Below are 55476 nucleotides of genomic sequence, written 5' to 3' on the forward strand. Positions count from 1 at the left end.
ACGGATTTTTCGGCCCGGGCACCGGCAGCTTTTTTGTCTTCCTGTTTGTGCGCTGGCTGGGTTACGACTTTCTGACCGCTTCGGCCTCCGCCAAGCTGCTCAACACGGCCACCAACCTGGCCGCCCTGCTGCTGTTTGCGTACAAGGGCCATGTCTGGTGGCATTTCGCGCTGACCATGGCCTTGGCCAACGTGGTGGGCAGCCTGCTGGGCACGCGCCTGGCGCTCAAGCATGGTGCGGGTTTTGTACGCGTGGTGTTTATCGTGGTGGTCAGCGCACTGATCCTGAAAACCGGGTTTGACGCTTTCCTCAAATAGCGTCGAAAAGACCCTAGTCTGCCTCTGGCGGAGGGGGGGTCAGCTTGCCAATGGCCTCGGTGATGACCGCAGCACGGGCGGCGTTGGCCGCAGTCACGGCCCTGGTTTGCGGCGCCAGGCCGTTTGCACCGCCGGTCAGTAATCCTGTCATCTCAGCGGCCAGACGCGGCTTGCCGATGGGTGCCGCAGCCAGTCCCTTTTGCACGGCAGCCATGTCCACCTCACTGGGGTACTGGCCGAGCAGTACGTAGTCAAACACGCGCCGGGCAATGGGCGCCGCATGGGCCGCGCCGAAGCCCGCGTTTTCCACCACCACCGCCAGCGCAATTTTCGGATGGTCTGCCGGCGCAAAAGCCATGTACAGGGCATGGTCCCTCTGGTGCTCTTCGAGTTTGCGGGCGTCGTATTTGTCCTTCTGGCCGACACCCACCGCCTGGGCTGTGCCGGTCTTGCCGCCGCTGAGGTAGCCGGCACCCGCAAACACCCGGGTCGACGTGCCCTCCTGCGTGACACCGACCAGTGCCTTGCGGATCACCGCCACGTTTTCCGGCTTGTAGCCCAAGTTCTGCGGAGGTTGCGGGGCAATGGGTTCGATGGCCCGCGTCATCGGATTTTGCGTGGCGATCACCAACTGCGGTTTATGGCGGACCCCGTTGTTCGCCAGCGTCGCAGTGGCCTGCGCGAGCTGCAGCATGGTGAATGCGTTGTAGCCCTGGCCGATGCCCAGTGAAATGGTTTCTCCGGGATACCATTTCTGCTGGTCCGCCCGCTTGTAGGTCTTGCGCTTCCACTCCTGGCTGGGCAGTACGCCGCGCACTTCACCGTTGATGTCGATGCCGGTGATCTGCCCGAAGCCGAGCGGCTTCATGAAGTCATGCATGGCGTCGACACCCAGGTCATTGGCCAGCGAGTAGTAGTAGACATTGCTCGACTTAACAATGCTCTGGTACATGTCCACCGGGCCCAGCCCGGCGCCATGGCTGCGGAACTGGTGGCCGCCAAACATCCAGGAACCGGTGTCGTTGGTGATGCTGCCGGGCTGCCGCTTGCCGGACTCCAGCGCCGCCAGCGCCATGAATGGCTTGTAGGTGGAGCCCGGCGGGTAGGTTCCGCGCAGTGCCCGGTTCAGCAGCGGCTTGTCGATCGACTCGTTGAGCGCCTGCCAGCTTTCACTGTCGATGCCGTCGACAAACAGGTTGGGATCAAACGTCGGTTTGCTGACGAAGGCCAGCACCTCCCCGGTGGTCGGGTCCAGGGCCACCAGCGCACCGCGCCGGTCGCCAAACAGGTCTTCCACCAGCTTCTGCAGCTTGATGTCGATGGACAGCATCACCGTGTCGCCCGGCACCGCCGCCGTGCTGGCGAGCTTGCGCACCGCGCGGCCACCCGCCGAGGTTTCCACCTGCTCGACGCCGGTGTTGCCATGCAACTGGGCTTCAAAGCTCTGCTCAACGCCGAGCTTGCCGATGTAGTCGGTACCCCGGTAATTGCCTTCCTCGTCGCTCTCCTCGATCCGTTCCTTCTCGGCACGGTTGATGCGCCCGATGTAGCCCACCACGTGGCTGGCCAGCTCGCCGTTCGGGTAGCTGCGAAACAGCCGTGCCTTGATGTCGACGCCGGGAAAGCGAAAACGCTGGGCCGCAAAACGGGCGACCTCTTCATCCGTCAGCCGCGTGCGGATTGGCAACGACTCGAAATTGCGGGATTCCTCGCGCAACTTCTTGAAGCGGCGCTTGTCGCGCGGGTGAATCTCCACCAGACGCCCCAGCGCCTCAATGGTTTCCTCCAGATCGGCCACCCTGGAAGGCGTGATCTCGAGCGTGTACGCCGAATAGTTGGTGGCCAGCACAATTCCGTTGCGGTCAAGGATCAGGCCGCGGTTGGGCACGATGGGAACGACGGCGGTTCGGTTGCTCTCGGCCTGCTCGTTGAGGTCATCGTGCCGCACCACCTGCAAAAAGACCAGGCGGGCAGCCAGCAGCATGAAAGCGAACAGAATCACCAGCCCGGCCACCAGCACCCTCGCACGGAAACGTGAAAGGTCTGCCTCGACGTTTCTGAGTTCAGTCATGGCCAGTAGGACTCAGGGCTGGCGGAAAAAGTGCCCCCATTTGCAAAGCACTCCGTCTGCAATCCGCCTCCCCGTTCAAGCGGGGGCCGCGGAACCGGCTTCGCCGGGCCGCAGGCGCAGCGGCCCCCGAGGGGCTGGAACCTACGGCTCCAAAGCTGCCTGCGCAGCTTTGGACAGGCGACAGAGGCGAAGCGTCCCGCGAGCCGCGGCCTGCAAGGCCTCGGGAGTTACAAGCAGTGAACGACCGTGGGGGCTTCACAAGGGCCGGTTCTGATCGGGATCCGGTGCCCGGCGCTGAGGCGCCAGCAGCATCACGCTGATCACCGGCCACAGCAGGGACTCGGCCAGCGGCGCCAGCAACAGCAACCAGCCCGGGAAAACACCGCCGCTGATCATGCGGATGATGATTTCCGCGCCGTGCGCCAGGGCGAACAGCGGCAGAATCTGCAGCGCCTGGGAGGGCACGGTGAACCACAGCAGCCGGCGGTGGATCATGGTGGCGAAAAAACTCAGGGCCGTGTAGGCCAGCGCATGCTGGCCGAGCAGGGCCGACTGGTGCACATCCATGCCCAGCCCGAACATGAAAGCCAGGCCGATCCCCACACGCTGCGGCTGGTGAATATTCCAGAACACCAGCACCAGCGCCAGGAAATCCGGCATCCAGGGCACCCGCCCGAGAGGAAGCATGTCCAGCAACAGGGCCGCTATCAGGCTGGTCCAGATGAACACCGGGTTGGCGGGCAGCAGCAGTTGCTGACCGGAGGGCATGATCATTTGCCGGCTCCTTTTCTGGCGGGTACGGGCGCGGGTTCTGTGGCGGCAAAAGGCAGTGTTTCCCCCGACACGGGCTTGACCACCATCACATGGAAAGCGGCATTGACCTGGGCCAGCGGAGTACAGGAGATCCGGGCAAACGCCGATTCGGCACGGCGCTCTATCCGGTCGATTCTGGCCACCGGCAGCCCCGGGGGATAAACACCGTCGACTCCGCTGGTCGTCAACAGATCGCCCTGCTGCACATCGGAATTGCTGCCCATGAATCGCAGCTCCAGCCCGCCGCCATGGCTGGTCGGCTCGCCGAAGGCCACGCTGCGCGCGCCGGTCCGGGTGTTGAGCACGGGAATGGCCAGGTCGCGGTCAATCACCAGAGTGACCTCGCTGACCAGTGGATGGACGCGGGTCACCTGGCCCAGCACACCAGACTCGTCCAACACCGGCGAACCGAGGGCCACGCCCTGGAGCATGCCCTTGTCGATGATGACCTTGCGGGTGTAGGGGTCGGGTGCGTCGTAAAGCACCTGCGCAGCCTGACCGGTGAGGGCCGCCTGTTCGCGCAGATCGAGCAACTTTCGCAGGCGCGAGTTTTCGAGGGCCAGCTGCTCGACCTGGCTGGCGCGCAGCGACTGCGTCGCCAGTTTCTGGCGGGCCGCCTCCTCGCTGGCACGGGCCTGGCTCAGGGCAGTGAAATAACCGCCGCCGTACTGCGCCGCCCGAACCGGTTGCAGGGCCAGCCACTGCACAGGGTAAAGCACCGTCGCCACCGCCGCGCGGACAGGCTGGGTGATCTTGAAACGCAGGTCGGCCACCATCAGGAACAGGGCCAATGCGCTGAAAAACATCAGCTTGGACAAGGCCGAAGGCCCCTGTTTGAAAAACGGGGGCGGCGTGCGGTCCAGGGTTCCTAAAGGCATGGCAGGCTGTCAAACGGGCCACAGGGCCGGACCTGGCGCAAAGCAGTGCAGGCCGTCACGCGCACCCGGCGCCCTGACTCATTCAGAGGTGAAGATGGAGCCGAGGCGGTCCATGCGCTCCAGCGCAATGCCACAACCGCGCACCACGCAGGTCAGCGGGTCTTCGGCCACCAGCACTGGCAGGCCGGTTTCCTCGGCCAGCAGGCGGTCCAGATCGCGCAACAGAGCGCCACCGCCGGTCAGCATCATGCCGCGGTCGGCGATGTCGGCGCCGAGTTCGGGCGGCGTGTGCTCGAGCGCGGTTTTCACGGCGCTGACGATGTTGTTGAGCGGGTCGGTCAGGGCTTCGAGGATCTCGTTGCTCGAGATCGTGAAGCTGCGCGGCACGCCTTCGGACAGGTTGCGGCCCTTGACTTCCATCTCCTTGACCTCGGAGCCGGGAAAGGCCGAACCGATGTTTTTCTTGATGGCTTCGGCCGTCGGCTCGCCGATCAGCATGCCGTAGTTGCGGCGGATGTAGCTGATGATGGCCTCGTCGAAACGGTCGCCGCCAACACGCACGCTGCCCTTGTAGACCATGCCGCCCAGCGAGATCACGCCGACCTCGGTGGTGCCGCCGCCGATGTCGACCACCATGGAGCCGCTGGCTTCGGAGACCGGAAGGCCGGCGCCGATCGCCGCGGCCATCGGTTCTTCAATCAGGTAGACGTCGCTGGCACCGGCGCCGAGGGCGCTTTCGCGGATCGCGCGGCGTTCGACCTGGGTCGAGCCGCAGGGCACGCAGATGATGATGCGCGGGCTCGGCTTGAAGAAGCTGCGCGGATGCACCATCTTGATGAACTGCTTGAGCATCTGCTCGGTGACGGTGAAATCGGCGATCACGCCGTCTTTCATCGGCCGGATGGCTTCAATGTTGCCGGGGACCTTGCCGAGCATGGCCTTGGCTTCGTGGCCGACGGCCTGGATGGTTTTTTTGCCCTGGGGCCCGCCTTCGTGGCGAATGGCAACCACCGAGGGTTCGTCCAGCACAATGCCACGGTCACGTACAAAAATCAGGGTGTTGGCGGTACCCAGGTCAATCGCCAGGTCGGTGGAAAAATACCGACGGAAAGTTTCAAACATGGTGGGAAAGTCCGGTTTTGGGCATGGAACAAACTTCGTTGCCCTATCGCCTGTTGTGATGATTGTGAGTGGTCAAAAAGAGTCGATGGAAAGGAAAATGGGACAACACCTTGATTCCAGAGCGTAAACCGCGCCTAAAGCGTGCATCCGCCCCTGATTTCTCATCAAAGGCGGGATAATAACGCATCCCCTGTAAATCACCGGGCGGCACCCTGCCCATTATTTCATCTTTACACCTGGTTTTAGCCCCTGTTTTACCCATGGCATTGACATCCCAAGACATCGCACGTGTCGCCAATTTGGCGAGGCTGGAGTTGCGCCCCGACGAAACCGAGCACACGCTCAGGCAACTCAACGGCTTTTTTGCCCTCGTCGAACAGATGGACGCCGTCAACACGGAAGGCGTGGAACCGCTGGCTCATCCTGCCGCGGTGCTGGGTCAGGTGGCCCTCAGACTGCGCGACGACGTGGTAACTGAAACCAACCAGCGCGAGGAAAGCCAGAAAAGCGCACCGGCGGTCGAACGCGGACTGTTTTTGGTCCCCAAAGTGATTGAGTAAGCGATGAGCACCGATCTGCATGACCTCAGCGTCGCCCAACTCGCGGCCAAGCTCGCAGCGCGCGAGGTGTCCAGCCTCGAGTTGACGCAACACTTCCTGGCCCGCGTCGACAACCATGCCGGCCTGGGCGCTTTCCTTGCCACCGACCGCGAGGTGTCGCTGGCCCAGGCCCGGGCGGCCGATGCCCGCCTGGCCACCGGCGAACGCACCCCGCTGCTGGGCGTGCCGCTGGCGCACAAGGATATTTTTGTCACGCGCGACTTCCCGACCACGGCCGGCTCGAAGATGCTGGAAAACTACCGCAGCCCGTTTGACGCCACTGTGGTGGCCCGACTCGGCGTACACGGCGGCGCCGGCATGGTGACCCTGGGCAAGCTCAACTGCGATGAGTTCGCCATGGGTTCGGGCAACGACAACAGCGCCTACCAACCCGTGCAGAACCCCTGGGACATCACCCGCGTGCCGGGCGGCTCCTCGGGCGGTTCGGCAGCGGCCGTGGCCGCACGGCTGGTGCCGGCAGCCACCGGCACCGACACCGGCGGCTCGATCCGCCAACCGGCCGCCCTGACCGGCATCACCGGCATCAAGCCGACCTACGGCCGCTGCTCGCGTTACGGCATGGTGGCGTTTGCCTCCAGCCTGGACCAGGCCGGCCCGATGGCGCGAAGCGCGCTGGACTGCGCCTTGCTGTTGTCGAGCATGGCCGGGCCCGACCCGGACCGGGATTCCACCTCACTGGACCTGCCGGCGCTGGATTACGCTACTGATTTGATAGCTACCGGCGCTCAAGGAACAGGCGTTACACCGCTAAAAGGCTTGAAAATCGGGCTGCCCACGCAGTTTTTCGGCGCCGGCTGCTCGGCCGACGTGCTCAAAGCCGTGCGCGGCGCGCTGGCCGAGTTCGAGAAGCTGGGCGCGACGCTGGTGGACGTGAGCCTGCCGCTGACCGAGCTGTCGATCCCGGTGTATTACGTGATCGCCCCGGCCGAGGCCAGCAGCAACCTGAGCCGTTTCGACGGCGTGAGATATGGACACAGAGCGGCCACCTATAGCGACCTGACCGACATGTACAAGAAGTCGCGCTCCGAAGGTTTTGGCGACGAGGTGACGCGCCGCATCATGATCGGCACCTATGTGCTGTCGCACGGTTATTACGATGCCTATTACCTGAAGGCGCAAAAAATCCGCCGCCTGATCGCCGAAGATTTCCAGAAGGCCTTTGCGCAGTGCGACATCATCGCCGGCCCGGTGTCACCCACAGTCGCCTGGAAGATCGGCGAAAAGGGAGACGATCCGGTCGCCAACTACCTGGCCGACATCTACACGCTGTCGTCCAGCCTGGCGGGCCTGCCCGGCATGAGTGTGCCGGCCGGTTCTGGCGAGGGCGGCATGCCGGTCGGCCTGCAGCTGATCGGCAACTATTTCAAGGAAGCACAGTTGCTGGGTGCGGCGCACCAGTTCCAGCTGGCGACCGACTGGCACCTGCGCCAGCCCACAGGCATTTGAGTGAATCTGAAAATGAGCCAGACCCCAACCACCGAGAACTCCTTCGCCCGGATGCAGGCCGGCCGGCCCACCGGGCCGCTGGTGCAGGGTTATGAAGTCATCATCGGCTTTGAGACCCACACCCAGCTGACCACGTTATCGAAAATTTTCAGCCGGGCCTCGACCGCGTTTGGCGCCGAGCCGAACACGCAGGCCTCTGCGGTGGATTTCGCGCTGCCCGGCGCCCTGCCGGTGATGAACAAGGGCGCGGTGCAACGCGCCATCGAGTTCGGCCTGGCCGTCAATGCGCACATTGCCGAGGCCAGCGTGTTCGCGCGCAAGAACTACTTCTACCCCGACCTGCCCAAGGGGTATCAGATCAGCCAGTTCGAGATCCCGGTGGTACAGGGCGGCATGGTCGAGTTTTTCCTCGGAGACGAGAAAAAGACCGTGCGCCTGGTGCGTGCGCACCTGGAAGAAGATGCGGGCAAGTCGCTACATGAAGACTTCATCGGCATGAGCGGCATCGATTTGAACCGCGCCGGCACGCCGCTGCTGGAGATTGTCACCGAGCCCGACATGCGCTCTTCCGCGGAAGCGGTAGCGTACGCGAAAGAGCTGCACAAAATCGTGACCTGGATCGGCATCTGCGACGGCAACATGCAGGAAGGCAGCTTCCGCTGCGACGCCAATGTGTCGGTGCGCAAGCCCGGCGCCGAGCTCGGCACGCGCCGCGAGATCAAGAACCTGAACAGCTTCAAGTTCATGCAGCAGGCGATCGATTACGAGATCCGCTGGCAGATCGAACAGATCGAGGACGGCCATGCGATCCAGCAGGCCACCGTGCTGTTCGACCCGGACACCGGAGAAACACGTGCCATGCGCACCAAGGAAGATGCGGCGGATTACCGCTACTTTCCTGATCCGGATCTGCCGCCGCTGGTGATTGGACGCGACTGGGTCGAGAAGACCCGCGCCGAGATGAGTGAACTGCCGCGAGTGATGGCCGCGCGTTTTGTAGCGGACTATGGCCTGCCTGAATATGACGCCGGCCAGGTTACCCAAAGCAAGGCGGTCGCGGCCTATTTCGAGGCTGTGGCAGCAGCCAGTAAACAACCCAAGCTGGCCAGCAACTGGGTGATGGGCGAATTGTCCAGGCGACTGAACAATGAAGAAAAACCGATCGAGGCCTCGGCCGTCGGTGCGGCGCAACTCGCCGTCCTGATAACCCGGATCGCCGATGGCACGGTTTCAAACAACGCTGCCAGGCAGGTGTTCGACGCCTTGTGGACGGCCGAAGGCGCGGATGTGGATGCCATCATCGAGGCCAAAGGTCTCAAACAGATGAGCGACACCGGCGAGCTCGAAAAAATCATTGATGACGTGCTGGCTGCCAATGTCAAAAACGTGGAAGAGGTGAAGGCCGGCAATGCCAAGGCCATGAATGCCCTGGTCGGTCAGGCCATGAAAGCCACCAAGGGCAAGGCCAACCCCGCCCAGGTCAATGAGCTGCTGAAGAAAAAGCTGGGCTGAAGTTTGGCTGGAATGGCGGCAGATTGCTACCAAAAAGGTAGCGTCTTCCGCAATACCAGCAAAGGCTGATGGCCTTTTTTCTTGAAGGTCTACTTTCTGGCGGTGGGCGCTGCCGCAGCGGCGGGCGTCGCACCGCCCATCGCCCACAGCTGGTTGAGCTTGACCAGTTCTTCGTCGAAACGCATATTGACGCGTTTTTTCTCCGCCTCCTGGTCGGCGATAAAACGCTTCTGCACCGCCACGCTGCTGTCGTTCTCCTCCAGCCGGCGCTTGAGCGAGGCCGGGGCCTTGGCCGCATCGGATTTGTAGAACTCGAAATCGGCATCAATCGCCTTGCGCTGGCCGGCCAGTTCGGTCGTGCGCTTGCTCGCGGCCTTGATGACTTCGTCGATCTGCTCCAGCGCCTCGGCGCGCTCCTTGTCATGTACGGTCCGGCTCGGGTAACGCAGCAGCAGCGCCCGGTCGCGACGCTTTTCCTCTGCCTCGCGGGCGCGCACTTCGGCGGCCACCCTGTCTTTCTGCTCCTGCGCGGCCTTTTCCTGCGCCGTCAGCGAGGGACCGACCACACGTTTGACGGTGCCCGAAGGATTGATTTGCCGCTGCGGGCGGTCAATACATTCGGCAATCGGACGGTCCGCGGTGATCTTGCGGCCCGCAGCATCGACACAGCTGTAGATGCCCTGGGTCTGGGCGATGCTGCTCACGCCTGCGGCCAGTGCGGTCCAGACCACAGCCGCCATCATCTGAACACGCATTTGCATCGCCAAGGTCCTTAATCCACGCCGTAGCGCTGTCGGTAAGCCAGCACATGCTGGTAATGGGTCTGAAGCGATTCGCCGGTGGCAAGTTCCGCACCCTCTTGCGGCGCGCGACTCGCCTCAGACAGATACTGCAGCAAGTCGGTCAAACGGGCAATCGCGAAAACGTGAAGCCCCAGCTGGTTCGTAACATATTGCACAGCGCTGTAGTTGACGTCCTGGCCGTTTTCCGTGGCCTTTTCCTGCCGGTCCAGCGCGATCGCCACCGCATGGGGGGTGGCCCCGGCCGCCCGGATGATGGCGATCGATTCGCGCGTGGCGGTGCCGGCGGAAATCACGTCATCGATGATCAACACCCGCCCCCGGACCGGCGCGCCGACGAGTGTGCCGCCTTCGCCGTGGTCCTTGGCTTCCTTGCGGTTGTAGGCAAAGGGTACGTTGCGGCCCAGGCGGGCGAGTTCCACGGCCACCGCCGCCGCCAGCGGAATACCCTTGTAGGCCGGGCCAAAAATCATGTCGAACTGCAGGCCGCGCGTTTTCTCCTCGAGCAGCAGGCCGCGCGCATAAAATTGCGCCAGCCGGCCGAGTTTGGCGCCGTCGTCAAACAGCCCCGCATTGAAAAAGTAGGGGCTCAGGCGCCCGGCCTTGGTCTTGAACTCGCCAAAACGCAGCACGCCCGACTCGATGGCAAACTGCACGAATTCCTGCGCAAGCCCGCCCTCTTCGGCGCTTGGGCGGCTGTCCTGTTGCTGCGCTGGCGTACCCTTTTTGATGCTCATTGGAAGTCCCATGTTTAAATTAACCAGCCTGAACCTCAACGGCATCCGTTCCGCCGCCACCAAGGGCATGCCCGAATGGGTGGCTCAAACCCAGCCGGATTGTATTTGCATGCAGGAGCTCAAGGCCCAGGCGGCCGACGTGGCCGGCCGTTTCGAAGACATCGCCGGGCTCAAGGGCCACTTTCATTTCGCCGAGAAAAAGGGTTACTCCGGCGTCGCCATCTACACCCGCCATGAACCCAGCGACGTGATCACCGGTTACGGTTCGACCGAATTCGACGCCGAAGGCCGTTATGTGGAACTGCGTTTTGACAGGCCCGGCCGCAAACAGGCGCCCAAGCTGTCCATCATCAGTTGCTACTTTCCGAGCGGCTCCTCCGGCGAGGAGCGGCAGGCAGCCAAGTTCCGCTTCCTGGCCGAGTTTTACCCCTACCTGGCCAAGCTCAAGGAAACACGCGACTTCGTGCTGTGCGGCGACATCAACATCGCGCACCAGGAGATTGACCTGAAAAACTTCAAGGGCAACAAAAAGAACAGCGGCTTTCTGCCGGAAGAACGCGCCTGGATGAGCGAACTGCTGCGCGACGCGGAAGCGGCAGAAGATGCACTCGAGGAACTCACGGAAGGCACCGGCCAGCCCGCCGTGAAAGCCACACGCGGCGGCGGCATGGTCGATGTTTACCGCAAGCTGCAGCCAACGGCCACCGACGAGGCCTACACCTGGTGGAGCAACCGCGGCCAGGCCTACGCAAAAAACGTGGGCTGGCGGCTCGACTATCACCTGGCCACGCCGGCCGTGGCGGCCCTGGCCCAAAGTGAAACGATTTACAAAACCCAGCGGTTTTCCGATCACGCGCCGATCACGGTGGACTACGACTTCCAGATTTGAGCCGGTGAGTTGGGCGGCTTGCGACCCGGAACAATCCTTCACTCCCGCCGGACGGCTCGCCCAGACCTGTCGTCCACTGCAATGCTCGGTGCGCGCCAACGTTTAAGCGCAGGCGGCGACACGGTCAGGGCTCGTGGGTTACGGATGGACAAACGTCTGGCGTCGCTCCAGAATGATTGATGCTGAATTTGTACCCTCAGGAGGTTCAAAGGCTTCTCGACTTGCGTCCGGAGGTGACATGCGTGGAGGCCCCGCTCTTGTTGCTTCCATTCAGCGGTCTGTACTTGTTCGCGCTACCGTATGTCAGCATGCGACGCAGCAAGGTAGAAAAGCGACACAACGCAGGGCCGGTCACCTGAAGAAAAGTCCCTTGAAATGCCGCCACAAGATGAGCCGGGCAAGCGCCTTGCTTTGCAATCAGTGCGAGCATTGGATGCACTTTCCTCCAGCTGTCAAGGCGCATTGGTTGTGGTCTCCCATGACAAGGTACCCATACGCAGACTACGCCTTACGGGGCACCCGCCCGTCACAAGTGACGTTGGCAACTGGATGACCAGTGTCAGCTCCCACACGATCGCATGCACCCCGACGGCACGCCACCAGCCGGTTGCTCGCGGCGGCCGTCACGACGTTCATTTCAAATTGCTTTCATGGCGGTTCGTCCGTTGGACAAGGGCACGGTCAAGCTGTCAATTCAGCTTCGGCCTGCGCTGTACGGGGCGCGCCTTGGGCCGAGCCGTTGGCATAAGCCAGCAGTTCGTGCGTCCACAAGGCAAACCACTCAAACACCAGGTCCACGCGCTGCAACGCGTCCTGCTGCTGAATGGCGTCCAGAGTGATCTGGGCCAGCTCGGCGTGGTCGTTGTTCATGGCGTGGCCCGATTCCAGATTGAAGTGGAATTCACCGCAATAGCGCAGCTCCACGCCCGTTTCCCGCTGGTATTGCGCAGCGATCTTCGAGGTCAGCGCAAACAGGATATTGCCGGTTTCCTCAATGGCTTCAATGATGGCCAGCCGGACCACGGGCTCGGCCCCCCAGACCAGGTGCGCCAGCCGATGGGCCAGCAGACGGTTCTGAATGGTTGCATCGCTATACAGGAAGCGCAGGGTGTCGCCAGGCGTCTGCTTTGTGTCGTCATGCCCCAGCTTGGTGTAGTCTTCCAGGTACCAGGGCCAATGGTGGTCATCTTCATAAGTGTGCGCATTGATCATCTTGAGCCACGGGTCATCAGTGGGCTCGCTGCGCAGCACCAGGCGGTTCAAGTCTCCAAAGCTCATGATGAAAGACGCCATGCATGGGAAGAAGGCCAGGCGTTCGCGCGTGGACAGTTCGTCGTCGCGCAAGAAATCGAAAAACGGCAGTTTTTCGTAGGTGCGCTTGAGCTGGAAAATGTGTTTGAGTACTGGTTTCATGAAGTGATGGAAAAAGTGAAGTGAAGAGTGAAGGGGTCTTGATGGTCATCAGCCATGGATTGAGAAAGAAAATGCCGGATTTCCCGCGCGGTGGCGCGGTTGCGCCAGGGTCTGACACCCGAACGCAGCGGCACAGCACGGACGGCGGGCCTGCTGCGAGGCATGGGCAGGTGCGCTGGGGGCATCTACCACTGGGACAAAGTGATTCATGGACATGACCACTGCAACAAGACACAAAGAAAATATTTTTTCATGAGTAGGCAAAGGTAGATTGAAAAATTCGGCAAGAACGAGTGGATCGACGACACTTTGAGTTCAGCAAGATGGAAGAGTGTCTCCAGCATCTAACGCCAATTCCTGCTCACAGAGGTTGTAAGCAGGCAGCCCAAAATTTAGTCGTCGGCGACAGATACGCCAACGTGAAATTAGTCATACCCGACTTTTTCCGCCACACCGGTCCACCATGCCGGACCCGCAGCCACCCATACCGAAGTTCTTCCGCGCCCGGCCAGAAGGTCACGTCTGCGGTATCTCGGAATCATTCACTCCCCCGATGGCGGGGTGGCCGCATTGCGCCGTCACGTCGCTCCCGGATTTTGTGCAGAGCGCCCTTGCGGGCATCGTCATCACTCAAGACTGTCTACGGCATCTTCCCTAAACTCCTGGAACGGTCCTCTCAGGACGCAACGACGGTGTCCGGTGGAGAGCAGCAGATGTGCGCCATCGATCGTGGCCTGATGGCCGCCCCGCAACTGCTGATGATCGACGCGCTTTCACTGGGCCCGTCCCCCCCTCACGGTCCGCGAAATCGCGGGGGCGTTACACCGCGTCAATGAACTCGGCATTTCGATCCTCCTGGTGGAGCAGGATGTCGGCACCGCGCTGTCTTTGTCATCACGCACCTACGTCATGGATGAGGGCCAGATCGTTCACTCAGGCGCATCGTCTTCCCTGGCGACCGACCCAGCCGTTCGTGCTGCCTACATGGGCGGCGTCTGGTAGCGTTGAAATCAATGACCGGTTGAATCCGTCGCCGTTTGCAGACAGCCCCGGATTCAGCGACGACTTCCAGTCAGCGCCCCATTCGTGCAGCAGAACCCTTTGAATCTCGATGATTTCTAGGTCTTTTTGTCGAACTGTCCACCAACTGGCCACGCAGGCCGTGGCGTCCCTGGACCCAAGCGAGGCAATTTACAGGCCCCTGCAGTTTCCGACCTCGGTGGACTACCAGCTGCAGCTTTGATACGGACCCCGCGGGGTCTGGCCACACAAGGGTCACGCAACCGGTCCCGGAAAACGGCCAGAACGGGCCATCCGGGAGAACAGGGCAACTATTGAGCGGGTCCTCACCGGATTGATATTTCCCCTTCCTTAGAAAATACCCCATGACCACCGACCCCACACCGCCGCCACCGGAGGCCGAGCCTTCTCCGGCTCAGGAGGAGCCGGCAGCGGCCTTGCCCGCCGTCCTGGTGGTCGAAGACGACGAGTCCATCGCGTACCTGCTGGTCTTCATGCTGGAGCGCGAGGGTTTCCAAGTCCACCTGTGCCAGGATGGCCGGCAGGCCAGGAAATACGTGGAGGAGAACGCATCCACGGACATCGTGGTCCTCGATATTGCGCTGCCCTACCTCGACGGATTCGGCCTGATCCGGGTGATGCGCGACAGGATTGCATGGGAGTCAACCCCCATCATCATGTTGACCGCCAAAGCCCAGGAGCAGGACGTTGCAAAAGCACTTCGGGCCGGCGCAAACGACTACCTGCTCAAGCCCTTCCACCCGGCAGAGCTGCTGGCGCGCATCAGCAAACTCTGCGCCCGCGAAACACCGGCGAGCTGAAACGGGAGAACGCTTGCGGCAACCCGGTCCGGCGCTGAAATCTCAGGCAGGCGGTTGCGGACCTGTAGCCGGCAGGCGCAAGGTGGCACGCAGCCCGCCGCCAGCGGCTGGCTCCAGGGTGAGCCCACCTCCGTACAGGCCGACCAGGTCCTGCACAATGGCCAGGCCCAGCCCCGTGCCGGGCACCGACTCGTCCAGGCGCACGCCCCGGGCTCCCACTGAAGCGAGATGTCCGGCCTCGATGCCGGGGCCATCGTCCTCGATGTGGATCTGTATCTGGGGCGGCGCACTGCCGGCAACGGGTTCGGCATGGACCGTCACGGTGGAACCTGCCCACTTGCAGGCGTTGTCCAGCAGATTGCCCAGCATTTCCTGCAAATCCTGCTCCTCGCCGGCAAAAAACAGCGGCGCTTCGGCAGCCAGCACGGTGATGGAAACGCCTCTTGCGGCGTGGACCCGCTCCATCACCCGCACCAGGCCGGCCAGCACCGGCCCGACCGCGGTGCGCTGGCCGGGCAGGCGCTGGGTGGCGGCCACACGGGCGCGGGCCAGGTGCCAGTCGATGTGGCGGCGCGACAGCCCGACCTGCTCCTTCACCAGCCGGGCCAGTTCGCTGTCGTGCACTGCCAGCGTCCCGGCCGCGGCCTGATCCAGCACCGACAGCGGCGTCTTGAGCGCATGAGCCAGGTTGCCCGCCTGGGTGCGCGCGCGCGCTACCACCTCGGTGTTGCGGTCGAGCACATCGTTGAAATCGTCGATCAGCGGCTGCACTTCGGTGGGAAAGCGCCCCTGCAGGCGCTGCGTCCGCCCTTCATGCACATCGGCCAGTGCGCGCTGCATGGCGCGCAGAGGCGACAGCCCCACCGCCACCTGCGCCAGTGCTGCCAGCACGAGCAACACCAACAGCACCGCCAGCGACGCGGCCATCACGCCGTTGAAGCTGTCCACGGCCCCGGTGACTTCCTGCATGTCGGCCGCGACCACGATACGCCAGCGGGCATCGGGCTGTTCGGCTATTTTTACCTTGCGCTCCAGGATCAGCAATGGGGCGTCCAGCGGACCCTTGCCCTGGTGCACATGCACCGCGCCATCGGCCAGTTCGTCGGCGAGCAGCGGCAGGCTGGTGTCCCACAGCGAGCGCGAGCGCAGCACGCCCGCGCGGGACAGGCCATCGGCGGTGGTGCGATCCAGCTGCCAGTACAGCCCCGAATAAGGCTTTTGCCAGCGCGGGTCGGACAGGGCCTGAGGGTCGATCAGCGGCTGGCCAGCAGCATCGAATTCAAGCCGGGCGGTGAGCTGGTCGAGCTGCTGCGTCAGGGCCGCCTCGAACTGCCGCATCACGTGGTCGCGAAACAGGCCACTGAGCAGCACGCCCGCAAGCAGCAGCGCCAGCGCCAGTGCCACCAGCGTCGCGGCCAGCAGCCGCAAACGCAGTGACGTGGCCCGGCGCCAGAGGCTCATGTCGGGGACACCAGCCGGTAACCCAGCCCGCGCACCGTTTCGATCAGTTCGGGCGGCAGCTTGCGGCGCAGGCGGCCCACGAAGACCTCGATGGTGTTGGAGTCGCGCTCGAAATCCTGGGCGTAAATGTGTTCGGTCAGTTCGGTGCGCGACACCACGGCGCCCGGGCGGTGCATCAGGTAATCGAGCACCTTGTACTCATGGCTGGTCAGGCTCACGGGCTGGCCGGCCAGCGTGACGCGGCCGCTGCGTGTGTCCAACGCCAGCGCGCCGCACTGCAGCACCGCCGAGGCCAGGCCGCTGGCACGGCGGATCAGCGCGCGTACACGTGCCAGCAGCTCTTCCATGTGAAAAGGTTTGGTGAGGTAGTCATCGGCCCCGGCGTCGATGCCGGCCACCTTTTCGTTCCAGTTGTCGCGCGCCGTCAGGATCAGCACCGGCATCGTTCGCCCGCTGTCACGCCAGCGCTTGAGCACGGTCAGGCCATCAAGCACCGGCAGGCCCAGGTCGAGCACCACGGCATCGAAGGCTTCGGTGTCTCCCAGGAAGTGGGCATCGCGGCCGTTGTCGGCCTCGTCCACCGCGTAGCCGACCTCCACCAGGCCGGCACGCAGCTGGGCACGCAGCGTGGGTTCGTCTTCAACCAGGAGGATGCGCATGGGCTGGCAGCGGAGTATCAGGGACGTGCATCACGGCCGGTGCGGCGCTCGTCGCTTTTGCTGTTGCCCTTGGCGGGCAAGAGGGCGGCGGTCCGCGCATCCAGCTTGAGCTTGACCAGTTGGCCCTGCGGCTGCAGCAGCTTGACTTCGTAGATCCAGCGGCCGTCTTCTTCTTGCTGTTCCAGTTCGACTTCCATGACCTGGCCCGGATGCTCGCGCTCCAGCCGTTCCAGCATGCTGCGCAGCGGCAACACCTGCCCGGCCTGAACCGCCTGGCGCGCACGGTTGTGGTCGTCCTTGCTGCCGGACCAGGCCGGCTGCAGGCCCAGGCTGCCCACCAGCAGCGCCAGCACCCACAACCCGCCCGGCCGCGAACGGTGGCGTTTGCCGGCGAAGAGGAAAGGCTGGGCGGAGGTCATGGCGTGATTGTCCTGCCCCCATTGTGAACCGCAGATGAACGGCGTCTTCAGGATGGGTTCAAGCGCCCTTGCCAAAAATACATCCCATCGCCTGCCACACCGGCCAACATCCGCCAACACCCACCCAAAACGCAAAAAGCCAAGTCATGACCGTGCTCCGTACCTTCTTTCCCGCAGCCCTCCTGCTGGCCGCCACGCTGGCCAGTGCGCTCCTGCCCGCCACCAGCCAGGCGGCCGACACCTCGCCCGCAGAGCAGCTCAGCCACTGGAGCGCCCAGGCCGGTACCCCGGGCAATGCCGACAAAGGCCGGGCATTTTTCAATACCAAACATGGCGGCGAATGGTCCTGCGCCTCATGCCACGGCACGCCACCTACGGCGCAGGGCAAACACGCCAGTACCAGCAAGTCGATTGCACCGCTGGCCCCGGCCTTCAACCCCAAGGCCTTCACCGACACCGCCAAGGTGGACAAATGGTTCCGCCGCAACTGCAAGGATGTGCTGAGTCGCGAATGCAGCGCTGGCGAAAAGGCCGACGTGCTGGCCTACCTCAACAGCCTCAAGCCCTAGCCGTTCCCCCACCGGAGTTTCTTCATGAACACCCTCCCCAACGTCCGCTCCCTGTTGATCGCAGCCACCTTTGCCCTAGCTGTGCTGCCCGCCTTGGTCCGGGCCGACAGCAGCCGTTTGCTGCCCGGCAACATGCCTGCGGCCTACACCCAGGAATGCGCCGCCTGCCACACCGCCTACCCGCCGGGCATGCTGCCGGCCCGCTCCTGGCAACGCATCATGACCGGCCTGGACAAACACTACGGCACCGACGCCTCGCTGGACGCGGCCACAGTGCAACAACTCAGCGTCTGGCTGAAGGCCAACGCGGGCACCTACAAACGCGTCGCAGAAGAGCCACCGCAGGACCGCATCACCCGCTCGGCCTGGTTTGAACGCAAACACCGCAAGGTCGATCCGGCCGTCTGGAAACACGCCAGCGTCAAGAGCGCGGCCAACTGCGCGGCCTGCCACACCGCAGCCGACAAGGGCGATTTCAACGACGACAACATCCGCTTCCCGGCCGGGCTCGACGCCCGTTACCGCCGGGCCTGGAACGACTGAACCCAAGGAGAACCACCATGCATGCCACCCCCTCCATCCATACCACTGCCCAGACAGCGCCGGCAACGCCCACGCCGGGCCGCCGGGTGACCGACGCGCCCACGCGCATGTTCCACTGGCTTTTTGCGCTGAGCTTTCTGGGCGCCTACCTGACCGCCGACGGCGAAAGCTGGCGGCTGCTGCATGTCACGCTCGGCTACACCCTGGCCGGCCTGCTGGTGTTTCGTGTGCTCTACGGCCTGCTGGGTCCGCGCCAGGCGGGCCTGGGCCTGATGTGGCGCAAGCTGGCCGGCGCGCCGGCCTGGCTGAGGTCGCTCACGCAAAGCCGATCAGCGGCCGGCATCAACTGGCGGCAGGGCCAGAACCTCCTGATGGCGCTGGCCGTGGTGGCCCTGCTGCTGATGGTGGTGCCGCTGACGCTAAGCGGTTATGCCACCTACAACGACTGGGGCAACTTTCTCGGCGGCGACTGGCTGGAAGAGGTTCACGAGTTTTTCGGAGAAGCATTCCTGTTCGTCGTTCTGGCCCACCTGGCGCTCATCGCGGGCCTGAGCCTGCTGCGTCGGAAAAACCAGGCCCTGCCCATGCTGACCGGCCGGATCGCCGGCCAGGGGCCGGACCTGATGCCGAAGAACCGTGTCTGGCTGGCCGCCTTGCTGCTGCTCGCCGTACTGGCCTTCGGCGCCTGGGAATGGCAGCAGTCAAGCCACGGACTGATCCCGGCCAAGGCCTGGAACAGCCAGGCGGCCGGGCAGGCCAACGATGACGACTGACAAGGCCCGCTTTCAACCCCCATCATCCCCAGTGAGGAATTCATGAACGTCTACCTGTGTGTCGTCTGCGGTTTCATCTATGACGAGGCGGCCGGCCGGCCCGAAGACGGCATCGCCCCGGGAACGCCCTGGGCCGCGGTGCCCGCGGGCTGGGTCTGTCCGAAATGCAGTGTCGGCAAGGCCGACTTCACCATGGTGCTGGTCTGAACCCTGCCGGGGAGTAGACCCTCCCCTGAGGCACCAGAACGCTATGAATAAGTGAGCTTGCGGCGCATACCCCACGGGCTGAAGGCGTCTTTTTCCTTCTCATACGGCCCGCTGGTTGACTGCGCCGCGGAGGTGTGGGGCACGCCCAAATCGATCAGGGAAAATTGCGACCCTCCGGCAGGGGGGTCAGCCCGGCCACAAAACGCTGTCAGCTCTCCAGCACCAGCCGCGTCACCACAGGTGGCGTCTCGCCGCGGTGAAACGCCAGCTTGCGGTCGCGCAAGGCCACGTCGCCCGCCGTCACGCGGTCAAAGCGGCGCAGGTGTTCGGTCCAGGATTCGTCGGTGATCTGCTCGATGTAACGACCCGGGTCCGAGATGTCGCGCAGCAGCTCCCAGGCCAGCGCCCCCTGGCGCAGGCGGCTGCGCCGGCTTTCCTGCATCAGCGTGCGAAATTCGAGGGCCCGGGCCGGATCGACGCGGTACTCGATCATGGTGCGCACCTGGCCGGTCAGGGGTGGCGCTTCCGCACTGGGTACCTTGAATTCGCGCGAGGGCGTCAGGTCCTCCTCGATGCTGCGGTCGCGCAGCAGCAGTTGCGTGGCACCCATGGCCACCATCGCTGTGGATGCCGCGATCAACATGCTGGTCGGGACACTGGTGACGGTGGCGATCTGGCCCCAGACCGCCGCGCCCAGTGCGCTGGCACCCATGATCGCCATCTGGAAAATCGACATGCCGCGCGCGCGTACCCAGTCGGGCAAGGCGAGTTGCGCCGACACACTCAGGGTGTTGGCGGTGGTGATCCACGCCGCGCCCGCCAGAAACATGGCCGGCGCGGCGACGTAGGCATTCGGCGCAAAGGCGATGACGGCCGTGGCTGCCGACTGCAGGCCCATGCCGCCCAGCACCATCGCGTCGCGGGACAGGCTGCGGCGCAGCCGCGGCAGCAGGAAGGCCACCACAAAAATCGCGCCCGAGCCCATGGACGCCAGCAGCAGCGTGAAGATGCCGGCACCGCCGCCGTGCAGGCCGCGGGCCACCAGCGGCAGCAGGGCCAGCAGGGCGGTGGAATGAAAGAAGAACAAGGCCACCCGCAGCATCACCGCGCGCAGGCGCGCCGACTGGCGCACGAACTGCACGCCGACACGCATGGCGCTGATCAGGCGCTCGCGGCCGAGCGGGCTGGGCACGTGTTCGCGGCGCCAGCGCATGATCACAAAACCGGACACCAGCGAAAGCACGGCGTTCAGGATGAAAACGTATTCGCTTCCGGCACCGGCAATCAGCGCGCCCGCCACCAGCGGACCGATGATGCGTGAGGCATTCATGGCGATGCCATTGAGGGCCAGGGCCGCCGGCAACTGCGCGCGCGGCACCAGCTCCGGAACAATCGCCGAAAACACCGGCCAGCGCATGGCCAGCCCGACGCCGTTGGCAAAGGTCAGTGCCAGCAGCAGCGGCGCGGTCATGGCACCCATCACGATCGTCAGGCACAGCGCCAGGGCCACAACAGCCACCCAGAACTGCGTGATGATGAAGTAGCGGCGCCGGTCCAGGATATCGGCCAGGGCCCCGCTGGGCAAGCCCAGCAGGAAGACCGGCAGCGTCGAGGCGGACTGCACCAGCGCCACCCAGATCGGCGAAGTGGTCAGCGAGGTCATCAGCCAGGCAGCGGCGACGTCGTTCATCCACATGCAGATGTTGGCGACCATCCAGGTGCCCCACAACATGCGAAAGACCGGCGAACTCAGGGGCGCCCAGGCGGACAGCGAAGCCGGGTCGTGACGGCTCGGCGCCGGGGTGCCAGGAAGATCCGGCGGGAGGGGATGGGGCATGGGACGGGGTCCTGGAACAGGTCTGGCTTGAAGGGCCGGCAGCGAATCCGTTTCTGGTCGGGAACCGTTGCTGCCGCGCGGCAGACGCAGATGACCTTTTACTGCCCTTGCTGCGCCCAGATGCGGCTGATCTGCGCCGACAGCTCCATCGGATCAAAGGGCTTGTGAATCACGTCGATCGCACCGAGCTCGCGGTACTGCGCCACTTCGGCGGCCTGCACCTTGGCCGTCATGAAAATCACCGGCGTGCCGGCCGTGGCAGGCAGCGCGCGCAGGGCCTTGAGCGTGCTCGGGCCGTCCATGCCCGGCATCATGACGTCGAGCAGCAGCAGGTCGGCCTGGGCGGTCGGTGCCGCGGCCAGGGCCTCGCTGCCGGATGGACAGGCGATCACGGTGAAGCCGCCGACCGCCTCCAGGGCCATCTGCGCCACCATGCGGATATCGGGTTCGTCTTCGACATAGAGAATGCGGGCAAGTGTTTTGCTCATGGCTATCGTCCTTGGTCAGGAAAGAGGTTCATCGGCCGGCAGGCTGGCCTGCAGTTCGGCAACGGCCAGGGCAATATCGGCGCACTGGGGTGACAAGCGTACCTGACCGGCGGACGAGGCCTGCTCGAGCAGCAGTTCCAGCGCCTTGGCGGCTGCGCCCACTGCATGAAAGCCGAGGGTGCCGGCCGTGCCTGCCAGCGTGTGCACCAGGCGCTCCAGCTCCGCCTGCGGCGCCGTCCCGTCGCCGCAGGCCACCGCGTTCCACAGCGAGCGGATGTGCGCCATTTTCTCCGGCAGGGCACGCCGGTAGTCGGCGCGCTGCCGATCGAGAAACTTCTGGAAATCCTGCTGCGGGGTACTCATGCACTCAGCTTTTTCGCGCCCGCTCGTACAGCGGCATCACTCTGGGCAGGTTGCGCTCCATGTCGGCGATCCGCGTGGCGCCGGCCGGATGGGTGCTCAGCCATTGCGGCGGTGCACCTTTGTTGGCGGCGGCCATTTTCTGCCAGAGTGTGATGCCGGCGCGCGGGTCAAAGCCGGCACGCGCGCCGAGTTCCATGCCGACCAGATCGGCCTCCGACTCGTCTTCACGGCCAAAACGCAGGTTGAGCAGATCCACGCCCAGACCTGCGACGGTCTGGCCCAGGTCCCCGAGGCCCAGCAGATTGGACAGCAGGCTGGCACCGATGTTGGTGGCCGCCGACTTGCCCATGCGCTCTCGCGCGTGTTCGCGCAAGGCATGGGCCATTTCGTGGCCCATGATCATGGCGACCTCGTCGTCATTGAGCTGCAGCTGGTCCAGGATGCCGGTGTAAAAGGCAATTTTTCCGCCCGGCATGCAAAACGCATTGATCTGCTTGCTGCCTATCAGGTTTACCTCCCACTGCCAGTCCTTTGCACGCGGGTTCCAGGCCACGGCATGCGGGATGACGCGCTCGGCAATCCGGCGCAGACGCTGCAGCTGCGGATGGCTGGCGGGAGCGAGGGCCTTCTGGGCCGCCGCCTCCTGCATCATCTTGGCGTATTGCTGCCGGGAGGCCTGCTCGATCTCCCCCGCCGGCACCAGCTTGGTGAAGCCCGAGTTGCCGCCGACGGCCACCCCCTCGCGCTGGGCCTGGGCCGGCGCCGCGCCCAGCAACAAGGCCGCGGACAAGGCCGCCAGGGTCAGTCTCAATGCAAGTGTCATCGCCTTCTCTCCAAATAAAGGGCAGGTTCCGTTCGGCCGGGCGAAAAGCCCACAGCGTATTATTCCTGCATGAGCGAGACCTTATCCGACGATCCCCAGGCAAAACGTCAGCCAACGCCGCTTTCTGAAGCTCAACTTTCCCCAATCGCTCCCGCCCCGGCCGCGCGCCCCAGTTGGGGCGAGACCCTGCGCGTCTACCTGGAAGCCCCAACCCTGCGCATGCTGCTGCTGGGCTTTTCCGCCGGCCTGCCGCTGCTGCTGGTGTTCGGCACGCTGAGTTTCTGGCTGCGCGAAGCCGGCATTGACCGCACCACCATCGGTTACCTGAGCTGGGTCGGGCTGGCTTATGGCTTCAAATGGGTCTGGGCACCGCTGGTGGACCGGCTGCCGATTCCGCTGCTGACGCGCCTGCTGGGGCGCCGGCGCAGCTGGCTGCTGCTGTCGCAGTCCGTCATCATGGCGGCCCTGGTCGGCATGGCGCTGACCGATCCCAAAGTGGCCCTGCTGCCGGTGGTCTGGTGCGCGCTGGCGGTGGCCTTTGGTTCGGCCACGCAGGACATTGCCCTGGACGCCTTTCGCATCGAGTCGGCCGACGTGCAGCGCCAGGCCGCGCTGGCGGCGGCCTACCAGACCGGCTACCGCATGGCGATGATCTGGGCCGGCGCCGGTGTGCTGTGGATCGCCGCGCGGGCCGAAGTCGCCGGTGCGGGCGGCGTCATCGGCTACCAGCACGGTGCCTGGCAGGTCGCCTATTTCGCGATGGCGGCGTCCATGCTGCTGGGCGTGGTGACGGTGCTGTTTTCACCCGAGCCTGCGCCGCGCGAGCTGCCGCCCGCGCGCAACGCCGCCGAGTGGCTGAAAAGCGCGCTGGTCGAACCCTTTGCCGACTTCCTGCGCCGCTACGGCAAACAGGCGGCGCTGATCCTGATGCTGATCGCCGTCTACCGCATCAGCGACGTGGTGATGGGCATCATGGCCAACCCCTTCTACGTCGACATGGGTTACACCAAGGACGAGGTCGCGGCCGTCACCAAGATCTACGGCGTGATCATGACGCTGGTCGGTGCTTTTGTCGGCGGGGCGCTGGCCATGCGTTTTGGCGTGATGCGCGTGCTGATGCTGGGCGCCGTCCTGAGCGCCGGCAGCAACCTGCTGTTCGCCTGGCTGGGCTCGCTCGGCCACGATGTCCATGCGCTGATCTTCGTGATCTCGGCCGACAACCTGTCCAGCGGCATTGCCTCGGCGGCCTTCATCGCCTACCTCTCCAGCCTGACCAATATCAACTATTCGGCCACGCAGTACGCCTTGTTCAGCTCCATGATGCTGCTGCTGCCCAAGTTTCTGGCAGGTTACTCGGGCACCTACGTGGACGCGTTTGGTTACAGCAGCTTTTTCACGGGAACGGCCTTGCTGGGGGTGCCGGTGCTGCTGCTGGTGTGGCTGGCTTCGCGCATGAAAATGCCTCCAAACCCCTGATCCAAGGGCGCTGGCAGCTATTATTTTCATAGCACTTGAGACGTCCCCGGCGAGCCGGCCCGGGGAGCTGCGACGGTTTACCTAACTTTACGGCGGCTTTAACGCGACTTGTTGCGCCGGGCGCACCATGAGGCAGTCATTTGACGAAGGAGCCTCCATGAGTGACCGACCCCCCAGCCCTTTCACCACCGACGTGCTGGCGACCAGCCCGGCGGCTGGCGCCAGTGGCTACACTGACCAGCACTCCAGCACTCGCCCAGAGAATCCGCCCATGACACAGCAACTTCTGATGATCGAAGACGACACCCGCCTGGCGACCATGGTGGGGGAATACCTGCGCCAGTCGGGCTACGGGTTCACCCACGCGGTCGACGGCGGCAAGGGCCTGGAAGCACTGCAAAACTGCAAGCCCGATCTGGTGATCCTCGATCTGATGCTGCCCGACATGGACGGCCTCGAAGTGTGCCGGCGCATCAAGGGCCTGGGCGGCGACGCCGGCCGCACGGCCGTGCTGATGCTGACCGCCAAGGGTGACCCGATGGACCGCATTGTCGGCCTGGAAATCGGCGCCGACGACTACCTGCCCAAGCCCTTTGAGCCGCGCGAACTGCTGGCCCGCATCCGCGCCGTGCTGCGCCGCGGCGGCGAGACCGCCAGCACGGGCGGCAGCCAGCAGGCCATGCGTTTCGGCTCGCTCGAGATTGACCGCGATGCGCGCACCGTGTCGGTCTCCGGCAAGGTCTGCGAGCTGACCTCCTACCAGTTCGACCTGCTGGTGGCGCTGGCCGAGCGCGCCGGCCGCGTGCTCTCCAGGGACCAGATCATGGAAGCCGTGCGCGGCCGCGAGCTTGAGGCTTTTGACCGTTCGATCGACGTACACATGGGCCGCATCCGCAACGCCATCGAGCTCGATGCAAAGGACCCCAAACGCATCCTGACCGTGCGCGGTGTGGGCTACGTGTTTGCCAAGCAGCAGGATTAGGGCCTTACACACGATGTGGTCACGTTTTACCTCGCATCTGTATGTCCGGATCTGGCTCGCCGTGGTGGCCACTGTGGTGGTGCTCGCCTTTCTGGTCGGTGCGGCCTGGCAGCTGAGCACCGACCCGCCACAACTGCCGATCCGCGAAGTGCTGGTGCACAACGCTGCCGGCGAAGTCATCGGCAGGGCGCAAACCAGAGCAGACCGCAAACGGGGGGACGACCTGGAGTTTGATGTGGCGACCAGGGACGGCCAGACCCTGAACCTGCAGCTGCCCCGGCCCAAACGCCCGCCTGGCAGCTCCTGGACCCGCCCCCCCTTCGGCTTTGGCTGGATGCTGGGTGTGGTGGCGCTGGCTGTCGCGCTGGGCGCCTACCCCATCATCCGCCGGCTGACGCAGCGGCTCGAGGGCCTGCAGCGCGGCGTCGAGCGCTGGGGCAGCGGCGACCTGTCGGCCCGCGTGGCGGTCCAGGGCAGCGACGAAGTGGCTTTTCTGGCGGAGCGTTTCAACCACGCGGCGGAGCGCATCGAGACGCTGATGGAGTCGCAGAAAGCCCTGCTGGCCTCGCACAAGTCACTGCTGGCCAACGCCTCGCACGAGCTGCGCTCGCCGCTGGCGCGCATCCGCATGGGCCTGGAATTGATGGGTGGTGGCGCCGGCTCGACGCAACGCGCCGAAATCTCGCGCAGCATCAACGAACTCGACCAGCTGATCGACGAAATCCTGCTGGCCAGCCGGCTCGATACCAAACAGGCCGACGCCGAACCGTTCGAGCTGCTGGACCTGACCGGTCTGGCCGCCGAGGAATGTGCGCGGGTGCAGGCCGAACTCGGCACGGCGGCCCAGACCGAAAGCCTGACGCTGCAGGGCTCGGCGCGCCTGTTGCGCCGCCTGATCCGCAACCTGCTGGAAAACGCCAGACGTTACAGCACCGGCGCAGTCAGCCTCGAGCTCAGACAGACCGGCGCGGGGCCACAGCGGCGTGCCGTGATCCGCGTCAACGACCACGGACCAGGCGTGCCGCCGGACCAGCGCGAACGCATTTTTGAGCCTTTCTATCGCCTGCCGGGCGCGAGCGAACGCGAAGGCGGTGTGGGCCTGGGCCTGGCGCTGGTCAAATCCATCACCGAGCGCCATGGCGGCAGCGTGCGCTGCGAAGCCCGGCCGGGCGGCGGCGCTTCATTTGTCGTCGAGCTGCCGATGCCCGTGGCGGCCTGACGCCAACTTGCCCGCGCCGACGGCCTGCACCCACCCGGCATCCCAGACCGGGGCCGGGTGAGGCCTCCTCTGACGCACGCGTGAAAAAGTCTCGTTTTGCAACACTGTTGTGCAAAAAAAGCGACATCCCTCCCCCAAATAGGGGATGCCAGAAAAACTATCCCCCCTTTAAAGTCAAGGTGTTGCTGTGACAACACCGATCGCTGAAAAAAAGAAAGCGGAAGACTCGAAATCGGTCAACAGATCATCAGTCTCAACGACGTCCCTCAAAAGACCTGGCAGGGCCACCGAAAGGTGGCCTTTTTTTTGCCCCGCTACACCTGCCGGTGTCTCGTTTTCCCCGGGTTACCATCGCCAGCTACTTCATTGCAGGAGTTTCAGCGTGAACACCCACCCTCCGTCCAGGCCCGCGAGCCAGGGCTTCTCCCTCCCGGCCCCGGAGCGGCTCCCCATGCTGCCGGCCGAAGCCATGTCCGCCGCGCAGCGTGAAGCGGCCGAGGCCCTGATTGCCGGGCCGCGCAAGGCCGTGTTCGGCCCCTTCATTCCCCTGCTGCGCAGTCCGGCGCTGATGTCGCGCGTCGGCCAGGTGGGCGAGTACCTGCGCTTTGACAGCGTGCTGGAGGTGCGCATCCGTGAGCTGGCGATGTGTCTGGTCGCGCGCCATGTGTCCAACCAGTTCGAATGGCTGATGCATGCGCCGCTGGCGCTCAAGGCCGGCGTGCCGCAGGACAGCCTGGAGGCCATCGCCGCAGGCCGATACCCGCACAGCACCGCTGCTGACGAAGCGGCCATGGTGGACTTCGTGACCGAGCTGCTGCAGCACCACGGCGTGAGCGACAGTTCGTACGCCGCAGCCCTGGCGCTCTTTGGCGAACAGGGTGTGGTGGAGCTGACCACGCTGGTCGGTTACTTCACGATGGTCTGCTGGGTGATGAATGTGGCGCGCACGCCGGGCCAACCCCAGCCGGACTTCAGCGCCCTGGCGGCCTTTCCGGCCTAAGGAAGCGCTGAATAAGTCCTTGCGGAGGCGCGGCAGCCGGATCGGGATGGGATGCAAGGCGGATTTGGCAGCCAATAGCTGGCTATTGGCAAGAAATTCAACGCAGCAGGCCGCCCGAGCCCGGCTGATCGCGCGCCGCAGGGGACTTGTTCAGCGTTTCCCCAAGCGTCAGGACGCCAGTGCCGCAAGCACCCGCGCCGCACTGATGTCGTTCAGGCAGCGCGTGTGGCCCAGCGGGCATTCGCGCTCGAAACAGGGCGCGCAATCGAGCGGTGGCTGGTAGGCCGCATCGTTCTTCAGCCAGAGCACCGTGGCTTTTGCACTCAGCGGCGGCGTGTGCAGCGGGCTCGAGGAACCGAAGATGGCAACCTGCGGTACGCCAAAGGCCGCCGCCACATGCATCAGGCCCGAGTCGTTGCTGACCACCTGGCGCGCCGCCGCGATGGCGCACAGCGCCTGCACCAGCGTGGTCTTGCCGGCCAGATTGATGCAGGCACCGGGTCGCACCGCATTCGCGGCGCTGGCGATCTCCTCGCACAACGCCGCTTCCTTGCCCGAGCCCAGCAACACCACCGGCAGCGCCAGGCTTTGCGCCAGTTCGGAAAAATGCGCAGCGGGCCAACGCTTGGCCGGCCCGTATTCCGCGCCCGGCGCAAAAACGTCATAACCACCGCGCGCAAGGCCGAGTTCGGCCAGCGCCTGCGCCACCTCGGCCGCGGGCATCTGCAATTGCGGCCGGTCCGCGTCCAGGTCGGTGTCGCCGCTGAGCGCTGAATAAAACGCCACCATGGGCGGGCGCTGGCCTTTGGCCGGATTTTTCAGGCGGTGCGTCAGCAGGCCGATACGCGCCTCCCCGAGGTAGCCGACACGTTTGGGGATACCGGCCAGCAGGGGCAACAAGGCGCTTTTCAGCGAATTGGGAAGCACGTAGGCGGTGTCGAACTGGCCCGCGATCCGCTTCGCCAGCGCGCGGCGCCCCTTCAGCTGCAACCCGCCGTGGGCAAAGGGGAATTCGATGACCCCGTGCACCTGCGGCATGGCGCGGTACACCGGCGCCACCCAGGGCAGCGCGCCGACAGTAAGTTGCTCGCCGCGCGCGTGCAGGCGACGCAGCAAGGGCTCGGTCATGACCGCGTCGCCTATCCACTGCGGTGCAACGATCAGCGTGCGGCCTGAATTATTCTGCATGGCTTTCCGTTCGCCCTGAGCTTGTCGAAGGATGTTTGCAAACTGCCATGGCGGGAGCAGGCTTCGACAGTCTCAGCCCGAACGGCAAGACAGGGCCAACTCAATGATGACCACTGACGTGCTCGCCGTCCTTGAGCTTGTACAGCGTGCCGCAGTAAGGGCACTTGGCCTGGCCGGTGCGCGCCACATCAAGGTAGACCTTGGGGTGGCTGTTCCACACCGCCATCTCGGCCTTGGGGCTGGGGCAGAACACGCCGCCTTGCGGGTTGAGGTCGCCGGCGAGCAGTTCAACGATGAAAGAGGTACTCATGATCAGACCTTGGCGAGCCAGCCGGCGTATTTCGGATTGCGGCCGTTGACGATGTCAAAAAAGGCGCTCTGGATTTTTTCGGTGATGGGGCCGCGTGAGCCGCCGTCTCCCCGGTTGCCGATCTCGACGCGGTCCAGCTCACGGATCGGCGTGACTTCGGCGGCGGTACCGCTGAAAAACGCTTCATCGGCGATATAGATCTCATCGCGCGTGATCGGCTTTTCGCGAATCTCGATGCCAAGGTCCGCGCAGATTGAAAAGATCGTGTTGCGGGTGATGCCGTTGAGGGCGCCGGCGCTGGAGTCAGGCGTGTACACCACCCCCTTGCGCACCACAAACACGTTTTCGCCCGCACCTTCGGACACAAAGCCCTGCGGATCCAGCAACAACGCTTCGTCGTAGCCTTCGTCGGTGGCTTCCATGTTGGCCAGGATCGAGTTGGTGTAGTTGCTGACCGCTTTGGCATGGATCATGGTGATGTTGACGTGATGCCGCGTGAAGCTGGAGGTTTTCACGCGAATGCCGCGCCGCAAGCCTTCGTCGCCCAGGTACGCACCCCAGGGCCAGGCCGCGATCATCAGGTGGATGGTGTTGCCTTTGGGCGAGACGCCCAGTTTTTCAGAACCAATCCAGGTCAACGGTCGGATGTAGCAACTTGGCAGCTTGTTGACGCGCACCACATCCAGCGTGGCCTGCATGACCTCGGCCGGGGTGAACGGAATTTTCATGCGCAGGATTTTGGCGCTGTTGAACAGGCGCTCGGTGTGTTCTTCCAGGCGGAAGATGCCGGTGCTGCCGTCCTGCAGTTGGTAAGCCCTCACGCCTTCAAATGCGCCGCAGCCGTAGTGCAGGGTATGCGTCAGGACGTGGATTTTGGCGTCGCGCCATTCGACCATCTGGCCGTCCATCCAGATTTTGCCGTCGCGGTCTTCCATGGAGGGTGCTACTGGGGACATGGTACTGATCCTGTGGTGAATGTCGTGAGAGGTTTCCCGGCCGCTGGCCCGTCGTCGGCCGCTGGCCGGACCGGAGAACCGGCTGAAAACCCGAAACGCTGATTTTACGGGCCGGGCGGCGGGCTGCCAGCGGCAGGCAGCGAATCGGCCACCGTCGGCCTGAAAAGCTCGTGGTGTGCCAGCTTGCCGCCCACAAAGGTGCAGGTGACATGTGACTGGCTGCCATCGGTCCAGCGAAACACCTCGGGCTGGGCGTCCTTGTCCGATTGCAGCGCCCCCAGGCTTCGGGTCATGGCCACCACATGCAGCAGCGTCATGCCCGGCTTGAGCTTGGCATTGAGCATGACGGCGCTGTCGGCATAACCGATGGGCCGGTTGGCCGCGCGCCTGAGCACCTGCATCATGCGGGTGAAGTGAAGCAGCAGCCACATCATCAGGCCGCCGACCGCAGCCGCTACACCGGCCCAGCCGAAACCGCGGTAAGCCAGCACCACCACGGCAACGCCGGCAATCGGAACAAAAATTTTCTGGAAGTTCATGGCGCTATTTTCGCAGGCGCCGCGCGCCGCCTGGCTGCGGGGAGTGCGTAGGGAAGACCGCATGGCCGTGACTGCATGTTTCTTCAAGAGAAATCGGCCTTCAGCCCAGGCGGAGCGGGCGCCAACAGCTATATATTTAATAGCATTTGAGCCGCCTCCGCCATGGCGGCTCCCACTATGCGAGGCTTCGCACGACCTCGATCGCCTGCTCCACACGATCGATCGCATGGATGGTCAGGCCTTCAATCGGCTTTTTCGGCGCATTGGCCTTGGGCACCACCGCCACGCTGAAACCCAGCTTGGCCGCTTCCTTGAGCCGCTCCTGGCCGCGCGGCGCGGGCCGCACCTCGCCGGCCAGCCCCACCTCGCCGAAAGCGATAAAACCCTTGGGCAGCGGCTTGCCGCGCAGGCTGGAGGTGATGGCCAGCATCACCGCCAGGTCGGCCGCCGGCTCGCTGATGCGCACCCCGCCCACGGCATTGACAAACACGTCCTGGTCCATGCAGGCGATGCCCGCGTGGCGGTGCAGCACCGCCAGCAGCATGGCCAGGCGGTCCCGGTCCAGGCCCACCGACAGACGCCGCGGACTCGGGCCGCCACTGTCTACAAGTGCCTGGATTTCCACCAGCAGCGGGCGTGTGCCTTCCAAGGTCACCATCACGCAGCTGCCGGGCACCGGCTCGCTGTGCTGGCTCAAAAAGATGGCGCTGGGGTTGCTCACGCCCTTGAGGCCTTTTTCGGTCATGGCGAACACGCCGATCTCGTTGACCGCGCCGAAGCGGTTTTTGATCGCCCGCACCAGCCGGAAACTCGAATGGGTATCGCCCTCGAAATAGAGCACGGTGTCCACCATGTGCTCCAGCACGCGCGGGCCGGCCAGCGCGCCTTCCTTGGTCACGTGGCCGACCAGGATGATGCAGACGCCGCTGGCCTTGGCCGCGCGCGTCAGGTGGGCGGCGCATTCCCGCACCTGGGCGACCGAGCCCGGCGCCGATGTGAGCTGCTCGGAATACACGGTCTGGATGGAATCGATCACGGCCACGGCCGGCCGCGTGGCCTCCAGCGTAGCTAGGATTTTCTCCAGCTGGATCTCCGCCAGCACCTTGACTTGCGAGCCGTCCAGCCCGAGGCGGCGTGAGCGCAGCGCCACCTGGGCGCCGCTTTCCTCGCCGGTGACGTAAAGCGTGTCGAGCTCCGCGCGCTGCAGTGAATCCAGCGCCTGCAGCAGCAGCGTGGACTTGCCGATGCCCGGGTCGCCCCCGATCAGCACCACCCCGCCTTCGACAATGCCGCCGCCGAGCACGCGATCCAGTTCCTCGTGGCCGGTGGGTGTGCGTGCCATGTCGGTCGCTTCGATGTCAGCCAGGGTCGCCACTTCCGACGGCTTGGCCAGTGAAGCAAAGCGGTTTTTCACCGGCGACTGGCTTTCCGCGACGGATTCGATCAAGGTATTCCAGGCGCCGCAATGCGGGCACTTGCCCAGCCATTTGGGGTTGGTGCCGCCGCATTCGGTGCAGGTATAAATCGTCTTGTCTTTGGCCATGAGGTGATATTACTGTAGTTATTCACAGTACGGGTAAATCCCGGCAGGCAAGGACTGGGCAGGAAAGCATCATTTCATTTAACATGTTAAATAATTTCAGCCTTCCACATGACCACCCCTTTTACCCACCGCAATTTGCCCCGCCTGCTGCTGCAGGCGCGCGAATCCGTGATGGCGCATACCCGGCCGCGCCTGCGCGAGCACGCCCTGAGCGACCAGCAGTGGCGCGTACTGCGGGTGCTGGGCGAACACGGCGTGGTGGAAACCGGCAAGGTCGCGCGGGAAGCCTTCATCCTCGGCCCCAGCCTGACTGGCGTGCTGACCCGCATGGAACGCGACGGTCTGATCCGCCGCGCGCGGGACCCGGCCGACCAACGCCGCACCGTGGTCGAAGCCACGGACAAGGGCGTGCAGTTGGTCGAGACCCTGTCGCAGACGATAGAGGCGCACTACGCCTGGATGGAAAAAACATTGGGAAAGCAAAGCCTGGCACAGCTCTATGAACTGCTCGACCAATTGATTGAACTGGAGCAGCCATGAGCTGGATGCCTTCCGGCACGGTTTACGGCACGCTGCTGAACTTTCGCGCAGAAGTCGAGGCGCTGGCGCCGCAGATGAACCAGCCGCCTTACAAGGCGCCGCCGAAAGCGCCCGTGCTGTATGTGAAAACGGCCAATACCTGGAGTGCCCATGGCGCGGCCATCACCGTGCCGGCACGGGTTCCCGAGGTCGAGATCGGCGCCACCATCGCGATGGTGATGGGCGCGGCCGGCAAGATTGCCGGCTATGTGCTGATGAACGACCTGTCCGTGCCGCACGCCAGCTTTTTCCGGCCGCCCGTCAAATTCAAATGCCTGGACGGCTTTCTGGGCATAGCCGAGCGCCTGGTGCCTGCCAGCGAAGCGGGCGATCCTTCGGGCTTCATGCTGGAGGTTCGCATCAACGGCGAACTCAGACAAACCGTGAACTTCAACCATCTGGTGCGCGATGCCACCCGGCTGCTGGCCGATGTCGGTGAATTCATGACCCTGCACGCTGGCGATGTGCTGATGCTGGGCTGCGATGCAGGCCGGCCGCTGGCCCGACCAGGCGATCGCATCGATATCAGTGCGGCCAACTTCGGCACCCTGAGCAATACGCTCATTGAGGAGCCGAGTGCCGCCGGGCCGACCCAAGGCGTGAGCGCCCCCGCGGGGGGCAGTGACGACACGCCAGTGCGGAGCGTGGGGGCCACATCCTCATGAAACACGCCCGCATTGTTCATGAGGGCAAAGCCCAGCACGCCATCGAGCGTGATGGCCGGCTGCAGCTCGTTGACGGCCGGCACGTCCGTGAAGACGCCATCACCTGGCTGCCGCCGCTGGCGCCCACGCCGCGCCCGCGCACCATTCTCGCCCTCGGCCTGAACTACGCCGACCACGCGAAAGAGCTTGAATTCAAGGCGCCCGAAGAACCCCTGGTTTTCATCAAGGGCGAAGGCACGCTGACCGGCCACCGGCAGCTCACACGCCGGCCGGCCGATGTGCAGTTCATGCATTACGAATGTGAACTCACGGTCGTCATCGGACGGACCGCAAAGAAGGTCAAACGCGACGACGCCTGTGACTTCATCGCCGGCTACACCATTGCCAATGACTACGCCATCCGTGACTACCTGGAAAACTGGTACCGGCCCAACCTGCGTGTCAAAAACCGCGACACCTGCACGCCGCTCGGCCCCTGGCTGGTGGACGCGGCCGATGTGCCGGATCCCATGGCGCTGGCGCTGCAGACCACGGTCAACGGAAAAGTCACGCAGTCCGGCAACACACGCGACATGATTTTCGATGTGCCGTTTTTGATCGAATATTTCAGCAGCTTCATGACCCTGCAGCCCGGCGACCTGATTCTGACCGGCACACCCGACGGCGTGGTGGACTGCCGGCCTGGTGACGTGGTGGTCACCAGCATCGAGGGCCTGGGCGAACTTTTCAACACGATTGAATGAATATGAAAATAGATCACCTCATCAATGGCCGGGCCGTGGCCGGCAGCAGCTACTTCGAAACCGTCAACCCCGCCACACAGGACGTGCTGGCCGAAGTGGCTGCCGGCGGCGAGGCCGAAGTCAACGCCGCCGTGGCCGCTGCGAAAGAGGCCTTTCCGAAGTGGGCCGGCATGGCGGCACCGCAGCGCGCCAAACTGGTCCGCAAGCTCGGCGACCTGATCGCTGCCCATGTGCCGGAGATCGCGCAGATGGAAACCAACGACTGCGGCCAGGTGATTGCACAGACCGGCAAACAGCTGATTCCGCGTGCAGCCGACAACTTCTATTACTTCGCCGAAATGTGCACGCGGGTCGATGGCCACACCTACCCGACCGAGACGCACCTGAACTACACGCTGTACCACCCGACCGGCGTCTGCGCGCTGATCTCGCCGTGGAACGTGCCCTTCATGACGGCCACCTGGAAGGTTGCGCCCTGCCTGGCGTTTGGCAACACCGCGGTGCTCAAGATGAGCGAGCTCTCACCGATGACCGCGGCGCGCCTGGGCGAACTCGCCCTTGAAGCCGGCATTCCGCCCGGCGTGCTCAACATCGTGCACGGCTACGGCAAGGACGCGGGGGAGCCGCTGTGCCGCCACCCCGATGTGCGCGCGATCTCCTTCACCGGCTCGACCGCCACCGGCAACCGCATCGTGCAGGCTGCCGGCCTGAAGAAATTCAGCATGGAGCTGGGCGGCAAATCACCGTTCGTGATTTTTGAGGACGCGAACCTGGAGCGCGCGCTCGACGCGGCCGTCTTCATGATTTTTTCCAACAACGGTGAGCGCTGCACGGCCGGCAGCCGCATTCTGGTGCAGCAGTCGATTTACGCCGACTTCGCTGCGAAGTTCGTGGAACGCGCCAAACGCATCCAGGTTGGCGACCCGCTCGACGAAGCCACCACCATCGGTCCGATGATTTCGCAGGGCCACCTGGCCAAGGTGCGCAGCTACATCGAACTCGGCCCGAAGGAAGGCGCCACCTTGCTGTGCGGCGGGCTGGGCGCACCGGACCTGCCGGCGCGGGTGAAAAAAGGCAACTACGTGTTGCCCACGGTGTTTGCCGATGTGGACAACCAGATGCGGATTGCGCAGGAAGAAATTTTTGGTCCGGTCGCCTGCCTGATCCCGTTCAAGGACGAAGCCGAGGCGATTCGCCTGGCCAATGACACGGCGTATGGTTTGTCGAGTTATGTCTGGACCGAAAACATCGGCAAGGCGCACCGCGTTGCCGCCGCGGTCGAGGCCGGCATGTGTTTCGTCAACAGCCAGAACGTACGCGATTTGCGCCAGCCCTTCGGTGGCACCAAGGCCTCGGGCACGGGGCGCGAAGGCGGCACCTGGAGTTACGAGGTGTTCTGTGAACCGAAAAACGTGGCAGTGTCACTGGGAAGCCATCACATTCCACACTGGGGAGCCTGAACATGGGAACACTGGCCCTCGCCGCCAAAATCACGCATGTGCCTTCGATGTACCTCAGCGAGCTGGACGGCCCGCGCAAGGGCACGCGGCAGGACGCGATCAATGGCCACCAGGAGATCGACCGGCGTTGCCGCGCCCTCGGCGTGGACACCATCGTGGTGTTCGACACACACTGGCTGGTCAACGCGAATTACCACATCAACTGCGCGCCGCACTTCAAGGGCCTGTACACCAGCAACGAGCTGCCACACTTCATCAGCAACATGGGTTTCGAGTTCCCGGGCAACCCGGCACTGGGGCATTTGCTGGCCAAAGCCTGCAATACGCACGGCGTCGAAACCCTGGCGCACGACGCCACCACGCTAAACCCGGAGTACGGCACGCTGGTGCCCATGCGCTACATGAACGCCGACCAGCACTACAAGGTGGTGTCGGTCTCGGCGCTGTGCCAGGCGCACTACCTCAACGACAGCGCGCGCCTGGGCTGGGCCCTGCGCCGCGCGATTGAAGACGAGTACGACGGCACCGTGGCGATTTTTGCCAGCGGCTCGCTGTCGCACCGCTTTGCGCAAAACGGCCTGGCGCCCGACTACGCCTTCAAGATCTGGAGTCCCTTCCTCGAAACACTGGACCAGGAAGTGGTGCGCATGTGGCAGCGCGGCGACTGGAAAACCTTCTGCGCCATGCTGCCCGAATACGCCGCCAAGGGCCACGGTGAAGGTTTCATGCACGACACAGCCATGCTGCTGGGCGCTTTGGGCTGGTCGGACTACGACGGCCAGGCCGAGGTGGTCACGCCCTACTTCGGGGCCTCGGGCACGGGGCAGATCAATGCGGTGTTTCCGGTCACGCCGCAGACCGGCGCCGCCATTCCCGCCGCGCAGGCCTCGTCAGCGCACGGCTACCAGGCCGTGAACCGGCTCTGACCGACACTGGACAAGCCATGCCCCACCTCGTCATCCTCTACACCCCCAACCTCGAGGCCGCCACGGACATGACCGCGCTGTGCCGCGCACTGGCCGACACCATGCTGGCCGTGAAAGACGACGAAGGCCAGCAGGTCTTCCCCACCGGCGGCACGCGGGTGCTGGCCTACCCGGCGGCGCACTATGCGGTGGCCGACGGCAAGCGTGACTACGCCTTCGTCTACCTGAACCTGCGCATGGGCACGGGCCGCTCGGATGCTACCAAAAAAAGAGCTGGTGACGCTTTACTGGCGGGCGCTACAGCCCATTTGGATCCTCTGATGAAAGAACAGCTGGTGGGCATCACGCTGCAGGTGGACGAGAGCCCCGGCCAGGTCTACGACGGCAAACACAGCAACCTTCACCCTCTTTTCCAGAAAACCTGACCATGTTCAGCCCCGAACTCATCGCCCGGCTGGCCGCCGAACTGGACCACAGCGAAAAGACCCGCGTGCAGGTCGAGCATTTTTCGAAGCGCTACCCGGGCATGAGCATCGAGGACGGCTATGCGATTTCGCGCGCGTGGGTACAAATGAAAATCGCCGGCGGGCGTGTGGTCAGGGGCCACAAGATCGGCCTGACCTCGCGCGCGATGCAGATCTCCAGCCAGATCGACTCGCCCGACTACGGCACGCTGCTGGACGACATGTTTTTCGAACCTGGCGACATTCCGGCGAGCCGCTTCATCGCGCCGCGCGTGGAAGTGGAACTGGCGTTCATCCTGAAGAAAAAACTGGAGGGCACACACCTCACAGTGGACGACGTGCTGGACGCGACCGACTGCGTGCAGCCTGCGATCGAGATCATCGACGCACGCATCGAGCAGTTCGACCGCCACAGCAAGACCATGCGCAAGGTGCAAGACACCATCAGCGACAACGCCGCCAATGCCGGCATCGTGTTGGGCGGCCGCAAGGTGGCGCCAAGAGACATCGACCTGCCGTGGGTCGGCGCCATCCTGCGCCAGAATGGCGTGGTCGAGGAAACCGGCCTGGCCGCCGGCGTGCAGGGCCACCCGGCCATCGGCGTGGCCTGGCTGGCGATGAAACTCGCGCCCTGGGGCGAATGCCTGCAAGCCGGCGAGGTGGTGCTGGCAGGCTCCTTCACCCGGCCGGTCACCGCAAAAGCCGGCGACCGCTTCGACGCCGACTATGGCCCGCTGGGCCGCTTTGAATTCAATTTCACCTGAAAAAATCTCATGAAAACACCCCCGAATCCCTTCAAGCAGGCGCTGATCGAAAAACGTCCGCAGATCGGCCTGTGGCTGGGTCTGGCCAGCCCCTACAGCACCGAGATCTGCGCGGGCGCCGGTTTTGACTGGCTGCTGATCGACGGCGAACATGCACCGAACGACATCAACAGCATCCTGGCGCAACTGCAGGTGATGGCCGGCTACCCGGGCTCACACGCAATTGCACGCGTGCCCATGGGCCACGGCCATGTGGGTGAGGCGCTGATCAAGCAGTACCTGGACATCGGCGTGTTGACCCTGCTGGTGCCCATGGTGGACACGCCCGCGCAGGCCGCCGCGCTGGTGCGTGCCTCGCGTTATCCGCAAGTCGACGCGCAGGGCAAGGACATCGGCGGCATACGCGGCATGGGCGGCGCCCGCGCCTCGCGCTGGGGGCGCTACCCGCAGTACGCGCATGAAGCCAACGCGCAGGTCTGCCTGCTGGTGCAGGCCGAGACGCAGACCGCGCTGGACAACCTGGACGCCATCGCCGCGGTGGACGGTGTGGACGGTGTCTTCATCGGCCCGGCCGACCTGTCGGCGTCCATGGGCCATGTGGGCAACCCGACCCACCCCGAGGTGCAGGCAGCGATTGCCGATGCCATCACGCGCATCAACAAGGCAGGTAAAGCCGCCGGCATCCTGACACCCGACGAAGCCACGGCACGCACCTACCTGGAGCTGGGCGCCACCTTTGTGGCCGTGGGGCTGGACACCCACCTGCTGGTGCGGGCCACCAGCGCACTCGCCGCCGCGTTCAAGGCAGCGGTCGCACCCGCGCCCGTCAACAAAACCTATTGACTGGAGACCGCCATGAACGCCGTCCTGCAAAAACCGGGGATGCACCCCGACGAATGGAAAGCCCGCGTCGAGCTGGCTGCCTGTTACCGCGTGTTCGCCATGCTCGGCTGGACCGAGATGATCTACAACCACATCACGGTGCGCTTGCCGGGCAGCGTCACAGGCGACCAGAAGCAATTTCTGATCAACCCCTTCGGCCTGCACTACAGCGAAGTCACCGCCTCCAACCTGGTGAAGATTGACCTGCAGGGCCAGGTGCTGGATGGCTCGACGCACCGGGTCAACCCGGCCGGCTTCACCGTGCATGCAGCGATTCACGACGGCCTGCCCGATGCGCACTGCGTGATGCACACCCACACCACCGCCGGCGTGGCGGTCGCCTGCCTGCAGGGCGGCCTGCAGCAGACCAACTTCTACACGGCCCAGCTGCATGACAAGGTGGCTTACCACGACTTCGAAGGCATCACCATTCATGCCGAGGAAGGCCCGCGCCTCGTCCACAACATCGGAATGCGGCAGGCGGTGATCCTGCGCAACCACGGCCTGCTGACCTGGGGCCACACCCTGCCGCAGGCCTTTGCCATCTTGTGGACGCTGCAGCGTGCCTGCGAAATCCAGCTGGCCACCTTCAGCATGGGCCCGGCGATACCAGTGACGGAAGCCGTGGCGCAAAAATCCACACGCGACGCGCTGCAGTTCCAGCCGGCCTTCGGCGCCGGCCAGGATGTCTTTGACGCGCTGGTGCGGCAGATCGACCGGATCGACAGCAGCTATCAAAACTAGAGCACCTTGCGCCCGTCGGCAAAGGGCTGGAAGCCAATATGACTCATAAAACCATCAACAAAACCTGTATTTACGGCGCTGGCGCCATCGGTGGCTGGCTGGGCGCCGGACTGGCGGCGGCGGGCTGCAGCGTCAGCGTGGTGGCGCGCGGCGCGACGCTGGACGCGCTGAACAGCCACGGCCTGCGTGTGGTCAGCGGAACAGACCTACGTTCCGCGGCCGTGCAGGCCAGCGCCGACCCGGCCGCGCTGGGCGTACAGGACCTCGTGGTCATCGCGGTAAAAGCGCCGGCGCTGCTCGACGTGGCGCGCCAGATCGCACCGCTGATCGGCCCCGACACGCTCGTGCTGACCGCCATGAACGGCGTGCCCTGGTGGTTCTTCCAGGGTTTTGGCGGCCCCTACGCCGGGACGACATTGAAGGCGGTGGACGCGACCGGCGAAATCGCCGCAGCCATTCCGGCGGCCAACATCATCGGCTGCGTCGTGCATGCGAGCTGCTCGGTCGATGCACCCGGCGTGATTCGCCACCATTTCGGCCACGGCCTCATCATCGGCGAACCTTCGGGCGCGCAAAGCCCACGCGTGCAGGCGCTGGCAGACCTGCTGGTGCGCGCCGGTTTTGCGGCCAGCGTGTCGGCGCAGATCCAGAAAGACGCCTGGTACAAACTCTGGGGCAACATGACGGTCAACCCGATCAGTGCTTTCACTGGCGCCACCACCGACCGCATCCTCGGCGACCCGCTGGTGCGCGACTTCATCTCGAAAATCATGCTCGAAGCCAAAGAGATAGGCGCACGCATCGGCATCCCGATTGAGCAGCAGCCGGAAGACCGGCATGCGGTGACGCTCAAGCTGGGTGCGTTCAAGACCTCCATGCTGCAGGACGTGGAAGCCGGCAAGGCGGTCGAGCTTGACGCCCTGGTCACCGTGGTGAAGGAACTGGGCGAGCTGACGCAGGTGCCCACCCCCTTCACCGACGCGCTGCTGGGCCTGGCCCGGCTGCACGCCCGCGTCCATCATCTCTACCCATGACAAAAAGCAGAGCCCTGAGCGGCACCGCCTTTGCCACCTTGCTGCTGATCGCGCTGATGATGGGCGCCAACCACGTGGCGGCGCGCCTGGCCTTTAACAACGGCGTGGACGTGGCCACGGCCGTGGCCTTCCGCAGCGTGGTCACTGCCCTGGCGGTGGCGGCCCTGCTGGCCATCCAGCGTGTGCCCCTGCGCTTCACCGCGCGCAACAAACGTATCCTGCCGGTCATCGGCCTGCTGATCGCGGTGCAGAGCCTGTGCCTGTATTCGGCCGTCGCACGGCTGCCGGTGGCGCTGGCCCTCTTGGCCTTCAACACCTACCCGATCTGGACCGCGCTGTGGGACTGGCTGCTGTACCGGCGCGCACCCGAGCGGGCCCTGCTGCTGGCCATGCCGGTGATCCTGATCGGGCTGGCGCTGGCGCTCGACGTGCTGGGCGCCGCGTCGGGCCTGGGCGCGGCCGGGCAGTGGGGCCGCATCGGCACCGGCGTGGCCTTTGCGCTGGCGGCGGCGGCCACCTTCGGCGTGGCGCTGGTGCTGACCCAGCACGAGGCCGGCGATGTCGATGGCCGGGTACGCACCCTGACCACCATGAGCATGGTCGGCCTGTTTGCGCTGGCGGGCGTGGCCGTGCAGGGCGGCTTCCATTTGCCGCAGGCAGCCATCGGCTGGTGGGGCCTGGCGGCGCTGACCTTTCTGTACGGTACGGCCTTCACCATCATGTTCACCGTGCTGCCCAAGCTGGGCGTGGTCGGCAACTCGGCCATCATGAATGTGGAGCCGGTGTTCGCGCTGGTGCTGGCCTGGCTGATTCTGGGCCAGGCGATTGCGCCGGTGCAGGTGGCCGGGGCGCTGCTGGTGGTCGGTGCGGTGATGGTGCTGGGTTTGCGCAAGCGCTGAAACCGAACTAGACCGGATTGTCAGGACAAATCGACAGGCAACCGGCGCTGGCGAACGCGGCCAAGCTATCGTGCTGACCGCCGCCCGGCATTGGCAGAGCCCCGCCAATCAGCGTAGGAGGTCGGCGCAGTCGAGCCTAGGCGGGCAACCATTTGCCCTTGATGACCCTCGTATCTGCTGGACAGGCGGCGAATTTCGGCGCCTGATGGATTTACGGATATCCCGCCTGGATCACTAAATACTTCGGTGCCTCTTTCCTCAAGCGGCCGCCACTTATTCATTCATTCATTCATTCATTCATTCATGATCGCCCGCTTTCGACAATTTCTGAATGCCTTGAGCGAAACCTTCTGGCTTGTGCCGGCAGTACTTGTCCTGCTTGGAATCTTGCTGGCCGTCGGGCTTTTGCGCATCGACCGCAGCGAGGTATTGCCGCTTTGGCTGGCGAACAGCACCTGGATTTACAACGGCGGCGGGACCGGCGCCAGAACGCTCCTCGGAACCATCGCGTCTTCAGCCATCGGCGTGGCAGGAACGGTCTTTTCAATCACCATCGCTGCGCTGTCGCTGGCGGCTGGCCAGATGGGTCCGCGGCTATTGCGCAACTTCACCCGCGACCGTGGCGTGCAGCTGACGCTGGGAGCTTTTTTAGGCACGTTCTCGTATGCGCTGATGGTGCTTCGCAGTGTTCGCACGCAGGAAGAGGGGCCTTTCACGCCGCACCTCGCCTTGACCGTCGGCATCGTGCTCGCGCTGGCTTGCGTCGGTACGCTGGTGTATTTCGTCGCCCACATGGCTAGCCGCATCAACGTGGATACGGTCGTGAATTTGGTCAGCGCGGATGTCCACTCTGCCATGGGCGACCTGCTCACCGACAAAAAGCAAACCGAACCACCGCCGGCCAGTTTCTGGGCGCAGGCAACGCCTGTGATGGATTCCCGGCGCGGCTACTTGCAACAGCTGGATGAAACCGGGCTCGCCAATTGGGCCGCCGAACATGGAACGGCCATCCGCTTGCTGACGCGGCCGGGGGACTATGTCTTTCCCGGTGCCCCGATTGCACTGATGACCGTACATGTGCCGGATGCAGAGGCGGCGATACGAAGCGCCACGGCGCTGGGTGAGACGCGGGGCAGCGGCGGCAGCGCAGAACATGCCATCCGCCAACTGGTGGAAGTCGCGGTGCGAGCCTTGTCTCCCGGCATCAATGATCCACACACGGCGATGAGTGTTCTGGATCAGCTGGGCGCCACACTCTGTGACATGGCCGGCAGGAACTTGCCCAGCGGCGTGTCGATGCGCAAGCAGGCGTTGGCGCTGGTGGTCCCAGACATCGGGTATGAGGGCATGGTCAATGTGATGTTTCACATGATCCGGCAAAACTCGACCGCCAACACGGCGGTGCTGATAAGGCTTTTGGATGTCCTGACGACCGTGATCATTTGCGAACCTGCAACCGATCGCCGTGCCGCGCTATCGCATCACGCGGAACTCGTCTGGTCAGACGTGCAGCGCGATGTAAAGAACCCCTCTGATCGAGAGGACGTCCATCTGCGCTACCAGAGCTTTCATCGTGCAGCCACATCCGGGGTTCTGGGCGCGATTGGCGTGCATGCTGCTTCCACTCAAACGCAGGGCTAGCGGCAGTGCTGGATATTGCCGCTATCTGTCTCGTCTTCACGGCAGTTCTCGCCTATTTGAACCACCGCTTGACGAAGCTTCCGACCACCATCGGCGTGATGGCGATTGCACTGGCCTTGTCCCTCGCCATGGTCGGGCTGGATGCGGCTGGCCTGGACCACGGGCTGCGCCAGTACGAAGAATCCTTCATTCGCTCGATTGATTTTTCTGATGTGCTGATGCAGGGCATGCTGTCGTTCCTGCTGTTCGCAGGTGCGCTACATGTCGACCTCGGTGCGTTGAAAAAATACCGGTGGCAGGTGGGCGCGCTGGCCGTCGTCGGCACACTGGCGTCTACTGCGGTCGTCGGAGGGGCGATGTGGCTAGCCCTGCCCTACGTCGGTGTCACGTTGCCGCTGCTGCACTGCCTGCTGTTTGGCGCGCTGATTTCCCCGACCGATCCGATCGCCGTGATGGGCATCCTCAAATCCGCAGGTGCGCCAAAAGAGCTCGAGCTGGTGATTGCCGGTGAATCGCTCTTCAACGATGGCGTCGGCGTTGTTGTTTTCGCATTGCTCCTGGGCGTACTCTCAAGCGGCAACACGCCTTCACTGGCGACTGCAGGAGCCCTGCTGCTGCGCGAAGGCCTGGGCGGCATTGCGTTTGGCTTCTTGCTGGGCTATGTGGTCTACCGCATGCTCAAAAGTATCGACCAGTACCAGGTCGAGGTCCTGTTGACGCTTGCCGCCGTCATGGGTGGATATTCGCTGGCCAGCCATCTGCATATCTCGGGGCCACTGGCCATGGTGGTGTGCGGTCTGATCATCGGCAATGGCGGGCGCGCACGGGCGATGTCTGGCAACACGCTGCGCTACATCGACATGTTTTGGGAACTCGTGGACGAGATCCTCAATGCCGTGCTGTTTGTGCTGATCGGTCTGGAGGTGATTCTGATCGCGTTCTCGGCGCCCCTGTTGCTCGGCGGTGTGCTGGCCATCGCCATCACACTGGCATCGCGCTGGCTGACGGTGGGCTTGCCCGTCATGGTCGGGCGGGGCTGGTTCGCGCTGCCTACCGGCGCCTCTCACGTCATGTCCTGGGGAGGGCTGCGCGGCGGCATCTCGGTGGCGCTGGCACTGTCTCTTCCAGGCGGTCCGGAACGCGAAACTGTTCTGGCCCTGACTTACTGCGTGGTGGTTTTTTCCATCCTGGTTCAAGGTTTGACAATGGGCAGCGTCATCAAGAAAGCCATGGGGACAACGCCAGCGGCTTGATCCTGCTCGGACTCTGGACACGACGGTCACTCGCGGGCGCACGGCAGGCCACCCCGCCAGCCAGCACGCCCCGCAAACTCGTCCAGTGGACCCAGCGTGGCGGTCTCGTCCTCAGCGTGGCACTTGCCTCTGTGGCGCTGGCCATGCTTGGCTCGTTACCCCGCGACGTGCACGAAATCACAGGCGACCTGCCAGCCGCCCCTCCAACGTCTGCGGTAGAGGTGAGCGGCGCAGACATGCCGGCTGGCGACTGGCATGCCTACGGCAGCACGGGACAGGGCCAACGTTATTCTCCGCTCAACCAAATCACGCCAGCCAACGTCGCCAACCTCGAAGTGGCGTGGCAATTCCGCACCGGCGACATGCGCGGCAAACCCGGTGATCCCGTGGAGACAACCTTCAAGGTCACGCCGTTGAAGGTGGGCAACCGGTTGTACCTGTGCACGCCACACCAGTCGGTGATTGCGCTGGATGCGACGAGCGGCGCTCAGGTGTGGCGCTACGACCCGGTCATTGAAGGCGAACTGGCCTTGCAGCATCTCACCTGCCGCGGGCTTTCCTACCAGGCACCGTCCGGCGCGGGCGCCACGCCGGCTGCAGCGCCAACTGAGACGGTAGTTCCCGCATCCGCATCCGGCGGCACGCTTCCGGTGGCGTCAGCACCAGGCGCGGTTTCGGCTTGCCCTCAAGGCAAGCTTTTCATGCCAACGGCCGATGGCCGCCTCATCGCGCTTGATCCGGACAAGGGTTCGGTGTGCAGCGCATTCGGAAAGGGCGACGGGCAGATCGACCTGTTGGCAAATATGCCCAATCCCCGGCGCGGGGCCTATTACTCCACCTCGCCTGTGGTGGTCACGAAGAAGCTGGTCATCGTCGGCGGTACGGTCCTCGACAACGTTTCAACCCGGGAGCAATCTGGCGTGATCCGCGCGTTCGATATCAATACCGGTGCACTGGTGTGGAACTGGGATGCAGGCAACCCTGACGTGTCCGCCCCCGTCGCCCCCGGCCAGAGCTACATCGCCAATTCGCCCAACAGCTGGTCAATCTCCAGCGTGGACGAGGCACTCGGCACGGTCTACATCCCGATGGGCAATCAGCCGCCCGACCAATGGGGCGGCCGGCGCAGCGCAGCGGTGGAGAAATATTCGTCTTCGGTCGTTGCGCTTGATCTGGTCACCGGTAAGGTGCGGTGGGTGTTTCAGACGGTGCATCACGATCTCTGGGACTACGACGTGCCGTCCCAGCCCAGCCTGGTGGACCTGACGATCGCGGGCGTCGTTGTGCCGGCACTGGTGCAGCCCACCAAACAGGGCGAGTTGTTCGTGCTCGACCGCCGCACCGGCACCCCTGTCAACGCCGTCGCCGAGGTTGCTGCGCCACAAGACGCGGCGCAGGGTGACCGCACCGCAGCGACCCAGCCCAAAACGGCGCTTTCTTTCGAGCCGTCCAGGCTGACCGGCGCCGAGATGTGGGGCGCAACGATGTTCGACCAGCTGGCGTGTCGCATCGCCTTTCATCGACTGCGTTAAGAGGGACGCTTCACACCGCCGTCAACGCAGGGCTCGCTTGTCTATCCAGGTAACTTTGGCGTGTTCAACTGGGGCAGCGTTGCCGTGGATCCGCAACGGCAAATTGCCTTCACCACGCCGACCTACCTGGCTTTTGTCTCCAAACTTGTGCCGCGGCCTGACGACACGGCGCTGCTGGTGCAAGGCGATGCGCCACCGAAAGGCGCATTGCCCGCACTCAACGAAAATTTTGGTGCACCCTTTGCGGCCAAGCTCGGCCCCTTCCTTTCACCGCTCGGCTTTCCGTGTACTGCGCCGCCGTGGGGCTATGTGGCAGGCGCCGATCTGGCTGGGGGCATGATCGCCTGGAAACACCGCAACGGTACGGTACGCGATCTGGCGCCTTTTCCATTGCCACTGCGCCTGGGTGTGCCGAACATCGGCGGGCCGATCATGACCGCAGGCGGCGTGGCCTTCCTGTCAGGTACGCTGGATTATTACGTGCGGGGCTATGACGTGACCAACGGCAAACAGCTTTGGGAGAGTCGCCTTCCAGCCGGCGGTCAAGACACGCCGATGACGTACGCCGGTGAGGACGGGCGCCAGTACCTTCTGGTCATCGCCGGCGGCCACGGGTCGACGAACACCAAGCCGGGCGACTACGTGATTGCGTATGCGCTCCCTCGAAAATAATGGTGCCCCCGCCGGGGTAGCTCGAGCTGACGCCGGCATTCACGATTTCCCCGCCGTGATTGCGCCGGGGTAACTGATCAGCTGTATCTGGTTGCGTAGGGTTTATGGGGGTGAAATCTCCTGTGGAGTGCCAGCGGCCGGAAACCGGCGGGCAGGGGTGAAGGAATAGGAGCCCTGCAAGGCGCTCAAGCCCGATCGGGTGCGCCCCACGTGGCTAGAGGGCCCGACTATCTAAGCATCTTCCTGCCGTCATGACCCAATTGCGATAACCCTTGCACGCAGACCGGTTCCTGGCAGGGGGTAGGACAGGGGGCACATTACCGGACGGGGCCACGGAGTGCCGTGACATCGGAGTCAGGAGATGCAGCGCGTCAATCCGTAGAAAACGGCACGCGCGGAGCCCCAGCACACATCAGCTCATAAGCCACGGTACCCGCAGACTGCGCCACTTCATCGACAGGCAGCACCGCGCCGCCCGACGCACGCCCCCAGAGCGTGACCTCCGACCCGGTACCGGCATCAGGCACCGGTGTCAAATCCACCGTGATCATGTCCATGCTGACGCGGCCCACCATGCGTGTAAGCACGCCCTGCACCAGCACCGGTGTGCCCGTCGTGCAGTGCCGCGGGTAACCGTCGGCATAACCGCAGGCCACAACCCCGATGCGCAGCGGGCCGTCAGCCGTGAAACTGGAGCCGTAACCCACCGTGTCGCCCGCCACCAGGTGTTGCACACCAATGATTTTCGACGCCAGTGTCAGGGTCGGCAGCAAGCCCCAGTCGGCGGCACTGTGCTCGGGGAAATCGGGTGAACTGCCGTACACCGCGATGCCGGGCCGCACCCAGTCGGACTTCTCGGCGATGGCCGGGCCATGGCGCAGGACGGCCGCGCTGTTGCTGAGCGTGCGCTCGCCGGGCAGGTCATGCGTTACCGCCTCGAAAGCCTGCAACTGGTGGGCGATGCCGCGCGCACCGTCGGCGTCGCTGAAATGGGTCATCAGCGAAATTTCTTCCACCTGCGGCAGGGCGTTGAGCCGCGTCCAGGCCGCACGGTAACGCTCGGGCGTGAAGCCCAGCCGGTTCATGCCCGAGTTCATCTTGAGGAAGACGCGGTGCGCCACCTGGGTCTTGTGGGCCGCCAGCATGTCGATCTGCTCGTCGCAATGAATGGTGTGCCACAGGCCCAGGCGCGAACACAGCTCAAGGTCGCGCGCGTCAAAACAGCCCTCCAGCAGCAGGATGGGGCCACGCCAGTCCAGCGCACGCAGACGCTGGGCCTCGACCAGGTCAAGCAGGGCAAAACCGTCGGCGCTGCGCAGTGCGTCAAACACGCGCTCGATGCCGTGGCCGTAGGCGTTGGCCTTGACGACGGCCCAGACCCGGGCGTCCGGCGCAGCAGCGCGGGCACGGGCCAGGTTGTGGCTGAGGGCGGCGGCATGAACAGTGGCAAGAATGGGGCGGGGCATGTCGGACAATGGCTCGTGGTGGTGGCAAACAGGACGGGGCAAGGGTTAACGCAAGCCTGTCAAGGCCTATTTGTCGATTCTGCCATCCTGCCGCGTGCTATAAACCTTGATCGTCAGGAGACATTCACATATATCGCGCGGCATCAGACTGCCTGATGCATTCGCCACAGTGCCCAACACCGTTCAATGAAGCTGAAGCGCGGTTTTTACACCATCATGGCAGCCCAGTTTTTCAGCTCGCTGGCTGATAACGCGCTGTTCGTCGCCGCCGTGGAGCTGCTCAGAACGAGTGGAGCGCCCAAATGGCAACCGGCCGCCCTGGTGCCGATGTTTGCGCTGTTTTACGTGGTGCTGGCGCCCTTTGTCGGCGCTTTTGCCGATGCGCAGCCCAAGGGCAAGGTCATGTTCATCAGCAATGCCATCAAGGTGGTGGGCTGCCTGATGATGCTGTTCGGCACGCACCCGTTGATGGCCTATGCGATTGTCGGCCTGGGCGCTGCCGCCTACTCCCCGGCCAAATACGGCATCCTCACCGAGTTGCTGCCGGCCTCGCAGCTGGTCAAGGCCAACGGCTGGATCGAAGGCCTGACGATTGCCTCCATCATCCTGGGTGTGCTGCTCGGCGGCCAGCTGGTCGGCCATTCGGTGTCGCACCTGCTGCTGTCATTCGACCTCCCCGTCATCAACACCGGCATTGACACCCCGCCCGAAGCGGCCATCTGCGCGCTGATTGTCCTGTATGCGATCGCCGCCTGGTTCAACACGCGGATTCCGCTAACCGGGGTCGAAATGCGTCCGATGCCGCGTAACAAGCTCGAGCTGCTGCCCGACTTCTGGAACTGCAACTCGGCGCTGTGGCGCGACAAGCTCGGTCAGATCTCGCTGGCGACCACCACGCTGTTCTGGGGCGTGTCGGGCAACCTGCGCTACATCGTGCTGGCCTGGAGCGCGGCGGCCCTGGGCTACAGCACCACGCAGGCGTCGTCCCTGGTGGGTGTGGTGGCCATCGGCACCGCCGCCGGCGCCATCCTGGCGTCCATGCGCATGCGGCTGGAACACGCGACCCTGGTGATGCCACTGGGCATTGCGATGGGCCTGCTGGTGATCCTGATGAATTTCATCACCAACGTCTGGGTGGCCGCTCCCTTCCTGATTCTGCTCGGCGGCCTGGGAGGCTTTCTGGTGGTGCCCATGAATGCGCTGCTGCAGCACCGTGGCCACAACCTGATGGGCGCCGGCCGCTCCATCGCCGTGCAGAACTTCAACGAGCAGGCCTGCATTCTGGCGCTGGGGGCCGGCTACAGCCTGTCCACCGGCATGGGCCTGTCGGCCTTCGGCGCGATCACCGCCTTTGGTGTGGTCGTGGCCGGCTTCATGTGGCTGATCCAGCGATGGCACAAAAGCAACTGCATCAAATACAAAGAGCAGATCGATCATCTGATGAACATCGCGCGCAGCGACAAATCGCACTGATGCAGCAGACATGGACGGGCGGCCTTGCCGTGCTGCCCGGGAGTCAGACGCCGTGAATCGCCGTGGCACCGTACTGGCCGCATTCGCGCTGGTCTTCAACGCCTTTGTCTGGGGCGTGTCCTGGTGGCCGTTTCGCGAGCTGCAGTCGCAGGGGCTGCACCCTCTTTGGTCCACGGCGCTGATTTACTTCTTCTCGCTGGCCTGCATCTGGGCATGGCGACCCGGCGGCTGGCGCAGCTTCGCGCAGCACCCGCAGCTCTGGTGGCTGGCCGTCGCCGCAGGGCTGACCAACGTCGGCTTCAACTGGGCGGTCACCGTCGGGGACGTGGTGCGGGTGGTGTTGCTGTTCTACCTGATGCCGGCGTGGTCCGTGCTGCTGGCCTGGGGCCTGCTGGGGGAAAGGCCCACCCGCGCTTCACTGTTGCGCCTGGTGCTGGCGATGGCAGGTGTGCTGATCGTGCTGAAGTCGCCCGGCTCGCCCTGGCCGGTCCCGTACAGTGCAGCCGACTGGCTCGCCCTGATGGGCGGCTTCAGTTTTGCCGCCACCAACGTGCTGCTGCGCAAGCTGGCGTACACGCCCGGCGAAGCCCGCATGATGGCGATGTTTGGCGGCGGCGGCCTCATGGCCACCGCCACTGCCTTGCTGGGCCTGGCCTGGCACATCGTGCCGGCGCCGCTCTGGAGCACCTCGTGGGCGGGTGTGGCGCTGGGCCTGGCGCTGGCCTTCCTGCTCAGCAACATGGCCCTGCAGTATGGTGCGGCACGCCTGGCGGCCAGCACCACGGCGCTCGTGATGTTGACCGAGATCCTGTTTGCCAGCCTGTCGGCGGCCGCGCTGGGCGCAGCGGAATTCAGCCCGCGCACCCTGCTGGGCGGCAGCCTGATTGTGCTGGCGGCCTTGCTCGCAGCGAGGAAATAGAGCCCCCACGGTCGTTCGCTGCGCGTAACTCCCTGCCCCCCGAGGGGGTGCATTTTTCCTCGGGGCGGCCCGGCGGAAAAACATAGCCCCCACGGTCGTTCGCTGCGCGTAACTCCCTGCCCCCGAGGGGGTGCATTTTTCCTCGGGGCGGCCCAGCGGAAAAACATAGCCCCCACGATCGTTCGCTGCGCGTAACTCCCTGCCCCCCGAGGGGGCCGCTGCACATGCGGACTGGCAAAGCCAGATCCGCGGCCCCTGCTTGAATTTGGGAGCCCCCCACGCTCCTCCACTCCTTGCGGGTCCTTGCCCCTGAGGAGCCGCTGCGCCTGCGGACAGGCAAAGCCGGATTCGCGGCCCCCCGCTTGAATTTAAGAACCACCGCACTCCCCTGCTGCAGTACAGTGGCAGGTCCAACCAGGAGCCACCATGAGCAGCATTTACGACTTCGAAGCCCGGCAGATCAACGGCCAGGACATTGCGCTTTCGCAATTCAAGGGCAAAGTCATGCTGATCGTGAACACGGCCAGCAAGTGCGGCTTCACGCCGCAGTTCGGCGGTCTTGAAGAGCTGCACAAGGCCTACACCGGCAAAGGTCTGGTGGTGCTGGGTTTTCCGTGCAACCAGTTCGGATCCCAGGACCCGGGCGCCGACGGCGAGATTGCCGAGTTCTGCCAGGTCAACTACGGCGTGAGTTTCCCGATGATGGGCAAAATCGACGTCAACGGCCCGGCCGCGCACCCGCTCTACAAATGGCTGTCGGCCGAAGCGCCGGGACTGCTGGGCAGCAAAGCCATCAAGTGGAACTTCACCAAATTCCTGGTCGGCAAGGACGGCCAGGTGATCCGGCGGTATGCGCCTACCGACAAGCCGGCCGACTTGGCGAAAGACGTGGAAGCGGCGCTGACCGCCTGATTCATAACAAAATCAGGCTTCCGCCCTTGATTTACGGTCGCCGATAGCTATCAAATAAGTAGCATTTTTAACCCGGACTACAACGCGGGTGCGCCGACATGGCGCAGAAAATCTGCCAGGGTTTTGCCGGCTTCATGCTGAAAGCCGCTGTCGAGGACCTGCAGCTTTTCAATGCGGTCCACACGAAAGCTGCGAAAAGCCTGCCGTGCCTCGCACCACGCCCCCAGCGTCCAGACCTTGCCCCAGAAAAAGCAGCCCAGCGGCCGGACCGTTCGCTCGCTGGTGTTGGCCTGCGGGTCGCGGTAGTGCAGCAAGACCTTGTGCCGCGCTTGCACCGCCTCACGCAGGCGTTGCAGCCGCTGCTGGTTCTCGCCATGCACACCCAGCAGGGGCGCGTAGACCGCCAGGCTTTCCGCGGCCACCCGGGCAGCCGCAGGCAGCACCGAAAGGATTTTCCCCAGCGCATCTTCGGCCTCGCGGGCCAGCCCCGGGTCCAGGCCCTGTTGCGCCAGGCGCACCGCGGCCACCAGCGCCTTGGCCTCTTCCTGCGTGAACATCAGGGGAGGCAGGTCAAAGCCGGTGCCCAGCCGGTAGCCCACGCCGGCTTCGCCTTCAACCGGCACGCCCTGGTGCTGCAGTTCGGCAATGTCACGGTAGATGGTGCGGATCGACACTTCCAGGCGTTTCGACAGAAACACCGCCGTGGTGAGGCGGCGCCCGCGGATCAGCTGCAGGATCTGGAACAAGCGGTCAGCGCGGCGCATTCGATTTGAGGTTTGGGGACAAGTCTCGTTCAGGCAACCAGTTTTTTGACGGTGGCAAACGGGCTGAGGCCCAGCCACGTCTGCATGGACTGGATGATGCCCTGGGAGCCGGACAGCTTGAGCTTGCCGCGCTCCTTGTCGACGGAGGTCAGGCCCATCCATATCGACGTCATGGTACGCAGGTCGGTGGTCACATACAGATTGATTTCAAAGCCCGGGTCAGACCAGCACAGGTCAACCTCTCCCTTGGGTTCGACCACCAGCCACCAGTGGCTTTTGGATGACGGCAGGTCAGAGTACACAAACTGGATCACCGTGCGCTTGTTGGGCAGCGGCGTAGGGTTCAGGTTGCGCCGCATGTCCCACATCAACAGCGAGGGGTCGAGGTGTTGCAGGGAAGTATCGGCGCTCACCCACTTCTGGCCCCAGAAACCGATGGCCTGCACCACTGTGCCAAGCTCGCGGCCGGCCTGGGTCAGGTGGTATTCGAAAACGCCCTTGCCCGACGGCACCAGCCTGCGCTCGATCACCGCGGCTTCTTCCAGCTCTTTCAGCCGCTGCGACAAAAGTGTCGGGGACATTTTCGGAACGCCGCGCCTGAGGTCATTGAAACGCGTGGAGCCGGCAATGAACTCGCGGATCAACACCAGAGTCCATCGGGTGCAGAGCACCTCGGTGGCCATGGCAAGCGGGCAGAACTGTTTGTAGCTGGCTTGTGTCATCGACTTCGTCCTTTCATCACTTCTTCCGCAAAAGGTAAGGGCTTGCCGGTTCAGCGTCCAGTCCTGAATCTGTACCGGGTGCTTCAGATATGTGACTGGATGGAAACCGGTTGTCGCCAGATACTTTCGCCGGGTGTGCAAATCCGGCCGCCCCTTGCGTCAATAAACCTAACTTCTGGAAAATGTATGAGCCAATTTTTAGTCGCGGAAATCAAGATCACCAACGATGCGTGGGTTCCTGCATATGCGGCCAATGTCCACAAATTTGTTGCCCGGCACGGTGGCAAGTATCTGTCACGCAGCGGCAACATCACCACTGTCGAAGGTCAGGGCAAGGACTGCAGCCTCGTTGCCGTGATGGAGTTCCCTTCAAAGACCGCATTGCAGGCTTTCGTCAATGATCCCGAGTATCAGCCCTACGTCAAGGCACGGCAGGCTGGAAGCAGCAGCCAGTTTTACATGATTGACGCGACCGACATCGCGGGAACGGTTCCTTACCTCACAGCCGGCTAAGGCCCGGGGCAGCCATTGAGGGGCAGATGCCCGCAGGTTTTTCTGCGGGCATCCGGAAAGATCAGGTCAAAAACCCGGAGGAGCAAGATCAGCCCGCATGGCCCGCACGATCAAACGCATGTCGTGGTCATTGACCTCGAACAGGCCAAAGCGAAACTTGTAGCCCCAGCGCTGGCGGTCTTCCACAAACTCGAACTGGCCCAGCAAGGGCAGGATGGACACCTCTTGCGCAGGCAGGTACGCGACATCGCGCCGGTAAGGCACAAAGCCGCCGCCCATGTCAAATGCGTAAGGGACCCCCTCCCGGACGACACCAACGGACACAAAGCGCTGGAAGTTGTCTTTCGCACCCAACGTGAGGGTGGGCGAGTAATACGCCACACGGTCACCCGGCGCCACGCGCCTGAGCGGCGCAAGCTTGCCGTGGCAGACCTGCATGTAGCCACTGCCGGGTTCTTCGCAACCCCGGCGGGCATGCTGGGCGCTGGCCACGGCGATCCAGTTTTTACGCATGGCGGCAACTCACGCCAAAGCGTGTAAACCCACCCGGTTGCCATCCAGGTCGGTGATATGCGCAAAAAACCCCATACCGGGTGGCAGGGCCTGCCGACCCAGCGCAATGGTGCCGCCAGCCGTGGTCACCCGCGCCAAGGCCGCATCCAGTGAAGGGGAAGCATCGAGGTAGACCAGCGTGCCGCCAGCACTGGGTGCCGATGCTGTCGGTCCGGCCATGAGGCAGCCGCCGACGCCTTCACCCTGGTAGGGAAACACAGCGCCTTCGGAGGGCCCCATCGGCTCGCGGCGCAACACGCAGTTCAGCACGGCTTCGTAAAAGGCCTGGGCGCGGTCAAGTTGGGTGCTGGGGATTTCAAACCAGCTGATGGCGTTTTTCATCAAGGACTCCTGTTGTGTTGAAGAAGCCTTGATGATCGCGGGGGACTGCTGACAGCGTGGTGTCAGCAGGCTTGTCAGCCCAGCGCCTGGTCCAGCACTTCCACCCAATGTCTGACCGGCGTGGCGGTGCCGCTTTGCAGGTGCGTGATGCAGCCGATGTTGGCCGACACAATCACCTCGGGCGTCATCTCGCCCAGATTCGCCAGCTTGCGGTCGCGCAGCTCGAAGGCAATCTCCGGGTTCAGCACGGAGTAGGTGCCGGCGGAGCCGCAGCACAGATGCGCCTCGCAACGGGCGACCTTCACGTCGAAACCCAGGGCGCCCAGGTGTTGTTCCACACCGCCGCGCAGCTGCTGGCCGTGCTGCAGCGTGCAGGGGGGATGAAACGCGATCGGTGCGGCGCTGGCAGTCACCCGGCCGCGCAGTGGCTCCACCAGTTCGGGCAGCAGCTCGCTCAGGTCGCGCGTCAGTTCGCTGATACGCGCTGCCCTGGCCGCATAGGCTGCATCGTCCTGCAAGTGGTAGCCATACTCCTTGACGGTGACGCCGCAGCCCGAGGCGTTCATGACAATCGCCTCCACGCCGGTCCCGGTCTCCGGCGCCACATGCGGCCACCAGGCGTCGATGTTGCGGCGCATCTCGGCCTTGCCCCCGTCCTGGTCGTTCAGGTGAAACTTCACCGCGCCACAGCAGCCGGCCTTGGCCGCCACCACGGTCTGGATGCCGGCAGCGTCGAGTACACGCGCCGTCGCGCTGTTGATGTTGGGCATCATGGCGGGTTGCACGCAGCCGGCCAGCATCAGCATCTTGCGGGCATGTTCGCGCCTCGGCCACTGGCCCGCTGGCTGGCGCGCAGGCACCTTGTTCTTCAGCCCCGCCGGCAACAGGCCACGCACGGCCTGACCGAGTTTCATGGCCGGTGCAAACAGCGGTGACGGCAAGCCTTCCTTGAGCGCCCAGCGCACCACGCTCTCGGAAGCGGGTCGCGCCACCCGTTCGTCGACCAGCTTGCGGCCGATGTCGATCAGGTGGCCGTACTGCACGCCGCTGGGACAGGTGGTCTCGCAATTGCGGCAGGTCAGGCAGCGGTCCAGGTGCAGCTGGGTTTTGCGCGTCGGCGCCTGGCCTTCGAGCACCTGCTTGATCAGGTAGATACGCCCGCGCGGGCCGTCGAGCTCGTCGCCGAGCAGCTGGTAGGTCGGGCAGGTCGCGGTGCAAAAACCGCAGTGCACACACTTGCGCAGAATCGCCTCGGCCGCCTGGCCGTCGGCGGTGTTCCTGAATTCGGGGGCGAGGTGGGTTTGCATCAAGTCTCCGACGGGCCGCCCCGAGGGGACTTGCGCCCCCTCGGGGGGCAGTGAAACGGCGCAGCCGCGAACGTGGGGGTCAACATCAGAAGTCGGGGTAAAGGCGGCCGCGGTTGAAGATCCCGGCGGGATCGAACTCTTTCTTGAGCTGCCGGTGAATCCGGTCCAACGGCGGTTTCAAGAGGTCAAATCGGCCTTCAGCCCTTTCAGTACGTGCGCCACCAGCTATAAAAAGCGTAGCAGTCCCGCCAACGGCCGAGGTGGCATCGCGCAGGCGCTGCGCCTGACCGGCCGCGGCCCGCACCCAGCGCTGCGCGCCGTGCCATTCGACCAGCGGCGGCTCGGGCAGGTCCAGCACCAGTGCCGTCTGCGGCACCGACAGGCGCCACAGGTCCCGCTCGCCGCGCGCCAGGAACCAGGGCAACTGCTGGTCG

General features: G+C 64.2%; 57 protein-coding genes and 1 pseudogene (2 of these 58 only partly in view). 32 read left to right on the top strand and 26 right to left on the bottom strand.

Annotated elements, in window-relative coordinates:
• A protein-coding gene (locus PSV26_RS21935) for a TSUP family transporter (protein WP_300512128.1) crosses the window boundary here: on the top strand, positions 1 to 317 show its end. The gene continues 442 nt to the left of window position 1, outside the view; only the last 317 of its 759 coding nucleotides appear in the window; its start codon lies beyond the left edge, outside the window; its stop codon occupies positions 315 to 317.
• 13 nt (positions 318 to 330) lie between these two features.
• Here PSV26_RS21935 and mrdA read toward each other — a convergent pair whose 3' ends face one another.
• The 4 genes from mrdA to PSV26_RS21955 all read right to left on the bottom strand — a co-directional run bounded on the left by mrdA (position 331) and on the right by PSV26_RS21955 (position 5201).
• Positions 331 to 2388, bottom strand: a complete 2058-nt coding sequence (gene mrdA, locus PSV26_RS21940) for a penicillin-binding protein 2 (RefSeq protein WP_300574132.1) — start codon at positions 2386 to 2388, stop codon at positions 331 to 333.
• A 255-nt stretch (positions 2389 to 2643) separates the two neighbouring features.
• On the bottom strand, positions 2644 to 3162 hold the full coding sequence (gene mreD / locus PSV26_RS21945) for a rod shape-determining protein MreD (protein WP_300574134.1): 519 nt from the start codon (positions 3160 to 3162) through the stop codon (positions 2644 to 2646).
• On the bottom strand, positions 3159 to 4079 hold the full coding sequence (gene mreC / locus PSV26_RS21950) for a rod shape-determining protein MreC (protein ID WP_300512124.1): 921 nt from the start codon (positions 4077 to 4079) through the stop codon (positions 3159 to 3161). The genes mreD and mreC overlap by 4 nt, the downstream gene beginning before the upstream one ends.
• Positions 4080 to 4157: 78 nt before the next feature.
• A complete protein-coding gene (locus PSV26_RS21955) occupies positions 4158 to 5201 on the bottom strand; it encodes a rod shape-determining protein (protein ID WP_077592290.1) in 1044 nt (347 codons plus the stop codon).
• A gap of 260 nt (positions 5202 to 5461) precedes the next feature.
• Here PSV26_RS21955 and gatC point away from each other — a divergent pair, with 260 nt between their 5' ends.
• From gatC to gatB, 3 genes are read left to right on the top strand one after another with little or no spacing between them, the layout of a single operon-like run.
• Positions 5462 to 5761 carry an Asp-tRNA(Asn)/Glu-tRNA(Gln) amidotransferase subunit GatC gene (gene gatC / locus PSV26_RS21960; protein ID WP_096699112.1) on the top strand — a complete coding sequence of 100 codons (300 nt, stop codon included), beginning with the start codon at positions 5462 to 5464 and terminating at the stop codon, positions 5759 to 5761.
• A gap of 3 nt (positions 5762 to 5764) precedes the next feature.
• Positions 5765 to 7267 (top strand): Asp-tRNA(Asn)/Glu-tRNA(Gln) amidotransferase subunit GatA, encoded by a 1503-nt coding sequence (gatA, locus tag PSV26_RS21965; protein WP_300574137.1) that lies wholly within the window; start codon positions 5765 to 5767, stop codon positions 7265 to 7267.
• 51 nt (positions 7268 to 7318) lie between these two features.
• Positions 7319 to 8779 (top strand): Asp-tRNA(Asn)/Glu-tRNA(Gln) amidotransferase subunit GatB, encoded by a 1461-nt coding sequence (gatB, locus tag PSV26_RS21970; protein WP_300512174.1) that lies wholly within the window; start codon positions 7319 to 7321, stop codon positions 8777 to 8779.
• Between the two features lie 89 nt (positions 8780 to 8868).
• Here gatB and PSV26_RS21975 read toward each other — a convergent pair whose 3' ends face one another.
• Both PSV26_RS21975 and pyrE read right to left on the bottom strand, forming a co-directional pair.
• The gene (locus PSV26_RS21975; RefSeq protein ID WP_366946023.1) at positions 8869 to 9540 is read right to left on the bottom strand and encodes a DUF4124 domain-containing protein; all 672 of its coding nucleotides are present in this window, start codon (positions 9538 to 9540) and stop codon (positions 8869 to 8871) included.
• 11 nt (positions 9541 to 9551) lie between these two features.
• Complete coding sequence (gene pyrE, locus PSV26_RS21980) at positions 9552 to 10316, bottom strand: orotate phosphoribosyltransferase (protein ID WP_300574140.1); 765 nt, start codon at positions 10314 to 10316, stop codon at positions 9552 to 9554.
• Positions 10317 to 10326: 10 nt separating this feature from the next.
• Between pyrE and PSV26_RS21985 the strand changes: the two genes are divergently transcribed.
• Complete coding sequence (locus PSV26_RS21985) at positions 10327 to 11205, top strand: exodeoxyribonuclease III (RefSeq protein ID WP_300574143.1); 879 nt, start codon at positions 10327 to 10329, stop codon at positions 11203 to 11205.
• Between the two features lie 681 nt (positions 11206 to 11886).
• Here PSV26_RS21985 and PSV26_RS21990 read toward each other — a convergent pair.
• Positions 11887 to 12618 carry a hypothetical protein gene (locus tag PSV26_RS21990; protein WP_300574146.1) on the bottom strand — a complete coding sequence of 244 codons (732 nt, stop codon included), beginning with the start codon at positions 12616 to 12618 and terminating at the stop codon, positions 11887 to 11889.
• 1385 nt (positions 12619 to 14003) lie between these two features.
• Between PSV26_RS21990 and PSV26_RS21995 the strand changes: the two genes are divergently transcribed.
• Entirely contained in the window at positions 14004 to 14459 is a 456-nt protein-coding gene (locus PSV26_RS21995) for a response regulator transcription factor (protein ID WP_300574149.1), read from the top strand.
• Positions 14460 to 14501: 42 nt separating this feature from the next.
• On the opposite strand, the gene PSV26_RS22000 is transcribed toward PSV26_RS21995, so the two are convergent.
• From PSV26_RS22000 to PSV26_RS22010, 3 genes are read right to left on the bottom strand one after another with little or no spacing between them, the layout of a single operon-like run.
• Positions 14502 to 15920: a sensor histidine kinase gene (locus PSV26_RS22000; protein WP_300574152.1), complete on the bottom strand. Its 1419-nt coding sequence runs from the start codon at positions 15918 to 15920 to the stop codon at positions 14502 to 14504.
• Entirely contained in the window at positions 15917 to 16579 is a 663-nt protein-coding gene (locus tag PSV26_RS22005) for a response regulator transcription factor (protein WP_300574155.1), read from the bottom strand. The genes PSV26_RS22000 and PSV26_RS22005 overlap by 4 nt, the downstream gene beginning before the upstream one ends.
• Positions 16580 to 16596: 17 nt before the next feature.
• Positions 16597 to 16998, bottom strand: coding sequence for a PepSY domain-containing protein (locus PSV26_RS22010; protein ID WP_300512111.1), 402 nt, complete (start codon positions 16996 to 16998; stop codon positions 16597 to 16599).
• Positions 16999 to 17144: 146 nt separating this feature from the next.
• On the opposite strand from PSV26_RS22010, the gene PSV26_RS22015 reads away from it, so the two are divergent.
• The 4 genes from PSV26_RS22015 to PSV26_RS22030 are packed head-to-tail and all read left to right on the top strand — an operon-like array spanning position 17145 to position 19090.
• Positions 17145 to 17567 (top strand): DUF1924 domain-containing protein, encoded by a 423-nt coding sequence (locus tag PSV26_RS22015; RefSeq protein WP_300574157.1) that lies wholly within the window; start codon positions 17145 to 17147, stop codon positions 17565 to 17567.
• A 24-nt stretch (positions 17568 to 17591) separates the two neighbouring features.
• On the top strand, positions 17592 to 18110 hold the full coding sequence (locus tag PSV26_RS22020; protein ID WP_300574160.1) for a diheme cytochrome c: 519 nt from the start codon (positions 17592 to 17594) through the stop codon (positions 18108 to 18110).
• Positions 18111 to 18127: 17 nt separating this feature from the next.
• Positions 18128 to 18883, top strand: a complete 756-nt coding sequence (locus tag PSV26_RS22025; protein WP_300574163.1) for a cytochrome b/b6 domain-containing protein — start codon at positions 18128 to 18130, stop codon at positions 18881 to 18883.
• A gap of 42 nt (positions 18884 to 18925) precedes the next feature.
• On the top strand, positions 18926 to 19090 hold the full coding sequence (locus tag PSV26_RS22030; protein ID WP_300574166.1) for a rubredoxin: 165 nt from the start codon (positions 18926 to 18928) through the stop codon (positions 19088 to 19090).
• A gap of 208 nt (positions 19091 to 19298) precedes the next feature.
• On the opposite strand, the gene PSV26_RS22035 is transcribed toward PSV26_RS22030, so the two are convergent.
• The 4 genes from PSV26_RS22035 to PSV26_RS22050 all read right to left on the bottom strand — a co-directional run bounded on the left by PSV26_RS22035 (position 19299) and on the right by PSV26_RS22050 (position 22601).
• Positions 19299 to 20927 (bottom strand): MFS transporter, encoded by a 1629-nt coding sequence (locus PSV26_RS22035; RefSeq protein WP_300512088.1) that lies wholly within the window; start codon positions 20925 to 20927, stop codon positions 19299 to 19301.
• Between the two features lie 98 nt (positions 20928 to 21025).
• Positions 21026 to 21415: a response regulator gene (locus PSV26_RS22040; protein ID WP_300512087.1), complete on the bottom strand. Its 390-nt coding sequence runs from the start codon at positions 21413 to 21415 to the stop codon at positions 21026 to 21028.
• Between the two features lie 15 nt (positions 21416 to 21430).
• Positions 21431 to 21778, bottom strand: a complete 348-nt coding sequence (locus PSV26_RS22045) for an Hpt domain-containing protein (protein WP_300574169.1) — start codon at positions 21776 to 21778, stop codon at positions 21431 to 21433.
• A 4-nt stretch (positions 21779 to 21782) separates the two neighbouring features.
• Complete coding sequence (locus PSV26_RS22050; RefSeq protein WP_300512085.1) at positions 21783 to 22601, bottom strand: M48 family metallopeptidase; 819 nt, start codon at positions 22599 to 22601, stop codon at positions 21783 to 21785.
• Positions 22602 to 22670: 69 nt separating this feature from the next.
• Between PSV26_RS22050 and PSV26_RS22055 the strand changes: the two genes are divergently transcribed.
• The 4 genes from PSV26_RS22055 (at position 22671) to PSV26_RS22070 (ending at position 27278) form a co-directional block, all read left to right on the top strand.
• Complete coding sequence (locus PSV26_RS22055; protein WP_300512084.1) at positions 22671 to 24077, top strand: AmpG family muropeptide MFS transporter; 1407 nt, start codon at positions 22671 to 22673, stop codon at positions 24075 to 24077.
• Positions 24078 to 24348: 271 nt separating this feature from the next.
• Entirely contained in the window at positions 24349 to 25059 is a 711-nt protein-coding gene (locus tag PSV26_RS22060) for a response regulator transcription factor (RefSeq protein ID WP_300574328.1), read from the top strand.
• A gap of 13 nt (positions 25060 to 25072) precedes the next feature.
• Positions 25073 to 26278: an ATP-binding protein gene (locus PSV26_RS22065; RefSeq protein ID WP_300574172.1), complete on the top strand. Its 1206-nt coding sequence runs from the start codon at positions 25073 to 25075 to the stop codon at positions 26276 to 26278.
• A gap of 382 nt (positions 26279 to 26660) precedes the next feature.
• The gene (locus tag PSV26_RS22070; protein ID WP_300574175.1) at positions 26661 to 27278 is read left to right on the top strand and encodes a carboxymuconolactone decarboxylase family protein; all 618 of its coding nucleotides are present in this window, start codon (positions 26661 to 26663) and stop codon (positions 27276 to 27278) included.
• Between the two features lie 168 nt (positions 27279 to 27446).
• Here the strand turns inward: PSV26_RS22070 and waaF are convergent, their stop codons facing one another.
• The 5 genes from waaF to radA form a co-directional block, all read right to left on the bottom strand.
• Positions 27447 to 28466, bottom strand: coding sequence for a lipopolysaccharide heptosyltransferase II (gene waaF / locus PSV26_RS22075; protein ID WP_300574178.1), 1020 nt, complete (start codon positions 28464 to 28466; stop codon positions 27447 to 27449).
• Positions 28467 to 28566: 100 nt separating this feature from the next.
• Complete coding sequence (locus PSV26_RS22080) at positions 28567 to 28776, bottom strand: zinc-finger domain-containing protein (RefSeq protein WP_300574181.1); 210 nt, start codon at positions 28774 to 28776, stop codon at positions 28567 to 28569.
• Between the two features lie 2 nt (positions 28777 to 28778).
• Entirely contained in the window at positions 28779 to 29732 is a 954-nt protein-coding gene (locus PSV26_RS22085) for a branched-chain amino acid transaminase (protein ID WP_300512079.1), read from the bottom strand.
• Between the two features lie 104 nt (positions 29733 to 29836).
• Positions 29837 to 30271: a glycerate kinase gene (locus PSV26_RS22090; RefSeq protein WP_300512078.1), complete on the bottom strand. Its 435-nt coding sequence runs from the start codon at positions 30269 to 30271 to the stop codon at positions 29837 to 29839.
• A 175-nt stretch (positions 30272 to 30446) separates the two neighbouring features.
• Entirely contained in the window at positions 30447 to 31814 is a 1368-nt protein-coding gene (radA, locus tag PSV26_RS22095; RefSeq protein WP_300574184.1) for a DNA repair protein RadA, read from the bottom strand.
• A 108-nt stretch (positions 31815 to 31922) separates the two neighbouring features.
• Between radA and hpaR the strand changes: the two genes are divergently transcribed.
• The 14 genes and pseudogenes from hpaR to PSV26_RS22165 form a co-directional block, all read left to right on the top strand.
• Positions 31923 to 32354, top strand: a complete 432-nt coding sequence (gene hpaR / locus PSV26_RS22100) for a homoprotocatechuate degradation operon regulator HpaR (RefSeq protein WP_300512074.1) — start codon at positions 31923 to 31925, stop codon at positions 32352 to 32354.
• On the top strand, positions 32351 to 33058 hold the full coding sequence (locus tag PSV26_RS22105) for a fumarylacetoacetate hydrolase family protein (protein WP_300574187.1): 708 nt from the start codon (positions 32351 to 32353) through the stop codon (positions 33056 to 33058). The genes hpaR and PSV26_RS22105 overlap by 4 nt, the downstream gene beginning before the upstream one ends.
• Positions 33055 to 33801, top strand: coding sequence for a fumarylacetoacetate hydrolase family protein (locus tag PSV26_RS22110; RefSeq protein WP_300512072.1), 747 nt, complete (start codon positions 33055 to 33057; stop codon positions 33799 to 33801). The genes PSV26_RS22105 and PSV26_RS22110 overlap by 4 nt, the downstream gene beginning before the upstream one ends.
• A 2-nt stretch (positions 33802 to 33803) precedes the next feature.
• Positions 33804 to 35261 (top strand): 5-carboxymethyl-2-hydroxymuconate semialdehyde dehydrogenase, encoded by a 1458-nt coding sequence (gene hpaE / locus PSV26_RS22115; RefSeq protein WP_300574190.1) that lies wholly within the window; start codon positions 33804 to 33806, stop codon positions 35259 to 35261.
• Positions 35262 to 35263: 2 nt separating this feature from the next.
• The gene (hpaD, locus tag PSV26_RS22120) at positions 35264 to 36187 is read left to right on the top strand and encodes a 3,4-dihydroxyphenylacetate 2,3-dioxygenase (RefSeq protein ID WP_300574193.1); all 924 of its coding nucleotides are present in this window, start codon (positions 35264 to 35266) and stop codon (positions 36185 to 36187) included.
• Positions 36188 to 36204: 17 nt separating this feature from the next.
• Positions 36205 to 36612, top strand: a complete 408-nt coding sequence (locus PSV26_RS22125) for a 5-carboxymethyl-2-hydroxymuconate Delta-isomerase (RefSeq protein ID WP_300574195.1) — start codon at positions 36205 to 36207, stop codon at positions 36610 to 36612.
• Positions 36613 to 36614: 2 nt separating this feature from the next.
• A complete protein-coding gene (hpaH, locus tag PSV26_RS22130) occupies positions 36615 to 37415 on the top strand; it encodes a 2-oxo-hept-4-ene-1,7-dioate hydratase (protein WP_300574198.1) in 801 nt (266 codons plus the stop codon).
• 9 nt (positions 37416 to 37424) lie between these two features.
• Positions 37425 to 38258: an HpcH/HpaI aldolase/citrate lyase family protein gene (locus tag PSV26_RS22135; protein ID WP_300574201.1), complete on the top strand. Its 834-nt coding sequence runs from the start codon at positions 37425 to 37427 to the stop codon at positions 38256 to 38258.
• A gap of 12 nt (positions 38259 to 38270) precedes the next feature.
• Complete coding sequence (locus tag PSV26_RS22140; RefSeq protein WP_300512066.1) at positions 38271 to 39041, top strand: class II aldolase/adducin family protein; 771 nt, start codon at positions 38271 to 38273, stop codon at positions 39039 to 39041.
• A gap of 38 nt (positions 39042 to 39079) precedes the next feature.
• Positions 39080 to 40075, top strand: coding sequence for a 2-dehydropantoate 2-reductase (locus PSV26_RS22145; RefSeq protein ID WP_300512065.1), 996 nt, complete (start codon positions 39080 to 39082; stop codon positions 40073 to 40075).
• Entirely contained in the window at positions 40072 to 40974 is a 903-nt protein-coding gene (locus PSV26_RS22150; protein ID WP_300512064.1) for a DMT family transporter, read from the top strand. Before PSV26_RS22145 ends, PSV26_RS22150 begins: the two co-directional genes overlap by 4 nt.
• A gap of 303 nt (positions 40975 to 41277) precedes the next feature.
• Positions 41278 to 42615, top strand: a complete 1338-nt coding sequence (locus tag PSV26_RS22155) for a DUF2254 domain-containing protein (protein ID WP_300574203.1) — start codon at positions 41278 to 41280, stop codon at positions 42613 to 42615.
• 68 nt (positions 42616 to 42683) lie between these two features.
• Positions 42684 to 43868: a sodium:proton antiporter gene (locus PSV26_RS22160; RefSeq protein WP_300512062.1), complete on the top strand. Its 1185-nt coding sequence runs from the start codon at positions 42684 to 42686 to the stop codon at positions 43866 to 43868.
• A gap of 110 nt (positions 43869 to 43978) precedes the next feature.
• Positions 43979 to 46072: pseudogene (locus tag PSV26_RS22165) on the top strand (membrane-bound PQQ-dependent dehydrogenase, glucose/quinate/shikimate family); the annotation flags it as partial.
• Positions 46073 to 46443: 371 nt separating this feature from the next.
• Here PSV26_RS22165 and alr read toward each other — a convergent pair.
• A complete protein-coding gene (gene alr, locus PSV26_RS22170; RefSeq protein ID WP_300574205.1) occupies positions 46444 to 47538 on the bottom strand; it encodes an alanine racemase in 1095 nt (364 codons plus the stop codon).
• Between the two features lie 192 nt (positions 47539 to 47730).
• Between alr and lplT the strand changes: the two genes are divergently transcribed.
• From lplT to PSV26_RS22185, 3 genes are all read left to right on the top strand, one after another.
• Positions 47731 to 49011 (top strand): lysophospholipid transporter LplT, encoded by a 1281-nt coding sequence (gene lplT / locus PSV26_RS22175; RefSeq protein WP_300512169.1) that lies wholly within the window; start codon positions 47731 to 47733, stop codon positions 49009 to 49011.
• Positions 49012 to 49063: 52 nt separating this feature from the next.
• Complete coding sequence (locus PSV26_RS22180) at positions 49064 to 49930, top strand: DMT family transporter (protein ID WP_300574207.1); 867 nt, start codon at positions 49064 to 49066, stop codon at positions 49928 to 49930.
• A 426-nt stretch (positions 49931 to 50356) separates the two neighbouring features.
• Complete coding sequence (locus PSV26_RS22185; protein ID WP_300512059.1) at positions 50357 to 50842, top strand: glutathione peroxidase; 486 nt, start codon at positions 50357 to 50359, stop codon at positions 50840 to 50842.
• A gap of 77 nt (positions 50843 to 50919) precedes the next feature.
• Here PSV26_RS22185 and PSV26_RS22190 read toward each other — a convergent pair whose 3' ends face one another.
• Together PSV26_RS22190 and PSV26_RS22195 are read right to left on the bottom strand one after the other, a co-directional pair.
• Complete coding sequence (locus PSV26_RS22190) at positions 50920 to 51606, bottom strand: YafY family protein (protein WP_300512057.1); 687 nt, start codon at positions 51604 to 51606, stop codon at positions 50920 to 50922.
• 29 nt (positions 51607 to 51635) lie between these two features.
• On the bottom strand, positions 51636 to 52328 hold the full coding sequence (locus tag PSV26_RS22195; protein ID WP_300512056.1) for a helix-turn-helix domain-containing protein: 693 nt from the start codon (positions 52326 to 52328) through the stop codon (positions 51636 to 51638).
• Between the two features lie 186 nt (positions 52329 to 52514).
• Here PSV26_RS22195 and PSV26_RS22200 point away from each other — a divergent pair, with 186 nt between their 5' ends.
• Positions 52515 to 52841: a DUF1330 domain-containing protein gene (locus PSV26_RS22200; RefSeq protein ID WP_300512055.1), complete on the top strand. Its 327-nt coding sequence runs from the start codon at positions 52515 to 52517 to the stop codon at positions 52839 to 52841.
• A 66-nt stretch (positions 52842 to 52907) separates the two neighbouring features.
• On the opposite strand, the gene PSV26_RS22205 is transcribed toward PSV26_RS22200, so the two are convergent.
• From PSV26_RS22205 to glcE, 4 genes are all read right to left on the bottom strand, one after another.
• Entirely contained in the window at positions 52908 to 53354 is a 447-nt protein-coding gene (locus tag PSV26_RS22205) for an EVE domain-containing protein (RefSeq protein WP_300512054.1), read from the bottom strand.
• A gap of 9 nt (positions 53355 to 53363) precedes the next feature.
• Positions 53364 to 53735 carry a VOC family protein gene (locus PSV26_RS22210; protein WP_300574209.1) on the bottom strand — a complete coding sequence of 124 codons (372 nt, stop codon included), beginning with the start codon at positions 53733 to 53735 and terminating at the stop codon, positions 53364 to 53366.
• Between the two features lie 74 nt (positions 53736 to 53809).
• The gene (glcF, locus tag PSV26_RS22215) at positions 53810 to 55042 is read right to left on the bottom strand and encodes a glycolate oxidase subunit GlcF (RefSeq protein ID WP_300574210.1); all 1233 of its coding nucleotides are present in this window, start codon (positions 55040 to 55042) and stop codon (positions 53810 to 53812) included.
• 85 nt (positions 55043 to 55127) lie between these two features.
• A protein-coding gene (glcE, locus tag PSV26_RS22220; protein ID WP_300574212.1) for a glycolate oxidase subunit GlcE crosses the window boundary here: on the bottom strand, positions 55128 to 55476 show its final stretch. It continues 812 nt past the right edge of the window; the window shows 349 of its 1161 coding nt (coding positions 813-1161); its start codon lies beyond the right edge, outside the window; its stop codon occupies positions 55128 to 55130.

It is taken from the genome of Polaromonas sp. (assembly GCF_029945685.1).
Taxonomy (GTDB): domain Bacteria; phylum Pseudomonadota; class Gammaproteobacteria; order Burkholderiales; family Burkholderiaceae_C; genus Polaromonas.

Bases quoted from the DNA above. Each gene is read 5' to 3' on its own strand.
- hpaE (WP_300574190.1), top strand. From the start codon at position 33,804: ATGAAAATAGATCACCTCATCAATGGCCGGGCCGTGGCCGGCAGCAGC.
- PSV26_RS22060 (WP_300574328.1), top strand. From the start codon at position 24,349: ATGACACAGCAACTTCTGATGATCGAAGACGACACCCGCCTGGCGACC.
- mreD (WP_300574134.1), bottom strand. From the start codon at position 3,162: ATGATCATGCCCTCCGGTCAGCAACTGCTGCTGCCCGCCAACCCGGTG.
- PSV26_RS22210 (WP_300574209.1), bottom strand. From the start codon at position 53,735: ATGAAAAACGCCATCAGCTGGTTTGAAATCCCCAGCACCCAACTTGAC.
- mrdA (WP_300574132.1), bottom strand. From the start codon at position 2,388: ATGACTGAACTCAGAAACGTCGAGGCAGACCTTTCACGTTTCCGTGCG.
- PSV26_RS22065 (WP_300574172.1), top strand. From the start codon at position 25,073: ATGTGGTCACGTTTTACCTCGCATCTGTATGTCCGGATCTGGCTCGCC.
- hpaR (WP_300512074.1), top strand. From the start codon at position 31,923: ATGACCACCCCTTTTACCCACCGCAATTTGCCCCGCCTGCTGCTGCAG.
- PSV26_RS22025 (WP_300574163.1), top strand. From the start codon at position 18,128: ATGCATGCCACCCCCTCCATCCATACCACTGCCCAGACAGCGCCGGCA.
- PSV26_RS22020 (WP_300574160.1), top strand. From the start codon at position 17,592: ATGAACACCCTCCCCAACGTCCGCTCCCTGTTGATCGCAGCCACCTTT.
- PSV26_RS22050 (WP_300512085.1), bottom strand. From the start codon at position 22,601: ATGACACTTGCATTGAGACTGACCCTGGCGGCCTTGTCCGCGGCCTTG.
- alr (WP_300574205.1), bottom strand. From the start codon at position 47,538: ATGCCCCGCCCCATTCTTGCCACTGTTCATGCCGCCGCCCTCAGCCAC.
- PSV26_RS21955 (WP_077592290.1), bottom strand. From the start codon at position 5,201: ATGTTTGAAACTTTCCGTCGGTATTTTTCCACCGACCTGGCGATTGAC.
- PSV26_RS22205 (WP_300512054.1), bottom strand. From the start codon at position 53,354: ATGCGTAAAAACTGGATCGCCGTGGCCAGCGCCCAGCATGCCCGCCGG.
- gatC (WP_096699112.1), top strand. From the start codon at position 5,462: ATGGCATTGACATCCCAAGACATCGCACGTGTCGCCAATTTGGCGAGG.
- PSV26_RS22015 (WP_300574157.1), top strand. From the start codon at position 17,145: ATGACCGTGCTCCGTACCTTCTTTCCCGCAGCCCTCCTGCTGGCCGCC.
- PSV26_RS22005 (WP_300574155.1), bottom strand. From the start codon at position 16,579: ATGCGCATCCTCCTGGTTGAAGACGAACCCACGCTGCGTGCCCAGCTG.
- PSV26_RS22190 (WP_300512057.1), bottom strand. From the start codon at position 51,606: ATGCGCCGCGCTGACCGCTTGTTCCAGATCCTGCAGCTGATCCGCGGG.
- PSV26_RS22105 (WP_300574187.1), top strand. From the start codon at position 32,351: ATGAGCTGGATGCCTTCCGGCACGGTTTACGGCACGCTGCTGAACTTT.
- hpaH (WP_300574198.1), top strand. From the start codon at position 36,615: ATGTTCAGCCCCGAACTCATCGCCCGGCTGGCCGCCGAACTGGACCAC.
- PSV26_RS21985 (WP_300574143.1), top strand. From the start codon at position 10,327: ATGTTTAAATTAACCAGCCTGAACCTCAACGGCATCCGTTCCGCCGCC.
- PSV26_RS22035 (WP_300512088.1), bottom strand. From the start codon at position 20,927: ATGCCCCATCCCCTCCCGCCGGATCTTCCTGGCACCCCGGCGCCGAGC.
- PSV26_RS21975 (WP_366946023.1), bottom strand. From the start codon at position 9,540: ATGCAAATGCGTGTTCAGATGATGGCGGCTGTGGTCTGGACCGCACTG.
- PSV26_RS22040 (WP_300512087.1), bottom strand. From the start codon at position 21,415: ATGAGCAAAACACTTGCCCGCATTCTCTATGTCGAAGACGAACCCGAT.
- PSV26_RS21995 (WP_300574149.1), top strand. From the start codon at position 14,004: ATGACCACCGACCCCACACCGCCGCCACCGGAGGCCGAGCCTTCTCCG.
- hpaD (WP_300574193.1), top strand. From the start codon at position 35,264: ATGGGAACACTGGCCCTCGCCGCCAAAATCACGCATGTGCCTTCGATG.
- pyrE (WP_300574140.1), bottom strand. From the start codon at position 10,316: ATGAGCATCAAAAAGGGTACGCCAGCGCAGCAACAGGACAGCCGCCCA.
- glcF (WP_300574210.1), bottom strand. From the start codon at position 55,042: ATGCAAACCCACCTCGCCCCCGAATTCAGGAACACCGCCGACGGCCAG.
- PSV26_RS22150 (WP_300512064.1), top strand. From the start codon at position 40,072: ATGACAAAAAGCAGAGCCCTGAGCGGCACCGCCTTTGCCACCTTGCTG.
- PSV26_RS22125 (WP_300574195.1), top strand. From the start codon at position 36,205: ATGCCCCACCTCGTCATCCTCTACACCCCCAACCTCGAGGCCGCCACG.
- PSV26_RS21990 (WP_300574146.1), bottom strand. From the start codon at position 12,618: ATGAAACCAGTACTCAAACACATTTTCCAGCTCAAGCGCACCTACGAA.
- PSV26_RS22055 (WP_300512084.1), top strand. From the start codon at position 22,671: ATGAGCGAGACCTTATCCGACGATCCCCAGGCAAAACGTCAGCCAACG.
- PSV26_RS22000 (WP_300574152.1), bottom strand. From the start codon at position 15,920: ATGAGCCTCTGGCGCCGGGCCACGTCACTGCGTTTGCGGCTGCTGGCC.
- mreC (WP_300512124.1), bottom strand. From the start codon at position 4,079: ATGCCTTTAGGAACCCTGGACCGCACGCCGCCCCCGTTTTTCAAACAG.
- PSV26_RS22090 (WP_300512078.1), bottom strand. From the start codon at position 30,271: ATGAACTTCCAGAAAATTTTTGTTCCGATTGCCGGCGTTGCCGTGGTG.
- PSV26_RS22140 (WP_300512066.1), top strand. From the start codon at position 38,271: ATGAACGCCGTCCTGCAAAAACCGGGGATGCACCCCGACGAATGGAAA.
- PSV26_RS22200 (WP_300512055.1), top strand. From the start codon at position 52,515: ATGAGCCAATTTTTAGTCGCGGAAATCAAGATCACCAACGATGCGTGG.
- PSV26_RS22155 (WP_300574203.1), top strand. From the start codon at position 41,278: ATGATCGCCCGCTTTCGACAATTTCTGAATGCCTTGAGCGAAACCTTC.
- gatA (WP_300574137.1), top strand. From the start codon at position 5,765: ATGAGCACCGATCTGCATGACCTCAGCGTCGCCCAACTCGCGGCCAAG.
- waaF (WP_300574178.1), bottom strand. From the start codon at position 28,466: ATGCAGAATAATTCAGGCCGCACGCTGATCGTTGCACCGCAGTGGATA.
- PSV26_RS22145 (WP_300512065.1), top strand. From the start codon at position 39,080: ATGACTCATAAAACCATCAACAAAACCTGTATTTACGGCGCTGGCGCC.
- PSV26_RS22085 (WP_300512079.1), bottom strand. From the start codon at position 29,732: ATGTCCCCAGTAGCACCCTCCATGGAAGACCGCGACGGCAAAATCTGG.
- radA (WP_300574184.1), bottom strand. From the start codon at position 31,814: ATGGCCAAAGACAAGACGATTTATACCTGCACCGAATGCGGCGGCACC.
- PSV26_RS22135 (WP_300574201.1), top strand. From the start codon at position 37,425: ATGAAAACACCCCCGAATCCCTTCAAGCAGGCGCTGATCGAAAAACGT.
- PSV26_RS22110 (WP_300512072.1), top strand. From the start codon at position 33,055: ATGAAACACGCCCGCATTGTTCATGAGGGCAAAGCCCAGCACGCCATC.
- PSV26_RS22030 (WP_300574166.1), top strand. From the start codon at position 18,926: ATGAACGTCTACCTGTGTGTCGTCTGCGGTTTCATCTATGACGAGGCG.
- PSV26_RS22185 (WP_300512059.1), top strand. From the start codon at position 50,357: ATGAGCAGCATTTACGACTTCGAAGCCCGGCAGATCAACGGCCAGGAC.
- PSV26_RS22195 (WP_300512056.1), bottom strand. From the start codon at position 52,328: ATGACACAAGCCAGCTACAAACAGTTCTGCCCGCTTGCCATGGCCACC.
- PSV26_RS22010 (WP_300512111.1), bottom strand. From the start codon at position 16,998: ATGACCTCCGCCCAGCCTTTCCTCTTCGCCGGCAAACGCCACCGTTCG.
- gatB (WP_300512174.1), top strand. From the start codon at position 7,319: ATGCAGGCCGGCCGGCCCACCGGGCCGCTGGTGCAGGGTTATGAAGTC.
- PSV26_RS22045 (WP_300574169.1), bottom strand. From the start codon at position 21,778: ATGAGTACCCCGCAGCAGGATTTCCAGAAGTTTCTCGATCGGCAGCGC.
- PSV26_RS22080 (WP_300574181.1), bottom strand. From the start codon at position 28,776: ATGAGTACCTCTTTCATCGTTGAACTGCTCGCCGGCGACCTCAACCCG.